The organism is Burkholderia sp. Bp9090 (assembly GCF_003857985.1).
Taxonomy (GTDB): Bacteria; Pseudomonadota; Gammaproteobacteria; order Burkholderiales; family Burkholderiaceae; genus Burkholderia.
Genome location: NZ_QTPV01000010.1, coordinates 113,750 through 171,420 on the forward strand (window position 1 = coordinate 113,750; position 57,671 = coordinate 171,420).

Below are 57,671 nucleotides of genomic sequence, written 5' to 3' on the forward strand. Positions count from 1 at the left end.
GCGCTCGATCACGCGAAAGCTCTGGAACCACGCGGCGAGACTGACCGAGATCAGCAGCGCGATCAGCAGGAAGGTGCGCCAGAACAGCCCGCCGAACGCGAGCTGCAGGAGGCGCCGGTCGATACGCATGGGACGGGCCGTGGACGGGCGAAACCGGAAAGAGAAAAGATCAGGCGGCGCCGTCCGGAATGAACACGTAGCCGAGGCCCCAGACGGTCTGGATGAAACGCGGGCTGCCCGGATCCGGTTCGATCAGCTTGCGCAGGCGCGAGATCTGCACGTCGAGGCTGCGGTCGAACACTTCGTATTCACGGCCGCGCGCGAGCTCCATCAGCTTTTCGCGCGACAGCGGCTGGCGCGGATGGCGCGCGAACACCTTCAGCACCGAGAATTCGCCGGTCGTCAGCGGAATTTCCTGGCCCGACTTCGTCAGCGTGCGCGTCGCGAGGTTCAGCGAGAACTCGCCGAACTCGAACACCTCGGTGGTTTCCGACGGCGCGCCCGGCAGTTCGGCCGGCGCCTGGCGGCGCAGCACCGCGTGAATGCGCGCGACGAGTTCGCGCGGGTTGAACGGTTTCGGCAGGTAGTCGTCGGCGCCCATCTCGAGGCCGACGATGCGGTCGACGTCCTCGCCCTTCGCGGTGAGCATGATGATCGGCGTGCGGTCGTTGCTGCCGCGCAGGCGGCGGCAGATCGACAGGCCGTCTTCACCCGGCAGCATCAGGTCGAGCACCAGCAGGTCGAAGCGCTCGCGCACCCAGAGCTTGTTCATCGCGGTCGCGTTCTCCGCGACGTACACGTTGAAACCCTGCTCGCCGAGATAGCGGCGCAGCAGATCGCGCAGGCGCGGGTCGTCGTCGACGACGAGAATCTTGGAGGGGTTTTTCGTTTCCATGAGCGGCATCTTATCGCGAATGGGAAATCACGCACGGTCGCGTATTTTCGCGCGTTACAGTCCGTTACAAAATTTACCCGTAGTGTCGCGCGGAGTAAAGGCAGGCTATAGAGATTCCTTTACTCGAAGCTGAAATTCGGTAGATACTCCCCTGCACTCCATCTTTCATCTTTGTACACCCGAATTCCGCAGGGTTTTTCAAGTACCAGAGGTAACCGGTTGCCGCGTGACGAAGGGAACAAATCGACCAAAGAAGCGAGGACGGTCATGCGATCTGCCCGGATTGCACTGATGCTGACGATCGCACTTGCCGGTCCATATGCGTCGAACTTCGCGTATGCGCAGCGCCCCGAGCAGGGCGCCTCGTCGCGCAAGCTGCCGCGCGGCAAAGCGCCGCAGCCCGACCGCGCCGCCGACACGGCGGTCCGTTCCGCCGTGCCTCCCGATCTCGATCAGCACCGTCGCGACGGGCACATGACGCCCGAGGAGCGCCACCTGCTGCGCCAGCACATCGAGGACGCCGTTCGCGAGCTGTACAAGCGCTGACACGCACGCGCGTTCGCACGGCGCGGAAAGATTCCGTAGCAATTTTTCGGTCAACTTTCGGATGCGTGCCGCCGTTGAACCGGCATCCGCACCGCCGGTGCGCTCCGGGAGTCCACGACGATGAAAGCGAACGCTGCCGCCCCGGCCTCGCCCGCGATGCAGGCGCCTCTCGACGCCGACGATGCGCTGTTCTTCCTGAGCCGTACCGGCTTTTCTCCCGCACCGGCCGAGGTTGCCCGCATCGTCGGGATGACGCGCGCGCAAGTGGTGGCCGATACGCTCGGCAACGTGCGCCGCGAGCCCGTGACGGCCTCGCCCGACTGGATCGCCGAGCTGCCGCCGACGCGCGCGCAGCGTCAGGCGCTGACGCCCGACATGCGCCGCGACGAGCAGCGCGAGCGCAATGTCCGCTACGATGCGCTGCGCGCCGCCTGGGTCAACGAGATGATCGTCACGCCGTCGCCGCTCACCGAGCGCATGACGCTGTTCTGGCACGGGCACTTCACGTCCGGGCAGGACAAGGTCCCGTATCCGCAGACGATGGCCGCGCAGAATGCATTGTTTCGGCGCGAGGCGCTCGGCAACTTCGGCACGCTGCTGCATGCGGTCGCGAAGGATCCGGCGATGCTCCAGTATCTCGACGGCGCGAGCAACCGCAAGGGCCGCCCGAACGAGAATTTCGCGCGCGAGGTGATGGAGCTGTTCACGCTCGGCGAAGGGCATTACTCGCAGCGGGACGTGACCGAAGCCGCGCGCGCGATGACCGGCTGGAGCGTCGATCCCGATACGCTGCGCTTCGAGGTGCGGCCCGACTGGCACGACGCGGGCGACAAGACGATCCTCGGCGAGACCGGCGCGTTCGACGGCGACGGGTTTCTCGACATCCTGTTGAAGCGGCCCGAGACGGCAAGCTTCATCGCCGGCAAGCTGTGGCACGAATTCGTGTCCGATACGCCCGACGCCGGCGCGCTCGATGCCGTGGCCGAGCGGTTTCGCGCCAGCGGCTACGACATACGCGCGGCGCTCGCCGCGCTCTGGTCGACCGACGCGTTCTGGGATCCGCGCAATCGCGGCGTGCTCGTGAAGTCGCCGGCCGAGTTCGTCGTCGGGTCGGTGCGGCTGTTCGACGTCGCGTACGGCGATCCGCAGACGCTCGCGAACACCGTGCGCACGCTCGGGCAGAACCTGTTCTATCCGCCGAACGTGAAGGGCTGGCCGGGCGGCGCGATGTGGATCAACAGCACCACGCTGCTGGCGCGCAAGCAGTTCGTCGAGCAGTTGTTCCGCGCGACCGAGACGGCCGGCATGCGCTCGCCCGCGCATGCGATGGCGCCGCCGTCGCCGAATGCGCGGGCGCAGGCGATACCGGTTGCGGACGCCGCGTCGGTTGCCGGCATGCGCGGCGCGCTGGTCAAACTCGCGCGCGGCGGCCTGCGATTCGACCTCGAACGCTGGCTCGCGCAGTATCGTGCGCGGCCGCAGGCGATTGCGGGATTGTCGACCGAGCTCCAGCTGCAGCATGCGGTGCTGCCGGTGTCGCCGGTCGCGGCGATCGATACGGACTCGACCGGCAGCGCGTATCTCGAGGCGCTGCTGATGGATCCGGCCTATCAACTGAAATGACTGAAACGACCGAAACGACGACGAACAGGCACGCTGCCGCGGTGGCCATGCCGCACGGCGAGCCGAAGGATGCACGATGAACCGACGTGATTTTCTGACGCTGACGGGCGCCGCGGCCGCGGCGGGCGTGTCGTTGTGGCAGCCGCCCGCGCAGGCGGCATCGATGGTCGCGGTCAGGCGCCAGCCGGCGACCGGTTATGCGAACGTGCTGATCCTCGTCGAACTGAAGGGCGGCAACGACGGCCTCAACACGGTGGTGCCCTATGCGGATCCGCTCTACTACCAGTTCCGCCGCAGCATCGGCATCAAGCGCGACCAGGTGCTGCAGCTCGACGCGCAGACGGGGCTGCACCCGTCGCTCGCGCCGTTGATGCCGCTGTGGCGCGACGGACAGGTCGCGATCGTGCAGGGCGTCGGTTATCCGCAGCCGAACCTGTCGCATTTCCGCTCGATCGAGATCTGGGACACCGCGTCGCGCTCGGACCAGTACCTGCACGAAGGCTGGCTCACGCGCACGTTCGCGCAGGCGCCGGTGCCGCCCGGCTTCGCGGCGGACGGCGTCGTGCTCGGCAGTGCGGAGATGGGACCGCTCGCGAACGGCGCGCGCGCGATCGCGCTCGTCAATCCCGCGCAGTTCATCCGCGCGGCGCGGTTGGCCGAACCGTCGTCGCTGCGCGAACGGAACCCGGCGCTCGCGCACATCATCGAGGTCGAGAACGACATCGTGAAGGCGGCCGACCGGCTGCGCCCGCGCGGCGGGATGCGCGAGTTCAGGACGGCCTTTCCGGCCGGTACGTTCGGGACCTCGGTGAAGACCGCGATGCAGGTGCTCGCGGCATGCGAGGCGTCCGGGCCCGGCGCGCAGGACGGCGTCGCGGTGCTGCGGCTCACGCTCAACGGTTTCGATACGCACCAGAACCAGCCGGGGCAGCAGGCGGCGCTGCTCAGGCAGTTCGCGGAAGGGATGAGTGCGATGCGCGGCGCGCTGGTCGAGCTCGGGCGCTGGAACCAGACGCTCGTGATGACGTATGCGGAATTCGGGCGGCGCGTGCGCGAGAACCAGAGCAACGGCACCGATCACGGTACCGCCGCGCCGCATTTCGTGATGGGCGGCCGCGTGGCCGGCGGGCTGTACGGCGCGACGCCGGCACTCGGGCATCTCGACGGCAACGGCAACCTGCCGGTCGCCGTCGATTTCCGCCAGCTCTATGCGACCGTGCTCGGGCCGTGGTGGGGGCTCGATGCGACGCACGTGCTGCAGCAGCGCTTCGAGACGCTGCCGCTGCTGAAGGTGTGAGGCGGTCGTGCGTGACGGGGCGGATCAGCGGCCGCGTGCGGCGCGCCACGCGATCCACAGCTTGCGGATCGGCGTCAGCGCGATACGCTGGTGCAGCACCTGGTAGCCGTCGCGCTCGATTTCGTCGAGCAGCGCGCCGGCCAGTGCGATCTGCGCACGCAGCGTGCGTTGCGCGCGGCGTTCGGACGCGGGGATCGCCGCGTCGGCGGCGGCGAGCGCTTCGCGCGCGCGGGCCGTCTGAAACTGCAGCAGCTCGCTGAAGGCCGGGCTGTAGCGGCGATTCAGCAGGTCGGCGGCGGTCACGTTGTAGCGTTGCAGTTCGTCGATCGGCAGATAGATGCGGCCGTGGCGCGCATCGTTGCCGAGTTCCTGCACGAATTGCGCGAGCATCAGCGCGTGGCCGGCCTGCGCGGCCCACGGTTGCGGTTCGGCCGGATTCGCGGCGCTTGCGCGCGCGACCAGCGACGCGAAGGTGCCGCCGACCTGCGCGATGTAGCGCTGCAGGTTCGCGAAATCCAGGTAACGCGCCTGTTCCAGATCCATTCCGTAACCGTTGACGAGCGTGCGCAGCGCGTCGGTTTCTGCGTCGATCGCCGGGTGGTGCTGCGCGAGCGCCTTCGTGACCGGGTGCGACGGTTCGCCGGCGGCGAGCGCCGCGAGTTCCTTGTGCCACCACGCGAGTTTCGTGTGTCCGACGGTCGGATCGCTGGTTTCCTTGACGGTTTCCTCGAGTTCGCGGCGCAGCGCGAACAGGGCCGTCAGGCGCGGTGCGGCGGCGAGCGGCGCCTGGCGCAGCGCGTAGTAGACGCTGGAGCCCGCGGGGGCGGCCTTTTGCTGACAGTAGTCGTCGAAGTTCACGGGTGGGGTCGTGGCGGAGGCGGGTTCGGGGGGCGCGTGCCGGCGCGTGGCCGGCACGTCGAGCGCGGCATTCTAGCACCGCTGTCCGACGGGCGCCGGCGGGGCGAGACAATGCTGCGCGGATCGGGTAGAATCTCGCGCTCGCCTGATCGGGCGTGCCGGTTTTCGGGTTTTCGGGCCGGCATGACGCCCGGGCGCGTGGAGCACGCTTCTTGCGTGCCGCGCGGTCAGGCGACAGGAATGCGCGTGAGTGGCGAAATTGGTAGACGCACCAGGTTTAGGTCCTGACGCCCGCAAGGGTGTGCCGGTTCGAGTCCGGCCTCACGCACCACGAAGTCGAACGGGCTCCGCCCAGGACCGTTCAAAAAAGCGCTGCCGGTCGGCTGACCGGCAGCGCTTTTTTGTTGATGACGATTTTCGCCGATACACGGCTCCTGTCCAGCGCACGGAAATTCGGGTCGCGTAGCGCGTATCATCTCTTCATTACAGTTCCTGTACGCAGCGCTCCCTGCCAAGGACCGTCCATGAAGAAGAACATCGCACACACATCGATTGCCGTACTCACGCTCGCGCTGGCCGTACCGGCATCTGCCACGACGGCCGCCGACAACGTCGCGTGGAGCGCCAGGTCCGTGCAGACCGGCGCAGCCTCCCCGGAGTGTTCGGCCTATTCGGGCCGGCTGATTTCGAGCGGGGTGTCGCTGTCGGGCGAAACCGTCCTGAAATCGGTCGGCACGGCGCTGCTCGGTTCCGCACTGGGTTTCGCCAGCGGGTATCAGGGCGCGGTTCCCAACCCGTGTCGGCACGCGGGCTTGTGAGCGGCCGGGAGCGGACCGCCAATATTGCTACCGCATTTGATGAAAGGCGCCGCGCGTCGACCGACCGCGGCGCTTTGTCGTTCGGCGCGCGCCTAGTCCCAGAAACTCCGCACCGCGACCGCCACGATCACCGGCACCGAAAACACCAGCGGAATCGCGAAATACTGCGCTTCGCGATCGACGATCCAGCTATAGATCAACCACGCGACGCCGATCGCGAACGTGACGAGGCCGACCAGCACCGCGGCGATATTCAGGGCGAGCTTCGAAGGCTGGCGGCGCGCTTTGTCGTTGGTGTCGGGTTCGCGCGGAGACGATTTCATCTGAAGAGGGGCCCGGGCCTGGCAGGTATAAAAGCACAGGAAACCCCATCCGCACCGATCGCGCAAGGGCCGGCCCCATCTCGTTGGTGAGCGCGCGTTACAACCCGAACGACACGGCCAGTTCGTCGAGCAGCTCGCGCTGGAACGTGACGAACCGCTCGCCCGGCTGCTGCGCGATCGCGAGGTCGAGCATCGGATCGGCGACCTCGGTGCGGATGCCGGCCAGTTCCTCGACGATCGCGAGTCCGCAGAACGGCACGTAAGCCTCCGAATAGCCGCCTTCGTGCACGATCACGAGCCGTCCGCCGCAGTGGCGCCGTGCCGCCTCCTTCACCGCCCGCGTCATGTACCGGTAACTGTCGGTATGCAACTGCATGCGCGCGAGCGGGTCGACCGCGCTGGCATCGAGACCGCTCGCGACGACGATCAGCTCCGGCCGGAACCGTTCCAGCGCCGGCAGCACGATCCGCTCGAACGCATGGCGATACGCGTCGTCGCCGCTGCCCGCGAGCAGCGGCACGTTCAGGTTCGCGCCGACGCCCGCGCCTTCGCCGCGCTCGTCGCCGCCGCTGTAGCCGGGCGGAAAGCAGCGGTCCTGATGCAGCGAGATCGTCAGCGTGTCCGGATCGTCGTAGTAGATCGACTGCGTGCCGTTGCCGTGATGCACGTCCCAGTCGATCACCGCGACGCGCTCGATCGCATGCTTCGCGCGCGCGGCCTCGATCGCGATCGGGATGTTCGCGAGCAGGCAGAAGCCCATCGGGCGATCGCGCAGGCAGTGATGGCCGGGCGGGCGCGACAGCGAGAACGCGTTGGCCGCATGCCCGCCGACGACCGTGTCGACTGCCGCGATCGCGAGGCCGGCGGACAGCGCGGCGATCTCGTAGCTCCCTTTGCCGAACGGCGCGAGATCGCCGAGGTCGCCGCCGTTCGCATCGCTGAGCGCGCGGAACGCGTCGAGATAGCTCGCCGGATGAATCCGCAGCAGATCGCCGGTGGTGGCCGGCGCGGCACCGCGCAGGTCGAGGTGAGCGGCAAGGCCCGACGCCTGCACGAGCGACAGGAAGCGCCGCTTCGAATCGGGCGATTCCGCGTAGCCGGCGCTCGATGGCGGCTGGACCCAGCCGCCGACCGGGAAGAACAGCGCGTGCGTGCCGCCGGTGTGCCAGAACGTGCGTTCGTCGGTGAAGAAGGCAGTGCGATTCATGGATGTGCTTGACCTGTCACGGTTGGGAGGAAATGGCAGCCGCGGCAATCCGCGCGCGGCGATCGATATGGCGCAGCGCGGCGAACGACGCGATCGCGACGGCAGTGGCGGCCGCGAACAGCGCGTGCATCGTGCCGCCGGCATCGAGCAACAGCCCGGCGAGCAGCGGGCCGGCCGCGAGGCCCGCACCGATCACGAAATTGAGCGTCGCGACGAGGCGCCCGGACGTATCGATCTGTGCGACGGTCGCGAGAATGAACGGCAGTACGAACGTCCACGCGAACTTGAACGCGAAGATCGCGGCGCTGTAGCCGCGCGCATGCGGCAGCGCGGCGAGTGCGACGAGCGACGCCGCGAGCAGCGCGTAACCGGTGGCCAGCATCGTGCGCCGCGCAAGCCGGCCGCCCGCGCAGGATGCGAGCGCCGCGCCGGCAATCCCCATCACGCTCGCGATCGCGAGCACGTTGCCGGTCGCTTGCGGATCGAGTCCGGCTTCCGCTGCCGCGCGGCTCGCGAAGGTCCACACGCTGCCGATCGCGAGATAGAAGGTCAGCACCGCACCGATCGCGAGCGCGACGAAGCGCTGCGGCGTATTCGTCGCAGCGCCGCGCGCGGCCCGCGCCGACGCGCTCCGCGCACCGAGCGTCGCCGGAAAGCCGCGCGACAGCGGCGCGGCAAGCAGCGCGAGCACGGCCAGCGCGACGTACAGCGCGCGCAGCCCGAACTCGGCGAACACGTGTGGCAGCACGAACAGGCCGATCGCGCCGGCGATCAACTGGCCGACGACCCAGAGGCCGTACACGCGATCGCTGTTCTCGCTCGTGGCCGCACTGGTCATGCAGAGCACCATCAGCGAGCCGCCGCCGAGCGCGGTGACGGCACGCAACGCGAGCAGCGTGACGAAGCCGGGCATCCAAAGCGCGGTCAGGAGATTGCCCGCGCCGAACAGCGCGATCGCGCAGGCGGCAACGCGGCGCGCATCGACACGGCCGAGCCACAGGTACGACGGCACGGTCGCGAGGCTGAACGCACCGAGTTCGACGAAGAAGTAGGTGCCGATCTGCGACGCGGACAGCCCGAGCTGTGTCGCCAACTGACCGGCGACGGCCGGCGCGACGAGCAGCAGCAGCGGCGTGATGGCCGCGAACACGACGAGGGCGACGAGCGTCGAGCGCGCGAACGGTGACGCGCGGCCGTCGGACGGCAGTGCGGCATCTGTGGAGCAAAGGGTTTTCATGGCTGGATCTCGCTGGACGGAATCAGAACAGGTGGTACATGCCGACCATCGCGCCGAACTGCGATGCGCCGGCGAGCGGTGTCGGGTCGTATTCGTAGACGGTCTGCGAACTCTGGCCGCTGTTGCGCGCATAACCGAGGTTCAGGTAGGCGACGGTGCGTTTCGACAGCGCGTAGGTGGTGCTCGCGATGAACAGCGTCGGGCGCCCGATCGCCGGCGCGTGCGAATCGGTGTGGTAGACGCCCGCGTTCAGCCCGATTCCGCCCGACGTCAGGTAGCGCGCGCCGCCCCAGACGATCGTGCGCGCCGCATCGAGGTCGCCGGTCAGGCGTTCGACGCCCGCGTAGACGGTGAGCGGCAGCGTCGCGAACGCATAACGCGCGGCGAGCGTGCCGAGCTCGCGGCGGCGCGCGGACGCGTCGCCCGCCGCCGACGCGTCGCCGTGCGCCTGATGCAGCACCGCGCTGACCGACAGCCCGTTGCTCGTGTACTGGCCGCCGAGTTCGAGCACGCGCCCGGCGCGCGTATTGCCCGCGACGCCGGCCGTCGCGGCAAGGGCCTCGACATCGAAGCCGGCGAACGCCGGCGACTGGTACTTGATCGAGTGGTCGATGAAGTTCGCGTTCATCGGCACGAGCACACCCTGGCCGCTGTACGACGCGTACCACAGCGGGTCGTAGAACAGCGTCTTGTCGAACAGCACGCTGAACTGCCGGCCGAGCGTGACGGTGCCGACGGGCCCCGCGATGCCGACGTACGCGCCGCGGAAGAACGCGTAGCCGGGGACGGTCGCGGTGCCGTCGTTGATGTTGAGACCCTGTTCGAGCTTGAACAGCGCGCGCCAGCCGCCGCCGAGATCCTCGGTGCCCTTGAGCCCGACCTGCGACGGCAGGATGCCGTAGTTCTGCAACTGCACGGCCGCGTGCCGTCCGTCGGCATGCGTCAGGTACTGCACGCCGGCGTCGAGCGCGCCGTACAGCGTGAGGGTCGATTGCGCGTGTGCGGCGAAGCTGCACGCAGCGAGCGCAGCGGCGGCCATCGCCGTGCGGATGAAGCGGGGTGTCATCACGTGGGGTTCTCCATACCGTCCTGCGTCGTTTGTCGCTGGTGTTGTCGCGACGCAGTGTCCGCAGCGGGAAAACCGGCGAACAGTCGTGCAGATGAACGGTATGGAAAACCCGCGGTGCACGGCATGGACACGCCGCGACGCCGCGGCGCGGCGTGCTGCGCGGCAGCAACGGGCGGCGTCCCGTTCAAATGGATGGGGCTGTCGTGTACTCCGGCGGCGGCGCCCGCCAAAAATGCCGGTCGCTATAATCGGCCGGTCTGCGTTGCGCGCATCAGCGGCCCGATCGGGCAGGGGAGCGGAAGGTGAGGATCACGACGGATATCGGGCAGGATCTCGACGCGTTGCGCGACGTGCCGGCCGCGATCGTGCTCGAGGAATCCGCCTGGCCGCCGCTGCCGCCGCGCCGCGCCGATTTCGACGGCGTGACGCGCGGCGACGCGGCGCGGCGCGAACTCGGCCTGATGCTGCTCGATCTGTACGCGCTCGCCGCGCAGTCGGGCATCGGCGAATTCGAGTGCCGCTTCTTTTCGCTGCTGCAGGGGCTCATCCCGTTCGACGCCGCGTGGACCGGCGTCGCGACGCACGTGCCGACCGGCCCCGTGATGCACAACAGTTTCCTGTACCGTCTGCCGCATGCGTTCTTCAGCGACTGGAAACGCGTGCGCGACTGCGATCCGCTCGCGCAGCGCACGCTGCTCGGCGCGCACGGTCGCGCGGTGCGATTGTCGGTCGTCGAGCCCGGGTTCGACGCGCGGTTTCGCGACTGGTGCGTGAAGTACGGGCTGGCGCAACTGATGTGCGTGTGTACGCTCGACCGCCGCTTCGGGCTGACGACGTTCATGTCGATCTACCGCCAGGGCCTGAACCGTCCGTTCAGCGACGACGACGCGAGCCGCTTCGAGGAAGTGATCCCGCATCTGGCGGCCGCGCTGACGATCAATCGCGCGGCGCAGCTCACGCGCGAGCGCGGCGACGCGGTGGCGCCGGCGGCGCGCGCGCTGTGCGACAACTTCGGCGTGCTGCATCACGCCGATCACGGCTTCGACGACGTGCTGCGCACCGAATGGCCGGCGTGGACGGGCCCGCGCGTACCGGAGCCGCTGGTCGCGCACGTGCGGCGCCAGTCGGGCCAGCCGTTCATCGGCGATGCGTTGCGCATCCAGTGCGTGCCCGTCGCGGGACTGTTCCAGATCGAGGCGCGGCCGCGCTCGCTGCTCGACCGGCTGAGTCCGCGCGAGCTGGCGGCGATCCGCTATTACGGTGCCGGCCGTTCGCACAAGGAGGTCGCGCAGCAGATGGCGATTTCGCCGACGACCGTGCGTCACTACCTGCGCTGCGCGTACCGCAAGCTCGGCATGCACGACAAGAGCCAGATCGCCGGCGTGCTCGGCGCGACGGGCGGCCCGACCGACGACGAGCCGGTGGAGGCAGGTGGCGCGGCGCGCTGAATCGTTCGTGCCGGCACAGGCATGCGGGTGCTGGCACGAATGGTTGTATCCGCAACCATTGAGCGTTATGCTCGTCAGCTCCCGGTAGACGGATTTCCATCATGAACGACACGAATTCAGGGGCGGTGCGCGCGGCGGTGGTCGGTGTCGGCGCGATCGGCGGGTTGCTCGCGGCCGCGCTTTCGCGAGCCGGCATGACGATGAGCGCATTCGCGCGCGGTGCGACGCTCGATGCACTGGACACGCACGGCGTGCGCGTGATCGACGAGGCGGGCGTCATGTCGTCGGTCCCGGTGCGCGCGAGCGACGACGCGGTTGCGCTCGGCGTGCAGGACTACGTGGTGATCGCGCTGAAGGCGCAGGCGCTGCCGGCGCTGGCCGCGCGCATCGCGCCGCTGGTCGGGCCCGGCACGGTGATCGTCGCCGCGATGAACGGGCTGCCGTGGTGGTTCACGCACGGGCTCGCGGGCCCGCTCGACGGCGTGCCGCTCGACGCGGTCGACCCGGCGGGTGCAGTCTCGGCGGCGTTGCCGCCCGCACAGGCGATCGGCTGCGTCGTGCACCTGTCGTCGAGCACCGATGCACCGGGTGTCGTGCGCCGCGGCCGCGGCAACCGCCTGATCGTCGGCTCGCCCGACCATCGGCTCGCCGCGCCGACCGCGCGGTTCGCGGCGGCGCTTGCCGCGGGCGGCTTCGACGTCGAGTCGACGCCGGCGATCCGCACCGAGATCTGGGCGAAGCTGTGGGGCAACATGAACATGAATCCGTTGAGCGCGCTGACGGGTTCGACCGCCGAGCAGCTGCTCGACGATCCGTTCACGCGGGATCTCGCGTTGCGGATGATGGAGGAGGCGGCCGCGATCGGCGCGAAGCTCGGCCTCGATGCGGGGATGAGCGGGCCGGAGCGGATTGCCGTGACGCGCAAGCTCGGCGCGTTCAAGACATCGATGCTGCAGGATTTCGAGGCCGGGCGGCCGCTGGAAATCGGGCCGATCCTCGGCGTGTTTCCGGAACTGGGGCGCAAGCTCGGCGTGCCGACGCCGTATTGCGACGCGGTGCTGGGGTTGCTGCGTCAGCGTGCGGCGAACAGCGGGCTGTAGCGGAGGGAGAGCGCGGCGGCGATGGCCGGCATGCAGGGAAGAATGACGAAACGGCGAGCGATCGCCCGGGCCGCCGCCCACGCTTGCGCGACTCGGGCGGCCCGCGGGATTCATCCGAATAAATCCGGGTAAAGCGGCAGGCGCCTGAAACATGTGCGCGGCCGCAGCGATTGCAGCCCATGCCGCACCTTCGCGATAGGGGCGGCGCCGACTACGCCCGCCAAGAAGCGGTTCAGTCGTCGCGTTCGATCGCGCTCGCGACCACCTTGTCGAGCAGCCGCTCGAACGTCTGGCGCTCGCTGTCGGACAGGCACGCGAGCAAGCCTTCATTCCACTTGCGCACGATCGGCATGATCTTGCGATGCAGCGCGCGGCCGTCGGTGGTCAGCGCGATCAGCACGATCCGGCCATCCTCCTCGCTCGCGCTTCGCTCGAGCAGCCCCTGGCGCAGCAGCGCTTCCGCCGCGCGGCTCGCCTGGCTCTTGTCGAGATTGGTGTGGCGCGCGAGATCCATGATCGAAAACGGACCGAAGGCGCCGACGGCGGCGATCACGCGCGCCTCGGGCAGCGAGATGTCCAGCTTGTGCCGGTACACGTCGGCGATCCCGCGGTCGGATCGCTTCGCGAGCGCATGGAGGCGATAGGTCAGAAACTGGTCGAGCCCGGCTTGTCGGCCTTTCATGTCGAATCCTGAAGAAAAAGGGCGGGCCCGATTGTTCCTGTATCGCGCGCTCGGGTCAACGGTCAGTGTGCGCCGTACTTCAGCCGTGTCAACTGTTCCGCTTCGTTCGCGAGCAGGTTCGCCGCGTCGCGGATCGCGACGTCGAGCGTGATCGGGCCGGGCGCCGGCGAGAAGCAGCCGGAAAAGTGTTCGGACAGGCGCGGCAGCGCGGCCGGGTCGACCGCGCCCGACAGCAGCGACGCGGGCACGCCCGCGACCCGCGCGTGGCGGCACGCGATGAACGGCGCCTTGCCGTGCAGCGTCTGCACGTCGGAGCGGCCTTCGCCGGTGATCAGCCAGTCGGCGCCGGCCAGTGCCGCATCGAGCCCGACCTGCCGCGCGACGACTTCCGCGCCGGCTTCGAACTGCGCGCCGAGCATGTGCAGCGCGAAGCCGAGGCCGCCCGCGGCGCCGGCACCGGCCAGGTCGCGGCAGCGCCGGTCGAGCGCGGTCTCGAGCAGGTCGGCGAAATGGCCGAGCGCGGCGTCGAGGGTCGCGACCTGCGCGGGCGTGACGCCCTTTTGCGGACCGAACACCGCGGTTGCGCCATGCGCGCCCGTCAGCGGGTTGTCGACGTCGGACATGCCGATGAATTCCGCGTCCTGCAGGCGCGGATCGAGCCCCGCCGCGTCGATCCGCGCGATGTCGGCGAGTCGTGCCGGCACGGGTTCGACCGGCTGGCCGGCCGCGTCGAAGCATTGCAGGCCGAGGCCCGCGAGCAACCCTGCGCCCGCGTCGTTGGTGCTGCTGCCGCCGAGCGCGACGAAGAAGCGGCGCACGCCCTCGTCGAGCAGCGTGCGGATCGCTTCGCCCATGCCGCGCGTGCTGCGCGCGTCGACCGGCACGCTCATGCCGACCGCATCGGTAATGCCGACGATCTCGGCAGTCTCGACGATCGCGGTGCGCGCGTCGATCACGCCGACCGCCGCATCGCGTGCGGCGAGCGACGCGCCGGCCACCTGCAGCGTGCGCCGCGTGCCGCCGCCCGCCAGCATCGCGTCGAGCGTGCCTTCGCCGCCGTCGGCCATCGGGCAGCGGCGCACGACCGCATCGGGCCGGGCGCGGCGGATGCCGGTGGCGATCGCGTCCGCGACCTGCTCGGCGGAAAGCGAGCCTTTGAACGAATCGGGCGCGATGACGACGACAGGCGCGGACGGGTGTTGCGGCATGGTGTCTCCGGAAGGCGTGATTGGTGTGAAGAATGGCGGCCGCGGCCCGCGGCGCACCTTCAATCGGAGCTTACAGGATGGCGGGCCCGCGGTGGATACGGCGTTCGGCATAGCGGCGATCCGCGCGCATTGCCGCGCGCGGGAGCGGGCGGCACCGCGGGTGCGCACGGTTGTCGTGCCGATCTGGCGGTATGAGGAAGATTGTTTGCTAGAATAGTCGATTCTTCCGGCCAAAGCCGTGCTCCGAGCCGCTTGCGCTAGCCATCCGGCGCGTGCAGGGATGGCGTGGCGCTCCGGCGCGGCGTGTGCGTGAGACGCACCTCACGCCGCAGGCAGGCACGGCAAGGAAAACCCGATTCGCTCGAATAATTTTAGGACGATTGAAGCCATGGCTAACGTTGTTGAGAACCTCGGCAAGCTTGAACGCCGCGTGACGATTTCCCTGCCGAAGGACACCGTGCAGAAGGAAATCGACGCCCGTATCCAGAAACTCGCGAAGAACGTTCGCATGCCGGGTTTCCGCCCGGGCAAGGTGCCGCTGAAGATGGTCGCCCAGCAATACTCGGGTCAGGTCGAGGCGGAAGTGCTGAGCGACAAGATCGGCCAGGAATTCTTCACGATCAGCCGCGCGGAAAACCTGCGCGTCGCCGGCCAGCCGAGCTTCGAGCCGAAGCAGGAACAGGCTGAAGATGCGTACGCGTTCGACGCGACGTTCGAGGTCTACCCGGAAGTGAAGATCGGCGATCTGGCGACGGCTGAAGTCGAGCGCTCGACGACGTCGATCGGCGACGCCGAAATCGACCGCACGCTGGACATCCTGCGCAAGCAGCGCGTGCACTACCACGCTCGTGGCGAAGCCGGCGAGCACGGCGACGGCGGTGAGGACACCGCAGCGAAGAACGGCGACCGCGTGACGGTCGACTTCGTCGGCAAGATCGACGACGTCGCGTTCCAGGGCGGCACGGCCGAAGACTTCCCGTTCGTGCTCGGCGAAGGCCGCATGCTGCCGGAATTCGAAACGGCGGCGCTCGGCCTGAAGGCCGGCGAACAGCGCACGTTCGAGCTGAAGTTCCCGGACGACTACCACGGCAAGGACGTGGCGGGCAAGACGGCGCAATTCACGGTCACGATGAAGAAGATCGAATGGCCGCACCTGCCGGAAATCGACGCCGAATTCGCGAAGTCGCTCGGCATCGAAGACGGCGACCTGACGAAGATGCGCGCCGAAATCAAGGAAAACCTCGAGCGCGAAGCGAAGCGTCGCACGCAAGCCATCGTCAAGAACCAGGTGATGGACGCGCTGCTGAAGATTTCCGAACTCGACGTGCCGAAGGCCCTGATCGAACAAGACCAGCAACGTCTCGTCGAAATGGCTCGCCAGGATCTGGCGCAGCGCGGCGTGCCGAACGCGAAGGACGCACCGATCCCGGCCGAGATGTTCGCCGAGCAGGCGGAGCGTCGCGTGAAGCTGGGCCTCGTGCTGGCCGAGCTCGTGAAGTCGAACGGCCTCGAAGCGAAGCCGGAACAGATCCGCGCGGAAGTCGACGAGTTCGCGAAGAGCTACGAAGACCCGAAGGAAGTGGTCCGCTGGTATTATTCGAACCAGCAGCGCCTCGCCGAGATGGAAGCGTTCGTCGTTGAAAGCAACGTCGTCGACTTCGTGCTGGGCAAGGCAAAGGTGACGGACAAGGAAGTGAGCTTCGAGGCACTCGCGAGCGCATCGGCGCAAGCGTAAGTGTTGCTCTAGCGGCGTGCCGGCTGTCGGAGCGACGGCCCGCACGCCGTTTTTACGTCAAGCGCACGGTTGCCATTAATATGGCGATTGAGCGGGCGGCTTCCCTCCGTTCAATTTTCCATTCGAACAAGGTTCATTGAATGATCACTCGCGCTGAATTGCTGGACATGCTTGCTTCGAACGCGCCGCAGGGTTTCGAGGCGCAAGCGCTGGGGCTGGTGCCGATCGTCGTCGAAACGAGCGGCCGCGGCGAGCGTTCGTACGATATCTATTCGCGTCTCCTGAAGGAGCGCCTGGTGTTCATGGTCGGCGAAGTGAACGACCAGACCGCCAACCTCGTGGTCGCGCAATTGCTGTTCCTCGAGAGCGAGAATCCCGACAAGGACATCAGCCTCTACATCAACAGCCCGGGCGGCTCGGTGTCGGCCGGCATGGCGATCTACGACACGATGCAGTTCATCAAGCCGGACGTGTCGACGCTGTGCATGGGTCTCGCGGCCAGCATGGGCGCATTCCTGCTCGCGTCGGGCGCGAAGGGCAAGCGCTTCGCGCTGCCGAACTCGCGCGTGATGATTCACCAGCCGCTCGGCGGCGCACGCGGCCAGGCGTCCGACATCGAGATCCAGGCACGCGAGATCCTCTACCTGAAGGAACGGCTGAACAACCTGCTCGCGCAGCATACGGGCCAGGACGTGGAGCGCATCGCGCGCGACACCGACCGTGATAACTTCATGTCGAGCGAGGACGCGAAGGCTTACGGGCTGATCGATCAGGTGCTGCTGAAGCGTCCGTGAGCTTAAGTGGGGTGCCGCCCCGATTTGCGCGGCGCCCCTGCAACGTCCCGAGTGCCCTGAGCATCTGCGGCAAGCGCATCCAGCCGACTCCGGTCGCGCCCTAGGCGCGGCGTTCGGAGCATTCGGCGTATCATGTCATCTACCTGTCCGGAGGCTCTACATTCATGGCGGACAAAAAAGGTTCGAACAGCGAGAAGCTGTTGTATTGCTCGTTTTGCGGGAAGAGCCAGCATGAGGTGAAGAAACTCATCGCGGGCCCGTCGGTATTCATCTGCGATGAGTGCATCGACCTCTGCAACGAGATCATTCGCGACGAGGCGGCTGCCGCCGGCGTCGAGGCCAGCCTGTCCCGGTCGGATCTGCCGAGCCCGCAGGAAATTCGCGACATCCTCGATCAGTACGTGATCGGCCAGGAGCGTGCGAAGAAGATCCTCGCGGTGGCCGTGTACAACCACTACAAGCGCCTGAAGCATCTCGACAAGAAGGACGACGTCGAGCTGTCGAAGAGCAACATCCTGCTGATCGGCCCGACGGGCTCCGGCAAGACGCTGCTCGCGCAGACGCTCGCGCGGTTGCTGAACGTGCCGTTCGTGATCGCCGATGCGACGACGCTGACCGAAGCCGGCTACGTCGGCGAGGACGTCGAGAACATCATCCAGAAGCTGTTGCAGAACTGCAACTACGAGGTCGACAAGGCCCAGCGCGGGATCGTCTACATCGACGAAATCGACAAGATCAGCCGCAAGTCGGACAACCCGTCGATCACGCGCGACGTGTCGGGCGAGGGCGTCCAGCAGGCGCTGCTGAAGCTCGTCGAGGGCACGATGGCGTCGGTGCCGCCGCAGGGTGGCCGCAAGCATCCGAACCAGGATTTCATCCAGGTCGACACGACCAACATCCTGTTCATCTGCGGCGGCGCGTTCGACGGCCTCGAGAAGGTGATCACCGATCGCACCGAAAAGACGGGCATCGGCTTCGGCGCGACGGTCAAGAGCAAGCAGGAACGCGACGCGGGCGAAGTGCTGCGCGAAACGGAGCCGGAAGACCTGATCAAATTCGGTCTGATCCCCGAATTGATCGGCCGTCTGCCGGTGGTCGCGACGCTCGGCAAGCTCGATGAAGCCGCGCTGATGAAGATCCTGGTCGAGCCGAAGAACGCGCTCGTCAAGCAGTATCACAAGCTGTTCGCGATGGAGCGCGTCGAGCTGGAAATCCGGCCGGGCGCGTTGCAGGCAGTCGCCCGCAAGGCGATCCGCCGCAAGACCGGCGCGCGCGGCTTGCGTTCGATCATCGAACAGGCGCTGCTCGACGTGATGTACGAGCTGCCGGCGATGAAAGGGGTCAGCAAGGTCATCATCGACGAGAACGTGATCGATGGCGACGGCAAACCCCTGCTGATCTATGAGGACACGCCGAAGGTGGCGGGTTCGAACTGACCGGCTTGCCGACGATGTTCTGCGAAAAAGGCCGTTCATGAGATCGTGGGCGGCTTTTTTTCGTTTATCTTGTGGGTAACTCTGACTCGACACGCGGTGGTTACTTTCTTACCGAATATTTCCCGCACTTGAAGGCTTGCAATTCGTTGTGGCGGCCTCAATTACCGAACAATTGATTCCACTCATGGGGAAATGAAATGTCAGGCACCCAACTTCTCCCGCCGGAACGCATCACGCTCCCGCTGCTGCCGCTGCGGGACGTCGTCGTTTTCCCGCACATGGTCATTCCGCTCTTCGTGGGCCGGCCGAAATCGATCAAGGCCCTCGAAGCAGCGATGGAAGGCGGCAAGCACATCATGCTCGTCGCCCAGAAAACCGCGGCCAAGGACGAACCGACCGAAAAGGACATGTACGAGGTCGGCTGTATCGCCAACATCCTGCAGATGCTGAAGCTGCCGGACGGCACCGTGAAGGTGCTCGTCGAGGGCCTGCAGCGCGCGAAGGCGTTGTCGATCGAAGAACAGGAGACGCAGTTCTCCTGCGAAGTGATGCCGCTCGAGCCCGATCACGCCGACAGCGCTGAAACGGAAGCGCTGCGCCGCGCGATCGTGTCGCAGTTCGACCAGTACGTGAAGCTGAACAAGAAGATCCCGCCGGAGATTCTCACGTCGCTGTCCGGCATCGACGAAGCCGGCCGTCTCGCGGACATGATCGCCGAGCGTCTGCCGCTGAAGCTCGACCAGAAGCAGCACATCCTCGAGATGTTCCCGGTCATCGAGCGCCTCGAGCACCTGCTCGCGCAGCTCGAAGCCGAGATCGACATCCTGCAGGTCGAGAAGCGCATCCGCGGGCGCGTGAAGCGCCAGATGGAAAAGAGCCAGCGCGAGTACTACCTGAACGAACAGGTCAAGGCGATCCAGAAGGAACTGGGCGAAGGCGAAGAGGGCGCGGATCTCGAGGAACTCGAGAAGCGCATCAACGCCGCGCGCATGCCGAAGGAAGCGAAGAAGAAGGCCGACGCCGAGCTCAAGAAGCTGAAGCTGATGTCGCCGATGTCGGCGGAAGCGACCGTCGTGCGCAACTACATCGACACGCTGATCGGCCTGCCGTGGCGCAAGAAGAGCAAGGTCAACAACGATCTGTCGAACGCCGAGCAGGTGCTCGACGAGGATCACTTCGGCCTCGAGAAGGTGAAGGAACGCATTCTCGAGTACCTCGCGGTGCAACAGCGCGTGGACAAGGTCAAGGCGCCGATCCTGTGCCTCGTCGGGCCTCCGGGCGTCGGCAAGACCTCGCTCGGCCAGTCGATCGCTCGCGCGACGAACCGCAAGTTCGTCCGGATGGCGCTCGGCGGCGTGCGTGACGAAGCCGAGATCCGCGGTCACCGCCGCACGTACATCGGCTCGATGCCGGGCAAGATCCTGCAGAGCCTCGCGAAGGTCGGCGTGCGCAATCCGCTCTTCCTGCTCGACGAAGTCGACAAGATGGGCATGGATTTCCGCGGCGATCCGTCGTCGGCGCTGCTCGAAGTGCTCGATCCGGAACAGAACCACACGTTCGCCGACCACTACATCGAGGTCGACTTCGACCTGTCGGACGTGATGTTCGTCGCGACGTCGAACTCGCTGAACATCCCGCCGCCGCTGCTCGACCGGATGGAAGTGATTCGTCTGTCGGGCTACACGGAAGACGAGAAGGTCAGCATCGCGCAGCGTTACCTGCTGCCGAAGCAGAAGAAGAACAACGGTCTGAAGGACGGCGAGATCGAGGTCACCGAGCAGGCGATCCGCGACATCATCCGCTACTACACGCGCGAAGCCGGTGTGCGTTCGCTCGAGCGGGAAGTGTCGAAGATCTGCCGCAAGGTCGTGAAGATGCTGCTGCTGAAGAAGGCATCGGGCGCGATCAAGGTCGACGGCGAGAACCTCGATACGTTCCTCGGCGTGCGCAAGTACGACTTCGGCCTCGCGGCGAAGGAAAACCAGGTCGGTCAGGTGACGGGCCTCGCGTGGACGGAAGTCGGCGGCGACCTGCTGACGATCGAAGCCGCGGTGATGCCGGGCAAGGGCAACGTGATTCGCACGGGTTCGCTCGGCGACGTGATGAAGGAGTCGGTCGAGGCCGCACGTTCGGTCGTGCGCTCGCGTTCGCGGCGTCTTGGCATCAAGGACGAAGCGTTCGAGAAGCAGGACATCCACATCCACGTGCCGGAAGGCGCGACGCCGAAGGACGGTCCGTCCGCCGGCGGTGCGATGACGACCGCGCTGGTGTCGGTGCTGACGGGCATTCCCGTGCGTGCCGATGTCGCGATGACGGGCGAGATCACGCTGCGCGGCGAAGTGCTGCCGATCGGCGGGCTGAAGGAAAAGCTGCTGGCTGCGCATCGCGGCGGCATCAAGCTCGTGCTGATCCCGGAAGAGAACGTGAAGGATCTCGCGGACATTCCGGACAACGTGAAGAACGCGATCGAGATCGTGCCGGTCCGCTGGATCGACAAGGTGCTCGAGCTCGCGCTCGAACGTACGCCGACCCCGCTGCCGCCGGAAGAAGAGGCGAAGGCTGCGGCACCGGTCGGCGAGGCGGCCAAGGATGCCGGTTCGACGGAAGTCGTGAAGCACTGAGAACCTGAACGCCGTCGCTGACGGTGGTTCGCGAAACCCGCGGCGAGTCCGCGGGTTTTTTTATGCGCGTCGGGATCGTGTGTAGCGTCGCGCGTTAAAAATTTTTGCGCATGGGCTTGGCAAAATGATCGGGGATGAATTAAACTTGCGGGCTCGCTGGTTGTTGATGCCGAAACGCAGATCGCAGCCAGAACGAATCGGAAACGGGTGCTTAGCTCAGCTGGTAGAGCGGCGCCCTTACAAGGCGTAGGTCGGGGGTTCGAACCCCTCAGCACCCACCAGTTTCACGATTCAGCCAGACCAAGGAGCGGTAGTTCAGTCGGTTAGAATACCGGCCTGTCACGCCGGGGGTCGCGGGTTCGAGTCCCGTCCGCTCCGCCAGAAAATGAAAAAGCCCGCCTCGTGCGGGCTTTTTCATTTGCGTCGTTGATCGCGCCCGCTCGCGGGCGCGTGACTGCGGAGTGGAGGAAGCCGCCTGCGCGGCTTCCGGCGGGACGCGAAGGGCTGCGCGTGCACGCGCAGCCGCGGCCTGCAGGATGTAGGCAAGTCCCGTCCGCTCCGCCAGAAAATGAAGAAGCCCGCCTCGTGCGGGCTTTTTCATTTGCGTCGTTGATCGCGCCCGCGCGTTGCGCACCTGCTTTTCTCCCGTGCCACCCCGTATGTTGTAATATCGGACGTTTTGTCCAATTTTCCCGTCACGCATGCTCGATTTCTTCCGTAATCACCAGCGCCTGATGATGGCGCTCCTGCTCCTGATCGTGTTGCCGGGGCTGGGTTTCGTCGGGATCCAAGGTTTCCGCGGCTTCTTCGACGACAGCGCGAACGTCGCGGCGATCAACGGGCACAAGATCACGCGGGTCGAATTCGACGGCGCGTTCCGTCAGCAGGTCGACCAGGCGCGCCAGGCGCTCGGCGGGCAGTTCGACATCAAGGCGTTCGACACGCCCGAACATCGCAAGCAAGTACTCGACGGCCTGATCCAGCAACGCGTGCTGGCCGACGAGACGCAACGCCTGCACCTGACCGCATCCGACAACGCCGTGCGCGATGCGCTGATGAGCGACCCGATGATCGCGTCGCTGAAGAAGCCCGACGGTTCGATCGACGTCGAACGCTACGCGCAGCTGCTGTCGTTCCAGGGGATGACGCCCGAGCAGTATCAGGAGCGCGTGCGCTACAGCCTCGCGCTGCAGCAGATTCCGGCGAGCATCATCGCGAGCGCGTTCACGCCGAAGGGCCCGGCGCAACGCCTGTCGGAGCTGGCCGCGCAGCAGCGCGAAGTGCAGGCGCTGCTGCTGAAGACGAGCGACTACGCGGCGAAGGTACAGCCGACCGACGCACAGCTCGCCGCGTACTATGACGCGCGCAAGCAAAGCTTCGCGACGCCGGAAACCGCGACGATCCAGTATCTCGTCTATTCGCCGGCCGCCGCTGCCGCGAGCGCGCAGCCGACCGAGGCGGACATCAAGAAGTTCTATGACGACAACCCGACGCACTTCCGCTCGGAAGCGCAGGTGCGCGTGAGCCACATCTTCATCGCCGCGGCGAGCAGCGCGAGCGCGGCCGACAAGGCAGCCGCGAAGGCGAAGGCCGAGCAGTTGCTGGCGGACGTGAAGGCGCATCCGGACCAGTTCGCGCAGATCGCGCAGAAGAGCTCGCAGGATGCGCCGTCGGCTGCGAAGGGCGGCGATCTCGGCTTCATCACGCGCGGCTCGACGGCGGGCGGCAAGGCGTTCGACGATGCGGCGTTCGCGCTGAAGCAGGGCGACGTGAGCGGTGTCGTGCAATCGGATCTCGGCTTCCACATCCTGAAGGCGACGGAAGTGAAGCCGTCGGTGGTCAAGCCGTTCGCGGACGTGAAGGACCAGATCGCAATCGACCTGAAGCAGCAGTACGCAGCGAAGGCATTCACGGACAACGCGGAAGGCTTCACGTCGACCGTGTATGAAAAGGCGAAGACGCTGCAGCCGGCCGCCGACAAGTACAAGCTGACGATCCAGACGGCCACCGTCACGCCGACGCCGAATCCGCAACTGCCGCCGACGAGCCCGCTGAACAATCCGAAGTTCCTCGCTGCCGTGTTCGCGAACGATTCGGTGAAGAGCCAGAACAACACGCAGGCGATCGACGTGGGCAACAACACGCTGATCTCGGCGCGCGTGACCGACTACAAGCCGGCTGCCGTGCCCGCGCTCGACGCGATCAAGGACGTCGTGCGTCAGAAGGTCGTTGCCGAGCAGGCTGCGGAACTCGCGAAGAAGGACGGTGCGGCGAAGCTGGCCGAGCTGCAGAAGTCGAAGTCGGCCGACGGCTTCGCGGCTGCGCAGAAGGTGTCGCGCACGCAGTCGCAGGGCCTGACGCCGGCCGCGCTGAGCGCCGTCTACAAGGTCGATGCTAAGACGCTGCCGGCGTACGTCGGTGTCGACCTCGGTGCGGACGGCTATGCGATCTATCGCGTGAACACGGTGATCGCGGGTACGGCCGTCGATCCGCAACAGCTCGCGGCCGCGCAGCAGCAGATGGCGCAGGTCGAAGCGCAAAGCGAAGGTGAAGCATATCTCGCCGCGCTGCGCGACCGCTCGAAGGTGAAGGTGTACGGCACCACGCAGAGCCAGTCGCAGGACGGCGGCAACTAAGCCACGACCCAGCGCCAACCAAGCGAAGCGCCGTTCACGGTTTCGCATGCAGCAACAAGAAGCCCCGCTCGAAGCGGGGCTTTTTGCATTGCGGCGGTGGCGAGTCGCGAGGTCAGCCGCGCGGCTTGCCGAGCAGCGGTTTCAACGCCGGCCAGACGTTGTCGAGCAGGATGCCCTGCGCCTGCTGCGCGGGATGCATCTGGTCCGGCTGGAACATCTCGGGCTTGTTCTCGATGCCGGCCAGCAGGAACGGCACGAGCGGTACGCCGAGTTCCTTCGACAGGCGCGTGTAGACCGCATGGAACTTCTGCGTGTAGTCGGGGCCGTAGTTGGGCGGCACGTACATGCCGACCAGCACGACCTTCGCGCGCGCCTGCCGCGCATCGGCGATGATGTCGCGCAGGTTCTGCTCGGTCGTCGCGAGCGGCACGCCGCGCAGCGCATCGTTCGAGCCGAGCTCGACGACCACGATCGACGGCTTGAGCCGTTGCAGCACCGCGGGCAGTCGTGCGCGGCCGCCGCTCGTGGTGTCGCCGCTGACGCTTGCATTCGCGACGCTATAATCGATTCGCTCGGTCGCGAGCCGTTGCCGCAGCAGCGCAACCCAGCCGGTGTCGCGCGGCAGCCCGTATTCGGCCGACAGGCTGTCGCCGAGCACGACGAGCGCGGGCTGGCCCGAGGTCGGGGCCGCCGCCGTCGCGGCGCGTGCGGGCATGGTTGTTGCGGCCAGGGTCCCCAGCAGTGCGGCGAGTACCGCGCGCCTTTTCCAGCGGAATGTCGTGTCCATGTTCAAGATTACCGATCCGATCATCGAAGTCCATGACGTGTGCAAGCGGGTTGCCGATGCAACGGGCGAGCTGACGATTCTCGACGGCATCACGCTCGCCGTGCGGCCCGGCAGCAGCCTCGCGATCGTCGGCGCATCGGGGTCGGGCAAATCGACGCTGCTCGGCCTGCTTGCCGGGTTGGACAGCGCGACGAGCGGCACGGTTCGCCTGCTCGGCCGCGCGCTCAACCAGCTCGACGAAGACGAGCGTGCCGCGCTGCGCAACGGCGCGGTCGGGTTCGTGTTCCAGTCGTTCCAGTTGATGCCGCACCTGACGGCGCTCGAGAACGTGATGCTGCCGCTCGAACTGCAGGGCGGCATCAGTGCGCGCGACGCGGCCGATCGTGCCCGCGAGCTGCTCGTGCAGGTCGGTCTCGGCGAGCGTACCGCGCATTATCCGAAACTGCTGTCGGGCGGCGAGCAGCAGCGCGTCGCGCTCGCGCGCGCGTTCGTCACGCATCCGGCGATCCTGTTCGCCGACGAACCGACCGGCAGCCTCGATGCGGCCACGGGCCACGCGGTCATCGACCTGATGTTCGAGCTGAATCGCACGCACGGTGCGACGCTCGTGCTCGTCACGCACGATCCCGAGCTCGCGCGGCGCTGCGCGACGATGGTCACCATCGACGCCGGACGCATCGTCGCACCGCACGCGGCATAGCGCGGGACCGGATTTTTGCCGGCCGCGCCGGGTACCAGGTGGATCGCCCGGTGCGGCCGGCATGCGTTCGACGCCGTCGCGTCAGCGCTTGAGCGCTGCCCGCGCGCGCTCGATCAGCGCGGTCGTCGACGAATCGTGCTTCGCGGGATCGACCGACTCGGCCGACAGGTCGGCTTCGACGACCTTGCCGAGAATCTTGCCGAGCTCGACCCCCCACTGGTCGAACGGATTGATGTCCCACACCGTCGCCTGCACCAGTACCTTGTGCTCGTAGAGCGCGATCAGCGCGCCGAGCGTGCGTGGCGTCAGCGCGTCCACCAGCAGCGTCGTCGTCGGGCGGTTGCCGGGGAACGTCAGGTGCGGCGCGAGCGCTTCCTTGCCGGGGCCGGCGACCTTGCGCGCTTCGTCGAGTGTGCGGCCGAGCATCAGTGCTTCACTTTGCGCGAAGCAGTTCGCGAGCAGCTTCGGATGATGGCTCGCGAGCGGATGCTCGGGCGTCAGCACCGCGATGAAGTCGATCGGCACGATCGTCGGGCCCTGGTGCAGCATCTGGAAAAACGCGTGCTGGCCGTTGGTGCCAGGCTCTCCCCACGTGACGGCCGACGTCGGGTAATCGACGAATGTGCCGTCGAGGCGCGCGGACTTGCCGTTGCTTTCCATCTCGAGCTGCTGGAGATACGACGGCAGGTAGTGCAGCGCTTCCGAATACGGCGCGACGAGGTAGCTCTGCGAGCCGAAGAAGTTGCGATACCAGATGCCGATCAGGCCGAGCAGCACCGGCAGGTTGCGCTCGAGCGGCGCTTCACGGAAATGGCGATCCATGTCGTTCGCGCCGGCGAGCAGTTCGTCGAACTGCTCGGGCCCGACCGCGATCATGATCGACAGGCCGACCGCCGACCACAGCGAATAGCGGCCACCGACCCAGTCCCACATTTCGAACACGTTGTCCGCGGCGATGCCGAACTTCACGACTTCGGCCGGGTTCGCCGACACGCCGACGAAGTGCTTCGCGAGCGCGTCCTTGGGGCAGCCGCGCGCGACGAACCAGTCGCGCAGCGAGCGTGCGTTCGTCATCGTCTCGAGCGTCGTGAAGGTCTTCGACACGATGATCGCGAGCGTTTCCTCCGGGTCGACCTGTTCGAGCACGCGCGCGAGATCGGCGCCATCGACGTTCGACACGAAGTGCGTCGAGATGTCGGGCGTCGCGACATGGTGCAGCGCGTGCACGACCATCTTCGGCCCGAGATCCGAGCCGCCGATGCCGATGTTGATCACGTGGCGGATGCGCTTGCCGGTATAGCCGGTCCACGCGCCGCTGCGCACGGCGCGCGCGAAGGTCGCCATCTTCGCGCGCTCGGCGCTGACCTGCGCATGGAACGGCGCGTGCGGGTCCGTCGCGCGCAGTGCGGTGTGCAATGCGGCGCGGCCTTCGGTCGGGTTGACGATCTCGCCGGCGAACATCGCGTCGCGGCGCGCTTCGACGCCCGCTTCGCGGGCCAGCTGCACGAGCAGGCGCAGCGTGTCGTCGTTGATGCGGTTCTTCGAGAAGTCGGCCGCAAGGCCGCCGCCCGGGACCGTGAAGCGTTCGGCGCGGGTCGGCGCGCGATCGTTTTCCGGCGCGAACCAGTCGCGCAGCCGCGCATGGCGAATCTGTTCGAAGTGGGATTGAAGGGCAGTCCAGGCGGGGAGCGAATTCAGCGTCATGGCGGTTCGAGTGAAGCGTGAATCGGGAGGAATGCCGCGCCGGCGCCTCGGGATCGGAAGGCCGGCGGACGAGCGGGCCCGCCGTGCGGCGGGGGCACTCAGTATAGCGGCGTTACATGTCGGCGCGTGGCGACGGGTAAAAAAGGCGATTGATCAGCGTGCGCACCATCGGCGCGAGTTCGCCCGCGGTGAGGCCGGCCGGCCCGGTGCCGTGCGCGGTCAGCGTATCGGCCGCGAGGCCGTGCAGGTAGACGCCCGCGAGTGCGGCTTCGTACGGCGCGACGCGTTGCGCGAGCAACGCGCCGATCAGGCCGCCGAGCACGTCGCCGGTGCCGCCGGTGGCGAGCGCCGCATTGCCGGTCGGGTTGATCGTCAGGCGGCCGTCGGGCGCGGCGATCACCGTGCCCGAACCCTTCAGTACGACGACGCTCGCGTAACGCGTGGCGAGCGCCTGGGCCGCGGCCAGTCGGTCGTGCTGCACCGACGCCGTGTCGCTGCCGAGCAGCCGCGCTGCCTCGAGCGGATGCGGCGTCAGCACGCACGCGTTGCCGCGTGTGCCGCGGGCGGCCACGGCGGCCGCGAGGTCGGCGTGCGTCGCGACGAGGTTCAGCGCGTCGGCGTCGAGCAGCGTCACGGCATCGTGCGCGAGCACGTCGCGCACGAGGGTGGCTGCGGCCTCGCGCGTGCCGAGGCCGCAGCCTGCTGCGATCGCGGACATCGCGTCGAGGTCGAGGCCGTCCGCGGGATGCAGCATCAGTTCGGGAAACGGCGGGTCGTACGGCGGTGCGCCGGCGCCGAGAAAACCGACATGCACCTTGCCGGCGCCCGCGAACAGCGCGGCGCGCGCGGCGAGGATCGGCGCGCCGCACATGCCCGTGTCGCCGCCGAGCACCGCGAGGCTGCCGAACGTGCCCTTGTGCGACGCGAACGCGCGGGCGGGCAATGCGGCGGCGAATCGTGCCGGCGCATTCAGCACGATGGCCGGCGCGGCGGTTGGGGCGACGTCGAGCGACGCGATGTCGATCTGGCCGGCGAGGTCGCGGCCGTCGCCGGTGTAAAGGCCCGGCTTCGCGCCGATGAAGGTGAGCGTGTGGGTCGCGGCGACGGCGACGCCCGCGCCGACGATCCGGCCCGTGTCGCTGTCCAGTCCGCTCGGCACGTCGAGCGCGAGCACGCGGCCGCCGCGTCGGGCATGTGCGGCGATGCGCGCGGCCTGGGTGGCGAACGGGCCGTCGAGCGCGCGACCGAGGCCGATGCCGAACAGTCCGTCGACGACCCATGCGTAATCGTCGAGCGAGGGGGGCGGTTCGGTCGACAGCGGCACGCCGGCCGCGCGCGCGAGGCCGAGCGCCCATTGCGCATCGTCCGGCTTGACCGGCACGGGCATCCAGGCCTGCGTCGCGACACCGAGCTGCTGCAGCTGCGCGGCGGCCACCAGTGCGTCGCCGCCGTTGTTGCCGGGGCCGACCGCGAACCAGACCGGGCGGTCGTCGCCGGCGACCCGTTCGGACAGCCAGCGCGCGGCGGCGGCGCCCGCGCGGCCCATCAGCGTGTGCGGCGGCAGTTCGGCGGTCGCGGCGGCCTCGGCCGCGCGCAGGTCGGCGACGCGCAGCAGCGCGAGCGGGACGGAGTCGGGAAGCGGGCGGGTATTCGTCATCGCGGGGTCATGGCGGCGGGAGGAAGCGCCCCGGGACGGGCCCGCGGCGGTCAGGTCGTGAAGCGCGCTGCGCTCAGCGCGGCGAGCGTGTCGGCCGGCCACTGCTGCGTGTCGCCGGCCAGACAGTCTGTCACCACTTTAGCAGACCCGCACGCGAGGCCCCAACCGGCCGGGCCGTGACCGAAATTGACGAACACGCGCGGATGCGGGGTCGGACCGACGACCGGCAGGCCGTCCGGCGACAGCAGTTGCGTGCCCTGCCACGACAGCGCGGCGGAAATCTTCGCGGCGCCCGGCACCCAGTCGTGGACGGCCTGGCCGAGCAGCGCGAGTGCGGCTTCGGACAGCGGCTCGGGGAGCGGCTTCGCGGTGTCGGCGAGGCTTTGCAGCACGGCGCCGCCGCCGATGCGCAGCCGCTGGTGGGTGCGCGTGATCGAGATCCGCTTGATCGAATCGACGACGCTCAGGTGCGGCGCATGTTCTTCGTACGCGACCGGCGCGGTCAGCGTATGCGCGCGGACCGGATGCAGCGGCAGCCGCCAGCCGAGCCGCTCCAGCAGCGGCAGGCTGCCGGCGCCGGCAGCGACCACGATCGCGTCGGCCGCCATCACGTCGACCTCGTGCGCCTTCTTCGCGTGCCGGCCGCCGGCCGGTGCGAGCTCGATCGCGGCGCGGCCGGTGTCGACGCGGATCGCCGCGACGTCCGCGCCGAAGCGGAACTGCACGCCGTGCTCGTCGAGCGTCTGCTTGACCAGTTTCGCGAACAGCGGGCAGTTTCCGGTGCGCTCGCTCTCGAGCAGCACGCCGCCAGCGAAGCCGGGCTCGGCCGGCACCGACGGCTCGAGCGCCGCGCATTCGTCGGCGGTGAGCACGCGGTACGGCTGGTCGAGCGCGCGCAGCAATTCGAGCGCCGGCTGCAGCGCTTCCCAGTCGCGCGGGTCGCGCACGACGTGCAGGATCCCGGCTTTCTGCTCGAATTCGAGCTGGAAGCGCGCCTCGATGTCGGCGAGCGACTCGCGCGATGCGTCGATCAGCGGGCGCAGCCGTGCATACTGCGCGGTGAATGCATCGGGTTCGCGCAGCGCGGCGAGCTGCTTGACGAAGCGGCGCACGCCGCCGTTGAAGCCCGGCTTGTAGACGATGCCGGTGTCGCGCGGCTGGCGCTGGCGCATGAAGGTCGGGCCGAACCAGACGTCGAGCGGGCTCGGCAGCAGCGTGCCGCCGTCGCCGTAGGTCGCGCCTTGCGCGACGGTCGCGTGGCGTTCGACCACGCACACGCGATGGCCGGCCGCGCGCAGCTGGTAGGCGGTGGCGACGCCGCTGATTCCGCCGCCGATGACGATGACATCCATGGATTGCTTCGATGACGGGCGGCGCGCACGCCGCCCGGTGAGAATTCGCTGACGGGCCCCCGGCCCGGTGAACCGGGAATGATAGCGCCAAAATCGCGCGAACCGGTGCCACGCAACCCCATCCGATTCCGCCGTCTTGCGGTCACAGGCCACCGCGGCCGCGCACGCCGGCCCGGCGGCCGGCCGGGCGCCGTGGATGCCGGTGCACCGTCGCGGTGCGTGACGGGTGCCGATCAGGGTGCCGATCAGCCGGTCTGGGATGACCGACTTCCGGGTATAATTACGGCCTTCCTTTCGCCCCACGTCGCCACCTCGCGCGACTCATCGACGTCAGTCCAGCCCATGGCTCACTTCTCGTGTTTTCCCGGCGCTTCGGCCCTCTCCGATTTCCGTCAAACCCGTCTGCTCGACACGCTCAGGCAAATCGACGCCAACATCGTCGCGGTACGCGGCCAGTTCCTGCACTTCGTCAATGCGGCCGAGCCGCTGTCGGCCGACGACAGCGCGCGCATCGACGCGCTGATGCACTACGGCGCGCCGTTCGAGCCGGCGGCCGAGAAGGGCACGACCGAGACCTTCGTCGTGCTGCCGCGCTTCGGCACCGTTTCGCCGTGGGCGAGCAAGGCGACCGACATCGCGCAGCACTGCGGCCTCACGCAGGTGCGCCGCATCGAGCGCGGCGTCGAATTCACGGTCACGCTGAAGTCGGGCCTGCTCGGCGGCAAGAAGGCGCTGTCCGACGACGCGCGCGCCGCGGTGGCAGCCGCGCTGCATGACCGGATGACCGAAAGCGTGGTCGCCGCGCGCGACGACGCGAAGCACCTGTTCGACGAGCTGCCGGCCAAGCCGCTCGCGACCGTCGACGTGCTGGGCGTCGGCCGCGCCGCGCTCGAGCGCGCGAACGTCGAGCTGGGCCTCGCGCTCGCCGACGACGAGATCGACTACCTGGTCGACGCATTCCGCAAGCTCGAACGCAACCCGACCGACGTCGAGCTGATGATGTTCGCGCAGGCGAACAGCGAGCACTGCCGCCACAAGATCTTCAACGCGAACTGGACGATCGACGGCGAAGCGCAGGACATGTCGCTGTTCGCGATGATCCGCAACACCGAGAAGCTGAGCCCGCAAGGCACGATCGTCGCGTATTCGGACAACTCGTCGATCATGGTCGGCGCCGAAGCCGAGCGCTGGTTCCCGCGCAACGCGGGCGCGGCCGGCGAGCCGGGCGAGCGCTACGGGCGCCACACCGAGCTCACGCACACGCTGATGAAGGTCGAGACGCACAACCACCCGACGGCGATCTCGCCGTTCCCGGGCGCGGCGACCGGCGCGGGCGGCGAGATCCGCGACGAAGGCGCGACGGGCCGCGGTGCGCGTCCGAAGGCCGGCCTCACGGGCTTCACGGTGTCGAACCTCGACCTGCCGGACGCACGCCAGTCGTGGGAGAACGCACGCGACGCGGCGCAGCCGGTCGCCGAGCGCAACCCGAACGAGCAGCACGGCCCGTATGGCCGTCCGGACCGCATCGCGTCGCCGCTGCAGATCATGATCGACGGCCCGCTCGGCGGCGCCGCATTCAACAACGAATTCGGCCGCCCGAACCTCGGCGGCTATTTCCGCGTGTACGAGCAGAACGTCGGCGGGAAGGTGCACGGCTATCACAAGCCGATCATGATCGCGGGCGGCCTCGGCAACATCGCGGATCAGCACACGCACAAGCACGACGTGCCGGCCGGCTCGCTGCTGATCCAGATCGGCGGCCCCGGCATGCGGATCGGCATGGGCGGCGGCGCGGCGAGCTCGATGGCGACCGGCGCGAACACGGCCGAACTCGACTTCGACTCGGTGCAGCGCGGCAACCCGGAAATCGAGCGGCGCGCGCAGGAAGTGATCAACGGCTGCTGGCAGCTCGGCGCGGAAAACCCGATCCTGAGCATCCACGACGTCGGCGCGGGCGGCCTGTCGAACGCGTTCCCCGAGATCGTCGACGGCGCGGGCAAGGGCGCGCGTTTCGAACTGCGCAAGGTCGCGCTCGAGGAATCGGGCCTGTCGCCGCGAGAAATCTGGTCGAACGAGGCGCAGGAGCGCTACGTGCTGGCGATCGCGCCGGCCGACCTGCCGCGCTTCGAGGCGATCTGCGCACGCGAGCGCTGCCCGTTCGCGGTGGTCGGCGTCGCGACCGACGAACGCCAGCTGAAGCTCGTCGACGACGAAGCGACGGGCGTCGAGGAATACCCGGTCGACATGCCGATGGAAGTGCTGCTCGGCAAGCCGCCGCGCATGCACCGCGACGTCACGCGTGTCGCGACCGAGCGCGCGCCGGTCGACGTGACGGGCGTCGCGCTGTCGGAAATCGCGGTCGACGTGCTGAAGCACCCGACGGTCGGCAGCAAGTCGTTCCTGATCACGATCGGCGACCGTTCGGTCGGCGGCACGTCGGTGCGCGACCAGATGGTCGGCCCGTGGCAGGTGCCGGTGGCCGACTGCGCGGTGACCGCGCTCGACTACGCGGGCTTCAAGGGCGAGGCGATGACGATGGCCGAGCGCACGCCGCTCGCGGTGATCGACGCGCCGGCCTCGGGCCGCATGGCGGTCGGCGAGGCGATCACGAACATCGCGAGCGCGCCGATCGCGTCGCTCGACAAGCTGAAGCTGTCGGCGAACTGGATGGCCGCGTGCGGCACGGCCGGCGAGGACGCCGCGCTGTTCGACACGGTCAAGGCGATCGGCATGGAGCTGTGCCCGGCGCTCGGGATCGGCATCCCGGTCGGCAAGGACTCGTTGTCGATGAAGACCAAGTGGGACGAGCAGGGCGTCGCGAAGGAAGTCGTGTCGCCGGTGTCGCTGATCATCTCCGCGTTCGCGCCGGTCGAAGACGTGCGCCGTCACCTGACGCCGCAACTGCGCCGCATCGCCGACGCAGGCGACAGCGTGCTGATCGCGATCGATCTCGGCCGCGGCAAGAACCGCATGGGCGGCAGCATTTTCGCGCAGGTCACGCAGCAGGTCGGTGACACGACGCCGGACGTCGACGATCCGGAAGACCTGAAGCGCTTCTTCAACGCGATCCAGTCGCTCAACGCGCAAGGCAAGCTGCTCGCGTACCACGACCGCTCGGACGGGGGCCTGTGGGCGACGGTGTGCGAAATGGCGTTCGCGGGTCACGCGGGCGTGTCGCTGAACGTCGACATGCTGACCCTCGACCCGAATCACGAATCCGACTACGGCGACGCGAAGGACTGGGCGAAGCAGACGAGCGGCCGTCGCGAGGATCGCACGCTGCGCGCGCTGTTCTCGGAAGAACTCGGTGCCGTCGTGCAGGTGCGCGCGGCCGATCGCGACGCGGTGCTCGGCGCGCTGCGCGAGTTCGGCCTGTCGGCGTGCTCGCACGTGATCGGCACGGTCAACGATCGCGACGTGATCGAGGTGTACCGCGACGCGAAGAAGGTGTTCGACGCGCCGCGCGCGGAACTCCATCGCGCATGGGGCGAAGTGAGCTGGCGCATCGCGCGCCTGCGCGACAACCCCGCCTGCGCGGACGCCGAATACGACGCGCTGCTCGATGCGGCCGACCCGGGCATCTCGCCGGTGCTCACGTTCGATCCGGCCGACGACATCGCAGCACCCTTCATCGCGACGGGCGCGCGCCCGCGCGTCGCGATCCTGCGCGAGCAGGGCGTGAACTCGCACCTCGAAACGGCATACGCGTTCGACCGTGCGGGCTTCGACGCGCACGACGTGCACATGAGCGACCTGCTGGCCGGCCGCGCGACGCTCGCCGATTTCGCGGGCGCGGTGGCATGCGGCGGCTTCTCGTACGGCGACGTGCTGGGCGCGGGCGAAGGCTGGGCGAAGACGATCCGCTTCAACGCGAATCTCGCCGACATGTTCTCGGCCTTCTTCGCGCGCTCCGACACGTTCGCGCTCGGCATCTGCAACGGCTGCCAGATGCTGTCGAGCCTCGCATCGATGATCCCGGGCGCCGAAGCATGGCCGAAGTTCACGCGCAACAAGTCCGAGCAGTTCGAGGCGCGCTTCTCGTTCGTCGAAGTGGAGAAGTCGCCGTCGATCTTCTTCGCGGGGATGGAAGGCTCGCGGATTCCGGTGGCGGTCGCGCACGGCGAAGGCTATGCGGACTTCTCGCAGCAAGGCGACATCGACCGCGTCGCGGTCGCGATGCGCTACGTCGACCACCGCGGCGAAGCGACCGAGCGTTATCCGTTCAACCCGAACGGGTCGCCGGCCGGCATCACGTCGGTCACGACGGCCGACGGCCGCTTCTCGGTGCTGATGCCGCACATGGAGCGCGTGCACCGCACGGTCACGATGAGCTGGCATCCGGAAGGCTGGGGCGAGGCGAGCCCGTGGATGCGCGTGTTCCGCAACGCACGCCGCTGGATCGGCTGATGTTCGATCCGCACGCGCCGGTCGAGATCGTCACGCTGCGCGATGAGCGCGCGAGCGACGTCGAGGAGATCGGTCGCGTGATCGTGGCCGCGTTCGCGGACGCGCCGCAGCACGGCGCGTTCGAGCGGCGGATCGTCGACGCGTTGCGCGCGGATGGCGCGCTCGGCGTGTCGCTCGTCGCGGAGCGCGACGAGCGCGTGATCGGACATGCCGCGTTCTCGCCGGTCTCGATCGGCGGCGAGCCGGCAGGCAGCCAGCAGTGGTACGGGCTCGCGCCGCTCGCGGTACTGCCCGAATGCCGGCGCCAGAGCATCGGCGCGGGGCTCGTGCGTGCGGGGCTCGACGCGTTGCGCCGGCTCGGCGCGCGCGGCTGCGTCGTGCTCGGTGATCCCGGGTACTACGCGCGTTTCGGTTTCGTGCCGTCCGGCGATCTCGTGTTCGTGGATGCGCCGCCCGAGCATTTCCTCGCCTTGGCATTCGATGACACCGCGCCGCGGCCATCGGGCGACGTCCGCTATCACGACGTGTTCCATCCGGTGTAACGGTTCGGTGCGCCGGCCGTGTGCGATCTCGCCGGACTCGACCGAATGAACTGAAAAGCCGCTTCGACGCGGCTTTTTCTTTGCGTAGCGCCGTTTTCGTCATCCATTCTTCCTGTCCCGCCCGCCGACCGGCGCAATCGCGCCGGCCAATCGCGTTTCAGTGATCCGGCACACGCAGCGGATCGTCCGCCCTTGCTACGGTGTCCGCGTCAACGGGAGTCATCGAAATGAATTCGGACAGCAACAGCGGCCGCGCAGGCGAGGCGCGCGCGCAACTGCACTCGATCCAGATCCTGCGGGCCGTTGCGGCGCTGCTGGTGGCGTTCTGGCATTTCGCCGCCGCGATGCCGCTCTATCACCATGCGCCCGCATGGATCAACACGCGCAATTTCGCGGCGATCGGCAATGCGGGCGTCGACCTGTTCTTCGTGATCAGCGGCTTCATCATCTTGCATACGCATCGCCGCGATGCGGCCGGATGGGCCGCGGCCGGCCGGTTCCTGAAGCGGCGGGTGCTGCGGATCTATCCGCTGTACTGGATGTGGACCACCGTGCTCGTGGCGATGTGGAGCGCGCATCTCGTGCTGAAGAGTCATCACGCGACGCTCCATTACCTGATCTGCTCGTACCTGTTGTGGCCGGCGGCGAATCAGGACGGTATCTGGCGGCCGTTTCTGGAGCAGGGCTGGACGCTCGGCTACGAGATCTACTTTTATCTCGCATTCGCCATGGCGATCGCGCTCGGCTTGCGCCGCCTGCTGCTGCCGTTACTCGCGGCCACCTTCCTGACGGTCGGCGTGGCCTGCCACCTGCTCGGTGCGCCGACGTCGGTCACGATGCTGACCGGCGCGCAACTGATCGGCGAATTCCTGCTCGGCATCGTCGCGGCGACGGCGTATGCGGTCGTGCGCGATCGCTGGACGCCCGCCGCGATGCTGGCCGCCGGCCGGATGCTGGTCGTCGCGGGTGTGCTCGGGCTGCTCGGCGCGGCGCTGGCCGGCGCGGACGGTGTGGGCAATCCGCCGATGGAGCTGTTCGTGGGTCATGCGCCGCGTGCGCTCGTCTACGGCGGTCCGGCGTTCCTGCTGGTGCTGGGCGCGGTGCTGATCGACCACGTGCGACCGGTCGCGGACAGCGCGCTGGTGTTGCTGGGCAACGCGTCGTATTCGATCTACCTGACGCACAACTTCGTCGTGGCGGCCGTCGCGACGGCGCTCAAGCACGGCGTGGGGCAGCAGGTCGGTGCGGACTGGATCGTCGCGGGCGGCCTCGCGCTCGTCGTCGTGGTTGGGGCAGGTGCGTACCGGCTGATCGAGCAGCCGGTACTCGGCGTGCTCGCGAGGACGTTCGCAACCGACCGGGCGCGTGCGCAATCGGCGGCGCCGGCGAAGGCGTAGCGCGATGTGCATGCGCTGGCGTTGACGTCGGGATCGGCGCGAGTGCGAGTGCCGGCACGGGCCGGCGATCGCGACACGAGCGAGGATGGCGACGCGTTGGTTGCGCTTCGGCGCGCACTGCAAGCGCGCATGAAAAAGGCCGCTCCAGGGAGCGGCCTTCGCGTGGGCGATCGTCGCCGACGTTACTGGATTTTCGCCTGCTGGCGCAGGCCTTCCTCGAACGCCTGCAGCTTCTGCTGCACGAGCTGCTGCGCGATCTGCGCCTTCACCTGGTCGAACGGCGGCGGGGCGATGTCGCGGACGTCGTCGACACGGATGATGTGCCAGCCGAACTGCGTCTTCACCGGCGCGTCGGTCATCTGGCCTTTCTGCAGCTTCTGCGCCGCGGCCGCGAACTCCGGCACGTACGCCTTCGGGTCGGACCAGTCGAGGTCGCCGCCGTTCTTGCCCGAGCCCGGATCCTTCGAGTATTGCTTCGCCAGGTCCTCGAACTTCGCGCCGCCCTTGATCTTCGCGATCAGGTCCTTCGCCTGCTGCTCGCTGTCGACGAGGATGTGGTGCAGGTGATACTCGCGATTGCCGCCGGCACCCTTCACGAGGTCGTCATAACGCGCCTTCACTTCCGCGTCGGTCGGCTGGTTCTTCTTCAGGAAGCTCTCGATCATCGAGCGCAGCACGACCGTCTGCTGCGCGACGGCGACCTGCGCCTTCACGTCCGGGCGGTTCGGGATGCCTTCGCGGATCGCTTCCTGCATCAGGATTTCGCGGTTCACGAGTTCCTGGCGCACGGCCTGCTGCAGTTGCGGGCTGTCGGTCTGGCCTTGCTGGACGAGTTGCGCGACCATCGCATCGGCGCGCGACTTCGGAATCGGCGTGCCGTTGACGACGGCGATGTTCTGGGCGAATGCCGGTGCCGCTGCAAAAGCAGCCGCCGCGACCCACAGGCGGGGGGATTTCAGGATCATCGGGAATTCCTGTTGAGACTAGATTGAAGATTCGTTGAATTCTTCGGGCGTGTAAGCCACGATCGCGAGCGCGTGAATGCCGCGCTGCATCGCATCAGCGAGCGCATCATACACCAGCCGGTGCCGCGCGACGCGCGGCTTGCCCGCGAACGCGGCCGACACGATCGTGACCGTGAAGTGGCCGCCGGCAGCGGCGCCGGCGTGACCCGCGTGCTGCGCGCTGTCGTCGCGCACCGCGAGCGACAGCGGCGCGAGCGCGGCGGTCAGGCGCGCTTCGATCAGCGCGATGCGTTCGTCGGGCGAGGCGTTGAGGAAAGCGTCGGTCATGTCATTCGTCCTTCAGGTACTTCGTGAGCCACAGGCTCTGCAGGATGATGAACACGACCATCGCGCCCGTCGTGCCGAACAGCTTGAAGTTCACCCACTGCGATTCGGTGTAGTTGTGCACCACGTACAGGTTCGCGACGCCGAGCACCGCGAAGAACAGCGCCCATGCGACGTTCAGCTTGTCCCACACGGGGTGCGGCAGCGTCAGCTGCTTGCCCATCATCTTCTCGATCAGGTTGTTGCCGAACGCATAGCGCGCGGCGAGCAGCCCGATCGCAAACAGCCAGTACAGCACAGTCGGTTTCCATTGAATGAATTTCTCGTCATGCAGGACGAGGGTAGCGCCGCCGAACACGACGATCACGCCGAGACTGACCCACAGCATCGTGTCGACCTTCCGGTGCCGGAAGGCGACCCACGCGACCTGGGCCAGCGTCGCGACGATCGCGACGGCGGTGGCGGTGAAGATGCCCCAGACCTTGAAGGCGGCGAAAAACAGGATGATCGGAAACAGATCGAACAGGAATTTCATGGCGCTCGCAGCTGCGTGAAAGGCCGCATCGCGCGGCCTTTCACCGTTGTGGGGACCCGCCGGGCGCCACCGTCCGGGATCGGGGCAGCCGGGCAGGCTGTCCGACCGATCCGTCCGGTGCCGCTCATTCGTTTTCGGGTCGGGACTCGAAGTTTAACGCAGCCGAATTGATGCAGTAGCGCAAACCGGTCTTGTCGCGCGGGCCGTCCTCGAACACGTGGCCGAGATGCGCGCCGCAATGGTTGCAGCGGACCTCGACGCGCACCATTCCGTGCGAGCGGTCGATCTTCTCGTCGATCACCTCGCCGTTGAGCGGCTTGAAGTAGCTGGGCCAGCCGCAGCCCGAATGGAACTTGGCGCCGGATTCGAACAGCGGCGTGCTGCAGACGACGCACTTGTAGATGCCGGCGTCCTCGGTGTCGGTGTATTCACCGGTGAAGGCGCGCTCGGTCGCCGCATGCTGCGTGACCTCGTACTGCATCGGCGTGAGCCGGCGGCGCAGTTCGGCGTCGTCCTTCTGGTACGGGAAGGTCTTGTCGTCGGAATCGTGTGACATGGGGGAGTTCTCCTGATCGGTCGGTCGGGTCGGTCGGGTCACGACGAGCAGCTCACTTCGAGCGACCCGGCCCAGTCGGGCGGCAATGCCGCATAAGCTTCATGTTCCGGTTGTTCGTCGAACGGGCGGCGCAGCACCTGCGCGAGTCGTTCGACTTCGGAAAAATCCTTTTCCTTCGCGCGCCGGATCGCGACTTCGGCCAGATGGTTGCGCAGCACGTATTTCGGGTTCACGCGATTCATCGCGGCCGCGCGGGCCGCGTCGTCGCGCGTTTCCTCGGACAGCCGCGCGCGGTAGAGGTTCGCCCATGCGTCGAACGCGTCGCGATCGATGAACAGGTCGCGCACCGGCGCGTCGCGGCTCGCGTCGTGCTTCGAGATCTGCGCGAGCCGGCGGAACGTCAGCGTGAAGTCCGCATGGCTCGCGTGCATCGTTTCGAGCAGCTTGTTCGCGAGCTCGGCGTCGTTCTCGCGTTCGAGCTCGAGGCCGAGCTTCGCGCGCATCGCGCGCTCGAGCGCCGGACCGAAGCGTTCCGGAAACTTCGCGAGCACGGCCTGCGCGTCGTCGACCGCGCGCTCGGCGCGCGCATCGTCGTCGGCGATGCCGTGCTGCAGCCCGATCAGCGGCAGCAGCGCCTGCGCGAGGCAGTAGCAGTTCCAGTGCGCGATGCGCGGCTGCATCCGGTACGCGTAGCGGCCGCTCGTGTCGGAGTGGTTGCAGATGTGGTTCGCGTCGAACGCGTCGACGAAGCCGAACGGGCCGTAGTCGATCGTCACGCCGAGGATCGACATGTTGTCGGTGTTCATCACGCCGTGGCAGAAGCCGACGGCCTGCCACTGCGCGACGAGGTCGGCCGTGCGCAGCGTCGCGGCTTCGAGGAGCGCGAGGTACGGATCGTCGGCGTCGCGGCATGCGGGATAGAAGCGCTCGATCACGTGATCGGCGAGCTGGCGCAGCAGGTCCGGGCGATCGTTCGAGAAGAAGTGCTCGAAGTGGCCGAAGCGCACGAAGCTCTCCGACACGCGCGTGACGACGGCCGAGGTCTCGATCTCCTCGCGCACCACCGGCTGGTCGGAGCCGATCACCGTGAGCGCGCGGGTGGTCGGAATGCCGAGGTGATGCATCGCTTCCGAACACAGGAATTCGCGGATCGACGAACGCAGCACCGCGCGGCCGTCGCCCATCCGCGAATACGGCGTGCGGCCGCCGCCCTTGATCTGCAGTTCGTAGCGCTGGCCGTCGGTGCCGGCGAGTTCGCCGATCGTCAGCGCGCGGCCGTCGCCGAGCTGGCCGGCCCACACGCCGAACTGGTGGCCGGAATACACCGACGCGTACGGCATCGCGCTCGAGGGCCAGTCGCGCGTCGGGTTGCCGGCGAACAGCTCGGCGAATCCGGGTTGGGCGGCGAGCGACGCCGGCAAGCCGAGCAGGCGCGCGACTTCGTCGGAAAAGCCGACGACGTACGGCGCGGGCAGGGGTGCTGCCGGCAGCCGCGTATGAAACGCGTCGCCGAGTGCGACGAACGCGCCGACGGCCGGCGCGCCGAGCGTGGCGGCGAGGTCGGGGAGAGTGTCAGCCGTAGCGGCTGCGCTTCGGGAAAACGACATGTTGAGCGCCTCTGGGTAAGCCGATATTGTAAGGCGGCGCCGCGCCGCCCGCATGGCGGCCCGCGCGCCTTGCGCCAGGCCGGTCCGGGCCGTGGACGGGTTGCAGGCTGGCGCATCGCTTCGAGGCTGGTCACCGATTCGCGTCCTTCCGGGAGAACAAGACGATGGGTAAGCCGTTGCTGGGCCAGATGATGGACATGCCGTTGCTGGTGTCGTCGCTGATCGCGCATGCCGCGCGTTATGCGGGCGATACGGAGATCGTGTCGAGGCGCGTGGAAGGCGACCTGCATCGCTACACGTACCGCGACTGCGAGCAGCGCGCGAAGCGCCTCGCGCAGGCGCTCGCACGGCTCGGCGTCGAAGCGGGCGAGCGCGTCGGCACGCTGGCCTGGAACGGCTACCGGCATCTGGAGGCGTACTACGGAATCGGCGGGATGGGCGCCGTGTGCCACACGATCAACCCGCGGCTCTTTCCCGAGCAGATCGCCTACATCGTCAATCACGCGGAAGACCGCTACGTCTTCTTCGACATCAATTTCGCGCCGCTCGTCGACGCGATCGCGCCGCAGTGCCCGAACGTGAAGGGCTGGATCGCGATGACGGATGCCGCGCACCTGCCGTCCGGCGCGACGCCGTACCTGTGCTACGAAACGCTCGTCGACGCCGAGGACGGCCGCTACGACTGGCCGCGCCTCGACGAACTGCAGGCGTCCGGCCTGTGCTACACGTCGGGCACGACCGGCAATCCGAAGGGCGTGCTGTATTCACATCGCTCGACGGTGTTGCATGCCTACGGCGCCGCGCTGCCCGACGCGATGAACCTGTCGGCGCTGGACGCGGTGTTGCCCGTCGTGCCGATGTTCCATGTGAACGCGTGGGGGCTGCCGTACGCGGTGCCGCTCACCGGCGGCAAGCTGGTGCTTCCCGGCAAGGACCTCGACGGCAAGTCGCTGTACGAACTGATGGAGGCCGAACGCGTGACGTTCTCCGCGGGCGTGCCGACCGTGTGGCTCGGGCTGCTGAACTACATGCGCGAGGCCGGCGTGCGCTTCTCGACGCTGAACCGCACGGTGATCGGCGGTTCGGCGTGCCCGCCCGCGATGCTGCGCACGTTCGAGGACGAATACGGCGTGCGCGTGATCCACGCGTGGGGAATGACCGAGCTGTCGCCGCTCGGCACGCTCGCGAAGCTCAACTGGGCGCAGTCGCAGCGGCCGCTCGACGTGCAGCGCCGGTTGCTGGAGAAGCAGGGGCGCGTGATCTGCGGTGTCGACATGCGGATCGTCGGCGACGACGGCCGCGAACTGCCGTGGGACGGCGTCGCGTTCGGCGAGCTGCAGGTGCGCGGGCCCTGGGTGATCGATCACTACTTCAAGGGCGATACGTCGCCGCTGTCGGACGGCTGGTTCCCGACCGGCGACGTCGCGACGATCGACCCAGACGGCTTCCTGCAGATCACCGACCGCAGCAAGGACGTGATCAAGTCCGGCGGCGAGTGGATCAGCTCGATCGACATCGAGAACGTCGCGATCGCGCACCCGGGCGTCGCCGAAGCCGCGTGCATCGCGTGCGCGCACCCGAAATGGACCGAGCGTCCGCTGCTCGTCGTGGTGCCGCGGGAGGGGGCGAACCTGACCCGCGACGCGCTGCTCGCGTTCTACGAAGGCAAGGTCGCGAAGTGGTGGGTGCCCGACGACGTCGTGTTCGTCGAATCGCTGCCGCACACCGCGACCGGCAAGCTGCAGAAGCTGAAGCTGCGCGAGACGTTCCGCGACTACGTGCTGCCGACGGCGCGCTGCGCACCGTAAGCCGCGGCCGCCGACGGCCCGCCGCGCGGTCGCCCGATCCGGCCCCCGGATCGGGAACAAAATCAAATTGAACGACCGTGCTTTTTCGTTGTATGCTGCCTCCGTTCGATCCGGACATGCGGCCGTTCGACCGCGCACAATGAAGCGCAGCCACCCCGGCGCGCGATGCATGGAGGCAGGCAGATGGCAGTGGATTACTCGACTCGCGACGGCGTGGCCGTCATCACGCTCAACAATCCGCCGGTCAACGGGCTCGGCCTGTCGACGCGCCAGGGCGTCATGGACGCGCTCGATCGTGCCGCGCAGGATCCGTCGGTCACGGCGATCGTGCTGACCGGCGCGGGCCGCGCGTTCTCGGGCGGCGCCGACATCACCGAATTCAATACCCCGAAGGCCTTGCAGGAGCCGACGCTGCACACCGTGATCCGCGCGGTGGAGGCGAGCGCGAAGCCGGTCGTCGCGGCGCTGCACAGCGTCGTGATGGGCGGCGGCCTGGAGCTCGCGCTCGGCGCGCACTATCGCGTCGCGGCGCCCGGTGCGCAGGTCGCGCTGCCCGAAGTGAAGCTCGGCCTGTTGCCGGGCGCGGGCGGCACACAGCGCCTGCCGCGTGCGGTGGGCCTCGAAACCGCGCTGAACATGATCGTGTCGGGCGCGCCGGTGCCGTCGGAGCAGCTCGCGAACAGCGGGCTGTTCGACGCGATGGCCGACGGCGACCTGCTCGACGCGGCCGTCGCGTTCGCGCGCAAGGTCGGCGCGCAGCAGGGGCCGCATCCGCGCGTGCGCGATCGCAAGATCGTCCACGAGAATGCCGCGGGCTTCATCCAGTTCGCGCGCAATTCCGCGCGGGCCGCCGCGCCGAATTTCCCCGCGCCGCACAAGTGCATCGACGCGATCGAGGCCGGCGTGCTGAACGGCTTCGACAAGGGCAGCGTCGCCGAACGCGACGGTTTCGTCGCGCTGATGATGACGCCGGAAAGCCGTGCGCTGCGGCACGCGTTCTTCGGCGAGCGCGCGGCGAGCAAGATTCCCGACGTGCCGGCCGATACGCCGGTGCGCGAGATCCGCCGCGTCGGCGTGATCGGCGCGGGCACGATGGGCGGCGGGATCGCGATGAACTTCGTCAACGCGGGCCTGCCCGTCACGCTGCTCGAGACGAAGCAGGACGCGCTCGACCGCGGCCTCGCCACGATCCGCAAGAACTACGACGCGCAGGTGAAGAAGGGCAAGCTCACGCAGCAGAAGCTCGACGCGCGCATGGCGCTGATCACGCCGACGCTGTCCTACGACGACCTGAAGGACGCGGACCTGATCGTCGAGGCCGTGTTCGAGGAACTCGGCGTGAAGGAGCAGGTGTTCGGCCGGCTCGACGCGGTGGCGAAGCCCGGTGCGATCCTCGCGTCGAACACGTCGACGCTCGATGTCGACAAGATCGCCGCGTTCACGAAGCGTCCGCAGGACGTGGTCGGCATGCACTTCTTCAGCCCGGCGAACGTGATGAAGCTGCTCGAGGTCGTGCGCGGCGCGCAGACCGCGAAGGACGTGCTCGCGACCGTGATGGCGGTCGCCAAGAAGATCCGCAAGACGGCGGTGGTGTCGGGCGTGTGCGACGGCTTCATCGGCAACCGGATGATCGAGCAGTACATCCGCCAGGCGCTCTTCATGCTCGAGGAAGGCGCGCTGCCCGCGCAGGTCGATCGCGCGATCGAGAAGTTCGGTTTCGCGATGGGCCCGTTCCGGATGAGCGACCTCGCCGGCAACGACATCGGCTGGGCGATCCGCAAGCGCCGCTACGTCGAGAAACCCGATCTGCACTACTCGAAGATCGCCGACCGCCTGTGCGAGCAGGGCCGTTTCGGCCAGAAGACGGGCGGCGGCTGGTACGACTACGTGCCGGGCGAGCGCAAGGCGAAGCCGTCGGCGCTCGTCGACGAGATGGTCGTCGCGTATTCGAAGGAGCGCGGCGTCGAGCGGCGCAAGATCGGCGACGACGAGATCGTCGAGCGGCTCGTGTTCGCGCTCGTCAACGAAGGCGCGAAGATCCTCGAGGAGAAGATCGCGTCGAAGGCATCCGACATCGACATGGTCTACCTGACCGGTTACGGTTTCCCGCTGTGGCGGGGCGGCCCGATGCTGTATGCGGACATGGTCGGCCTCTACAACGTCGAGCGCGCGATCCGCCGCTATGCGGCCGCACCGAACGGCGACGCGTGGCAGCTCGCGCCGTCGATCGTCGAGCTCGCCAGGGCCGGGCGCGGGTTCAACGGCTGACGGCCCGCGTGACCGCGCGGCCAGGCTTGCAAGGAGAAATGCAATGAAACGCACTGACGACGTGTTGCTCGTGATCGACGTGCAGTACGACTTCATGCCGGGCGGCGCACTCGCGGTGCCGGACGGCGACGCGGTCGTGCCGGTGATCAACGCGCTCGCGCAACGCTTCGACCAGGTCGTGCTGACGCAGGACTGGCACCCGCGCGAACACGTGTCGTTCGCGGCGAACCATCCCGGCCGCGAGCCGTTTTCCACGCTCGCGCTGCCGTACGGCGAGCAGGTGCTGTGGCCCGTGCACTGCGTGCAGGACACCGAGGGCGCGGCGCTGCATCGCGACCTCGACATTCCGCACGCGCGGCTCGTGATCCGCAAGGGCGGCGACGCGCAGGTCGACAGCTATTCCGCGTTCGTCGAAGCCGATCGCACGACGCGCACGGGGCTCGCCGGCTATCTGCGCGAGCTCGGCGCGAAGCGCGTGTGGTGCTGCGGGCTCGCGACCGACTATTGCGTCGCGTGGTCCGCGCTCGATGCGCGCGCGGCCGGCTTCGAGGCGGCCGTGATCAACGACGCATGCCGTGCGATCGACCTGAACGGGTCGCTCGCGCACGCATGGCAACAGATGCAGGCGGCGGGCGTCGCACATGTGACGTCCGCGGGCGCGCGCCCGACGGCGTAGCGCATTCCTATCCGACGCAGAACATCAAGCAGGACCGAAGGAGACTCGCATGACCGAAGCCGTAATCGTATCGACCGCACGCACGCCGCTCGCGAAATCGTGGCGTGGCGCATTCAACATGACGCACGGCGCGACGCTCGGCGGCCATGTGGTCGCGGCCGCGCTCGAACGCGCGAAGCTGGACCCCGCGCGCATCGAGGACGTGATCATGGGCTGCGCGAACCCCGAAGGCGCGACCGGCGCGAACATCGCGCGGCAGATCGCGCTGCGCGCCGGGCTGCCGGTGAGCGTGCCGGGGATGACGGTGAACCGTTTCTGCTCGTCCGGGCTTCAGACCATCGCGCTCGCCGCACAGCGGATCATCGCGGGCGAGGGCGACGTGTATGTCGCGGGCGGCGTCGAATCGATCTCGTGCGTGCAGAACGAGATGAACCGGCACATGATCCAGGAGGGCTGGCTCGTCGAACACAAGCCGGAGATCTACTGGAACATGCTCCAGACGGCCGAGAACGTCGCGAAGCGCTACGGGATCGCGAAGGAGCGGCAGGACGAGTACGGCGTGCGCTCGCAGCTGCGCGCCGCGGCCGCGCAGGAAGCCGGGCGCTTCAACGACGAGATCGTGCCGATCACCGTGCGGGCAGGCATCGCCGACAAGGCGACGGGCCGGCTGTTCACGCAGGACGTGACGGTGTCGGCCGACGAGGGCATCCGGCCCGACACGACGCTCGAGGGCGTCGCGAAGATCCGTTCGGCCGTGCCGGGCGGCGTGATCACCGCGGGCAACGCGAGCCAGTTCTCGGACGGCGCGTCGGCGTGCGTGGTGATGAACGCGGATGTCGCGCAGCGCGAAGGGCTGCAGCCGCTCGGCGTGTTCCGCGGTTTCGCGGTCGCCGGTTGCGAGCCGGACGAGATGGGCATCGGCCCGGTGTTCGCCGTGCCGAAGCTGCTGAAGCAGGCGGGGCTGAAGGTCGACGACATCGGCCTGTGGGAGCTCAACGAAGCGTTCGCGGTGCAGGTGCTGTACTGCCGCGACACGCTCGGGATTCCTGACGACCGCTTGAACGTGAACGGCGGCGCGATCGCGGTCGGTCATCCGTACGGCGTGTCGGGTGCGCGCCTGACCGGCCATGCGCTGATCGAAGGCAAGCGGCGCGGCGTGAAATACGTGGTCGTCACGATGTGCATCGGCGGCGGGCAGGGGGCTGCCGGCCTGTTCGAAATCGTCTGATATTTGTGCGCAGGAGGGGCGGCCGCGGCTTTCGGGGGACCGAAACCGCGGCCGCGATGCGAATCGGCGAAATCCGTGGGCGATTCGTAAGAAACAGGAAGCAAACGCCATGCATTCGATGCTGCCGTTTCCCCTTACTTGTCAAACGATTTGCCGCACCTATACTTGCTCTGACATTTGCCTTTCGGCGGGATGGGCCAACGCGTGCGTCGTACCGGCGCACGTGACGCGTTTCCGGTAGCCGGCGAAGACGATGCATCGCGCGTTTCCGGCACCGTGGGCGTTCGAACCACGCAGCAGACCGAAACGGGGACCAAATTGAGCACGACCTATGCAGCCGGGGAACCGCCGCGCGTCGTCAGCGCGGCCGCGAGGCTCTACGCGAAATGCCTGCTGGTCGGTTTTGCATTGCTGCCGGCCTATCTGATTGCCTATCTGTGGTTCTTCAGCGACCCGCACGTCGTGTTCGAGAACCACGCATTCCATGAAATCGCGATCGCGGCCGCGACCCTCGAAGGTGCGTTCGTCACCTACGTGACGTGGGTGTGCTACCGATCGTCCGGCGAGCCGCTGCTGCGCTGGCTGACGCTCGGCTTTCTCGGCTTCGCGATGATCTACGCGCTGCACGGTCTGTTCACCGGGATGGCGCACCACAACATCTGGCTGTTCCTGCTGTACGGGCCCGCCTCGCGCCTCGTGATGTCGATCCTGCTGCTCACGGGCCTGCTGTCGTATTCGCAGCCGCCCGATCGGGTGGAGAAGCGTACGCGCGCGCGCACGTGGCTGCCGTGGGTCGGGTTGTTCGTGACCATCAACGTGGCGGTTGCGTACATCGCCTATTCGCCGGTCGCCGGCGCGCCGGGTACGCGGCTGTCGATGGAAGGCGGCGCGCTGGTGTTTTCGCTGCTGAACGTCGGCGTGCTGCTCGCGCGGCGCATCCGCTCACCGCTGATGGTGATCTACGGCGTGTCGATCATGGCGTTCGCGCTGTCGTCGCTCGCGTTCATCCTCGGCAAGCCGTGGAATCACATGTGGTGGCTCGCGCATGCGATCTTCGCGGGCGGGTTCTTCCTGCTCAGCTACGGCGTCGTGCAGGCGCTGCAGACGACGCGCTCGTTCTCGGCGATCTACAGCCAGGAAGACCTGATGAGCCGGCTGTCGGAATCGATGGCGCGCACCGAGAGTGCGTTGCAGGAACTGCGCCGCACGAACCAGAAGCTCGAATACATGGCCGCGACCGATCCGATGACGGGCGCGTCCAACCGTCGCCAGTTCATCGCGCAGGTCGAGCGCGAGATCGTGCGCGCGGAGCGCGACGGCACGCCGTTTTGCCTGCTCGCGCTCGATCTCGACAACTTCAAGAACATCAACGATGCATACGGGCACCAGATCGGCGACGAGGTGCTGCGCGGCGTCGTGCGCCAGTGTCTCGAGGCGATACGTCCGGCCGGTGCGCTCGCGCGAGTCGGCGGCGAGGAGTTCATGGCGCTGTTGCCCGAGATGCCGCTCGAGGGCGCGCGCATGACGGCCGAGCGCGTGCGTTCGTCGATCGCGAGTTCGCCGTTCGGGCTGGATTTCAAGCGCGTGCAGGTGACGGTCAGCGTCGGCGTCGCGCAGTATGGGGTCGACGGCGGGACGGTCGATGCGTTGTTGCGCGCGGTCGATGAACGCTTGTATCAGGCGAAGCGGGACGGGCGCAATCGCGTGGTCGCGCACTGACGGACGAGCGCCGCGCATCCGGCGGCGTGGTGTGCGCGGATGCAGCGCAATGGCGGCGCGATGCGACGTCCGCGCGGTTTGCGTCCGGCCTGAATGAAGCCCCGTACGCGAATATGCGTGCGGGGCATTCGTTTCATTGGTGCATCGTCTGGCGAGCCGCGATGGCCGCCGTCTGCTGTGGCTGCACATCCTTCATCCGCTCCATCGCCTGCCACCAGTACTTGCCGGTCCGCAGTTGCGGATCACGAATCGCGAGATACGTCGTACTCCACAGCTGCGCCGCATTGGCCTCGGTCGCGTCCGCGCTGCGCGTGCCGAACGCGTCGGTCTGATACCGGCCGTTCACGTACGACCACGTCCACATCTCCGACGTGCGCATGTCGCGCCCGTTCGAGATCACTTGCCAGATCGTCTGCCGTGCCTGCGTCAGCAGCGCGCGCGTCGTGTCCGACAGATCCTGGCGCGCGAGTTGCCGATCGAGCCCGGCGACCCACATCGCCTGCTGCCACGACCAGATCACGGTGCCGTGATACGCGGAACTCGTGAACTTCGGCCACAGTGCCTGGCTCGCATACGCGGGATTCGCGATCACCATCCCGACATCGGTGATGAGCCCGGTCGGGAAGGGCCGCGTGACGTCGGCGACGATGCGCTGGAGTTCGTCGTCCGGCGGCGTGCCGAACAGCAGCGCGAAGCCGCCGTCGGAATTCATCACCGGAACCGGCGTGCCCTGCTGGTCGAGCGACAACGCGTAGAACGTGAGCGGCGCGCCCGGCGCGGTGCCGGCCGGTACGCCGGCCGACGGCGCATACGCCGACACGTCGGTCGTCGCCTGTGCGGCCGGCACGCTCACCTGGAACAGCGGTGGCGCTTGCTGTTCCCACGTGGCCGCTTCGGCCGCCGTGTTCGCGAGTGCCGCGCGTTGCCCGGCGTCCAGGTACGGATCGAGCAGGCCGCGCGTGAGGAACGCGTTCGCCGCGCGCAGCGCGGCCGGCACGAGCACCGCGTTCACGTCGTACGGATAGACGCCGCCGCCGAGCCCGTCGGTGCTGTCGCGCCAGTTGCCGACGATCTCGCCGGGCCGCAGGTGGATCAGGTTCGCAACCGACGGCTGCTGCGCGAACGGCTGCGCGGTCGCCGCGACGTGCAGCAGGTTGACGACGAGCCGGCTGCCATTGGTGTGACCGTCGCCGCCGCGCTGCGCGAGATAGGCGGCCGCGCGCGCCTGGCCGCGCGTGTCGTCGATCAGCCACGCCGCCGCGATCGGCGCGAGCAGGTAGTCGCTGTCGATCATCTTGTAGTCGTAGGTCGGCGTCGCATCGTTCGGCCGGCCGTGCTTCGTGTTGTCGACCAGTGCGAATTCGCCGATGCCTTCCTCGTGCGCGACCTTGCCGTCGTTCGACAGGCGGTTCAGTACCGACGTCAGGCCGGCCTCGATCGCCGCCGGTTCGAGCACCGGCATCAGCATGCGCACCGAAATCAGTGTGTCGCGGCCGAAATAGGTGTCGTACTGCCACGAGCCGGCCAGCAGCTTGTCGTGGAAGCTCAGGAATTCGAGCACGTTCTGGCTGACCGGGTCCGGATTCGCGGACGGGGCGAGCAGGTCGGCGCGCGTGATCGGCGACATCGGCGTCTCACCCGACAGCGCGTCGACATGCAGCTTCAGCGTGCGCGTACCGGCCGCCGCGCGCAGCACCAGCTTGCCGTCCGCGGCCGTCGCGATGCTGCCGCCGTCACGCAGCGTGATGCGCAGTGCGTAGCCGGGGGCGCCGTCGAGCCGGTCGCGCTGCCATTGCGCGGCGCTGCCCTGGATCGTCGGGGCGGTGACGATCTCCGGCGGGATCGTTGCGCCGCCGTTGAAGTCGCGCAGGAAGCGCACGTTGCTGAGCACGCCCTGGCGGATCGTCAGCGTGTCGGTGTCGACCGACACGTCGGCGCCGATGCCGTACAGCGGGCGGCCGTGCGGGTCGGGTGCCGACAGTGCGGACGGTGGCGTGTCGAGGCTCCAGTTCACCGGCTGCGCAGTGTCGTCGAACCACAGCCCGGTGCCGCTGTTGCCGGCCGGAAACACGACAAGCAGGCGCGGCTTCGTCGACGAGCGCACCAGCAGATGGGCGGCGACCTTGTCCTGCCGGTAGAACGCGTTGATCTGCCCGCCGGCGTCCATGCGGAACGACAGCGCGGCGCTGGAAGAGGGCGGCGTGTCGTTCGAATGGAGGTCGTCGTCGTTGCAGGCGGCGAGCAGGCCGGCGCAGATGAATCCCAGACACAGCGATTTCGTGAAGCGATGCACGTTCATGACGACCCTCCTGACGACTGCGATTTTTTATCGAAATGCCCGGATGAGCGGACGGCTCGATCCGCTTCGTTCTGCGTCGCAGGCATTCTGAAAATGCCCGGATTAATCGTGATGTGATGCTTGCGGGGCGAATTGAACCGTTTTTTAATCGGGGGGCGATAAAGGCTGAATATGGAAAACGATAGCCCACACCACCCGTTACGAAACGGGTGAAGTCGATGGAGAGCGCTTTCGGCGGGTGAAGGATGAGGCTCTGCCGGTGCTGGAAAAATCAGATGAAAGATGTTGTAGGGGATTCTAGATTTTCATGAAAGCCAAAGTCAATCAGGTTCGATCAATTTCGATGTGTTTTATTTGATTTTCGTAATTATTACCCGGTGAGCCGGTAAAAGATGCAATTCCGTCGAAATGAATAATGAATCTCGATCACGACCGGTCGATTGATCCGAAATGGCGCTTCAAATCGAAGATTAATCGGCAATGCTGGAACGCATGGCGACTGCAGTGTCGTCCGTCATGACCGTTGTGCGAAGGGATCGGTGGCGGGCGCGGCAATGGCCGATTCGAAGAATCGCGAAGCACAGGTCGTGAAAGTTGCTTTGATGGCCAGGCGTAGCCGCGCCTTTGACGGGTAACCACGAAGTTCGCGTTACCACGAGTTGTTGCACATTAGCGGTTGCGGCTTCGCGCGCTGGCCCGTCTTGGGGCCGGGCAAATCACCATACGATAGAGGGAACCTGACGACGGGTTTGCGCGCGGCTGGTCATGCAAGCGCCTTCGATCGTTGGTATTCGCGTGATCTCGTGCGGTATCACAAGAGCATCCACCGTTCATTTCGTTATGTGGGGCGACATGCGACTAGCTGATTTCATCGTGCGGAACATGGAGTCGATCCTGGTGCAGTGGGAAGCGTTTGCCGCCACGCTGTTACCAGCCGCAAGGGGCATGGACTCGTTCGCGCTACGCGACCATTCACGGCAGATCCTCGAGGCCGTGGCCAAGGACATCGGCACCCCGCAAACGCGGGACGAGCAACACGAAAAATCGCTCGGGCGCGCGCCCGAGCCGGTGAACGCCACGGAAACCGCCGCACAGACGCATGCCGTGCTGCGCGCCCGAAGAGGCTTCAACATCAATCAGTTGGCGGCCGAGTATCGGGCGCTGCGTGCCAGTGTGTTGCGCCTGTGGATCGACGAGTGCCAGCCGGGGCTGCCTCACATGGACGACATGATTCGTTTCAACGAGGCGATCGATCAGGCGCTCGCGGAATCCGTCGCTTTCTTTACCGAGCAGGTCGAGCAGGCTCGCAACTTGTTGTTGGGCATGCTGGGTCACGACATGCGCACGCCGCTGCAGACCATTCAGATCACGGCGACTTATCTGGCGGCGCTCAATGCGGGAGAGGAAGTATCGGAGGCCGCGGCCCGGCTGATCAGAAGCGGGGGGCGCATGCAAGGCCTCCTTGACGATCTCTGCGATTTCAATCGAACCCAGCTCGGGCTGGGCATCAACGTTGTTCCGCGCAATGTCGATCTCGCACGTGTGCTCGCCAATGTGGTCGACGAACTGCGGGCGGCTCATCCGGATCGGGAAATCGAGGTCGACGTAAGCGGCGACCTCCGGGGGGACTGGGACGATCAGCGCATGCAGCAATTGCTGAGTAATTTGGTGAGCAACGCGATCAAGTATGGCGCGTCCAAAACGCCGGTGCGGGTGACGGCGGTATCGGCTGACAAGGAAGTGCTCATCGAGGTTGGGAATAGAGGGCCGGCGATGGACCGACTCACGCTTGAGCGCATTTTCGACCCCCTTCAGCGCGGAGCCGACCAATCGGCAAGTGAGAGTGACGATGTCGGGTTGGGGCTCGGCTTGTACATCGCCAGCGAAATCGCCAAGGCACATCACGGCCGTATTGACGCGCGGTCCGATCCGACGGAAACAGTATTCGAGGTGCGCCTGCCAAGAGGCGCGTGAACCGTGGTTCGCGATGGCGGCCAGCCATGCGGGGCTTACAACCGGAATGCGGAGGGCGATTCGCCGATCGCGAGTACGACCCTTTCCGGCAATCCCGTATCGATACCGCCAGCGCTTCTAGCCAGATGGGCGCATCTCAAGATGCCGTCCATTCGCGCCGGTGGGTTTGGTACGCTTGTTGCCTGCTTTCGCTAGCGGATCGTGACATCCGCAAGTGGCACGGTGCAAAAGCGGGTATCGTGGTTGGCGTCTTGAACTTGTCCCGGCTTGGATACCCGCTTTTTTCCCGGCCGGGCGCGATTTCGACGAACGCGAGCGAACGATGAACGGGCTGTGTAACGCCCGGCTGACAAGGGTTCTGGGCGAACCGCCGAACCAACACGAACAGGAGCAACGGAAGTGATCAGACATATCTTCATGTGGAAGCTGAAGGAATCGGCCGAAGGCGGCACGCGCGCGCAGAACGCGCTGAAGCTGAAGGAAAAGCTCGAAGGCTGCCGCGACCTCGTGCCGGGCATCCTGCAACTCGACGTCGGCATCGCGACGCCGGGCCTCGAAGCGACGTCCGACGTCGTGCTCGTGTCCGATTTCACGGACCAGGCCGCGCTCGATGCGTATCAGGTGCACCCGGTTCACCAGGAAGTGAAGAAGTTCATCGTGGCGGTGGCCGAATCGCGCCAGTGCGTCGACTACCTGTCCGACAGCGCACGATGAGCGACGCAACATCCCCGGCGGCCGGCCCGTCGATCGAAAGCCCGTTCGTCGACCTGCTCGGCGTGCGGCTCGTGTCCGCGAAGGACGGTGCGAGCGAGATCGTGCTGCCGCTCGACGAGCGGCACATGAACACGTGGAGCATCGCGCACGGCGGCGTGACGATGACGCTGTCGGACATCGCGCTCGCGATGGCCGCGCGCAGCCTGACCGACGACGGCGTCGGCGTCGTCACGGTCGAGATGAAGGTGAACTTCATGCAGCCCGGGCGCGGCGAGTTGCGCGCATACGGGCGCGTGATGCATCGTTCGACGACGATGGCGTATTGCGAAGGCGAAGTGCGCGACAGCGACGGCAACTTCGTCGCGAAGGCGCTCGGCACGTTCAAGTACATGCGGCGGCTCGCGGTGGGCCGCGACATCAAGCGGCAACGCACCCGCACCGCGCCGGATGCGCAGCCCGGCCCGAGCGACGCGTAAGCGCCCTCGACGAACGGCCCTGCCTTTTCACCGGCAGGGCCGTTTTGCGTGGCGGCCCGGCACCGCGCGGCGTGGCATCATGTGACGCTTGTCCGCTCACGGCGCCGCCCGCGCCGTCCTCACCGATGCCGCTGAATCCGAAGATTGCCCAGGTGCTCGACATGGTCGAGCGCGCGAAACGTCCGTCTTATCACCACCAGACGGCGCAGCAGGCGCGCGCCGCGTACGAGAAGAGCGCGCCGATCCTCGACGTCGCGCCGGCGCCGATGCATTCGGTCGAGGCCTGCCTCGTGCCGACGCGCGACGGCCGCTCGATCGGCGCGCGGCTGTACCTTCCGGTCGAGCCGAGCCTCGCCGAACCGCTGCCGGCGCTCGTCTATTACCACGGCGGCGGCTTCACGGTCGGCAGCGTCGATACGCACGACGCGCTGTGCCGCATGTTCGCGCGCGACGCGCAATGCGCGGTGCTGTCGGTCGACTACCGGCTTGCGCCCGAACACCGGTTCCCGACCGCGGTGAACGACGCCGACGACGCACTGCGCTGGCTGCATCGCGAGGCCGCCGCATTCGGCATCGATGCGACGCGGCTCGCGGTCGGCGGCGACAGCGCGGGCGGCACGCTCGCGACGGTCTGCGCGGTGCTCGCGCGCGACGCGGGTATCGGGCTTGCGCTGCAACTGCTGATCTATCCGGGCGTGACGGGTCACCAGGACACCGAATCCCACGGACGGCTCGCGAACGGCTACCTGCTGACGCAGGACACGATCCAGTGGTTCTTCACGCAATACTTGCGCGATCGGTCCGACCGCGACGACTGGCGCTTCGCGCCGCTCGACGGCACGCGCGACGCGCCGTCGTTCGCCGGTGTCGCGCCGGCCTGGATCGCGACGGCCGAATACGATCCGCTGAGCGACGAGGGCGCCGCGTACGCGGACAAGCTGCGCGCGGCCGGCAATACGGTTACGCTGGTCTGCTATCCGGGGATGATCCACGAGTTCTTCAAGATGGGCGGCTACGTGCCGGAGGTGCGGGCCGCGCATGCCGACGCGGTGGCGGCGCTCAGGGCCGCATTCGACGACGTTTGACGGCGGCGGCGCCCGGCGCCGCGCGGAGGAAGCGATGACCGACGGCTGGGTGGAAACGGGCGACTGGGCCGTGCTGGGTGGCGATGCCGCACGGATTCGCGATGCGGTGTTCGTGCGCGAGCAGCGGATTCCGCCGGAATGGGAACTGGACGACGAGGATCCGCTGTCGTTGCACGCGGTTGCCTACCGGGTCGATGCGGCGACCGGCTCACGCCGCGCGGTCGCGACGGGACGGTTGCTGCGCACCGGCACGATCGGCCGCGTCGCGGTGCTGGCCGACGCGCGCGGGCAGGGCGCCGGATCGGCCGTGCTGCATGCGTTGCTGGACGCGGCGCGGCATCGCGGCGAGCCGGTCGTGCGGCTTTACGCGCAGGATGCCGCGGTGTCGTTCTACGTGCGGCACGGCTTCGCGGCAATCGGCGAGCCGTTCGTCGAAATCGGCGTGCCGCACGTCGAGATGGCGCGCGCGCCGTAGCGCCGCCCCCGCCGCTGGCTCAGCGCGGCGGCGTCGCGTCGATGTCGAACGTGAACGCGCGCTCGAAACTGCCCGGGCGAACGGTGCGGTGCGAGCCGTCGTCGTCGCAGCGTTCCTTGATGTCGACCGTCAAGCGCACGCCTTCCTTCATCGTCACGCGCAGCGCGGTCGTGCCGCGCGTGCCGTATTCGGGTGTCTCGATGAACGCGGCCGACAGCGCACGCTCGCGCTCGATCGGAATGCCGGTGTGCGGCAGCGCGTCGTCGTCCGCGACATGCGGATCGCGCATCAGCTCGATCAGCTCGTCGAGCGACGGGGCCGGGTTGTCGGTCAGCAGCGTGCCGAGTTCCGCGCGCTTGCGCACGACTTTGGGCCAGGGCGTATCGAGCCGGGCATTCGACAGCGCATGAACGCCGGCGCCGATCGCGACCGGCGCGGCGACGCGGGTTTCGCCTTCGGCCGCGCGGTTGCAGAACCACGCGAGCTCGCGCCGCTTCCAGTCGCCCACCAGCAGGTTGAAGCCGTTGTACACGGCCGCGTGCTCGGCCAGCTCGCCGAGATAGTCGAGCGGCGCGACGGACGGGCCGCGGAGGAAATCGGACACGAGCTTGCCGCGGGTCGGCGCGCCCGCGCGAATGTCGAACGGCGCGCGGTAATTGGTCAGCGCGGCGAAGCGGCCGTCGCGCGATACGCCGAGCCACGTGCCGCCCGCTTCGAGATCGCGGCCGGCCAGCACGCCCGGCACATCCTCCCACCACGAAAGCGGCGCACTCGTACGGCGAAAGAATTCATCGCGGTTGGCGGTCAGGGTAAAGACGGGACCGGCGGCGGCATCGGGCTGCCAGTCGAAGGCAATCAGACACATCGGGGGAATCTCTCGCAGGAAACATCGGGCGCCGGCTGCATCGTGCGAGCCGGCGTGCGACCGGGTTGTCAGTGCGTCACGCTTCCGTCGGCCACGCGTACGGCAGCGCGTCGAACGCGAGTGCCGGACCGTCGGCCGAACCGAGGTGCACGGTGCCGCTGTCGAGCGCGGCCAGCTTGATCTCGACCAGCGCGTCGACGCCGCCCGCGGGCGCGGCCGCCGCGTTGACGATCATCCCGCACGGCTGGCCCGGGTCGTCGCTGTGGAACAGCTCGACGCCGGCATGCACGGTGTCGGTCTCGCCGGCGACGTGCGCGAGCGCGGTACGGCGCTTGATCGTGCCGCGGTACTGGCTGCGCGCGACGATTTCCTGGCCCGGGTAGCACCCCTTCCTGAAGTTAACGGCGCCGATCACGTCGAAGTTGACCATTTGCGGCACGAACTGTTCGACGGCCGGCTGCGTGATGCGCGGCTCGCCCGCGCGCACGTCGAGCCAGTCCCATACGGCCGGCGACACGACCGGCAGCGTGTCGGCGAGCGCGGCGAGACGCGCGTCGACTTCCGCGCGCGGCCCGATCCACAGGTAGCGCTTGCGGCCGGCCGCGTCCGGGACGCGGATCAGCGCCCCGGCCGGGCCGTCGACCTTCACGTGCACGCCGTCCGGCAGCGCGTCGAAGATGCCCGACAGCGCTTCGCGCACGTCGCCCGCGAAGCCGACCACCGCGAGCGTGTCGCTCGCGTCCGTCAGTTTCGCCTTCGCGCGCAGCACGAACATCGACAGCCGTTTCTGCACGGCGGCCTGGACGTCCTTCGAGACCAGCAGGCGCACGCCGTGACCGGCGCGCCAGGCGAGGAACGACGCGAGCAGGCGGCCCTTCGGCGAGCAATAGCCGGACAGGCGCGCGCTCGCGGCATCGAGATGCTCGATGTCGTTGGTGAGCTGGGTGTGCAGGAACGTCGCGGCGTCGTCGCCGGCCACGTCGATCACGCCGAACTGCGCAAGCGGCATGCAGGCGCCCGGCGCGTCGAAATCGGCGGTGGACGGGCGGGGGAAAACGGGGAGCGAGACGGGTGCGGGCTGGGCAGCCGGTGAAGCGAATGGTGTGCTCATGGAATGAGGGAACAGTCAACCCTGACTTTGACGGAGGCGAGCAAGTATTATATGGGTCTTACCTGAGTCTCGTTTCCATGTCCCTACTGAAGAAATGCGCCGCGACGGTCGTGGCGCTGGCCGTCGTTGTGGCCGCTGCCGGCGCGGGCGGCGGGTATTACTGGGCGACCCGGCCGCTGCTGCTGGGCGCCGCAACGCTCGACGTCACGATCAAGCCGCGCAGCAGCGTGAAGAGCGTCGCGCTGCAGCTCAAGCACGGCGGCGTGCCGGTCGAGCCGTTCGGCTTCGTCGCGATGACGCGCCTGCTCGGGCTGTCGAGCCGGCTGAAGTCCGGCAACTACGAATTCAAGACCGGCATCACGCCGTACGACGTGCTGCAGAAGATCGCGCGCGGCGACGTGAACGAGTACGTCGCGACGGTGATCGAGGGCTGGACCTTCAAGCGGATGCGCGCGGAACTCGACGGCAATCCCGATCTCGCGCACGCGACGGCCGGCATGAGCGACGCCGAGCTGCTGCGCGCGATCGGCGCCCCCGACAACGCGATCCAGCGCGGCAGCGGCGAGGGGCTGTTCTTCCCCGACACCTACCTGTTCGACAAGGGCACGAGCGACCTGAACATCTACCGGCGTGCCTACCACCTGATGCAGACGCGCCTCGACGAAGCATGGGCCGCGCGCGCGCCGGGGCTGCCGTACAAGACGCCTTACGAAGCGCTGACGATCGCGTCGATCGTCGAAAAGGAAACGGGCCATGCGGCCGACCGCGCGTTCGTCGCGGCGGTGTTCGCGAACCGGCTGCGCATCGGGATGCCGCTGCAGACCGATCCATCGGTGATCTACGGGCTCGGCGACGCGTACGACGGCCGCCTGCGCAAGCGCGACCTGCAGGCCGACACTCCTTACAA

Annotated in this window: 47 protein-coding genes and 3 tRNA genes (2 of these 50 running past the window's edge); 29 read left to right on the plus strand and 21 right to left on the minus strand. The window is 67.7% G+C overall.

Annotated elements, in window-relative coordinates; translation table 11 throughout:
• Window positions 1–129, minus strand: partial view of an ATP-binding protein gene (locus tag DIE16_RS12510; RefSeq protein WP_044843721.1) — the start only. Its footprint begins 1,233 nt before the window's first position; the window shows 129 of its 1,362 coding nt (coding positions 1–129); the start codon lies at window positions 127–129; its stop codon lies off the left edge, out of view.
• Between the two features lie 40 nt (window positions 130–169).
• Entirely contained in the window at window positions 170–904 is a 735-nt protein-coding gene (ompR, locus tag DIE16_RS12515) for a two-component system response regulator OmpR (protein WP_004192636.1), read from the minus strand.
• 258 nt (window positions 905–1,162) lie between these two features.
• On the opposite strand from ompR, the gene DIE16_RS12520 reads away from it, so the two are divergent.
• From DIE16_RS12520 to DIE16_RS12530, 3 genes are all read left to right on the plus strand, one after another.
• On the plus strand, window positions 1,163–1,441 hold the full coding sequence (locus DIE16_RS12520; RefSeq protein WP_124486222.1) for a hypothetical protein: 279 nt from the start codon (window positions 1,163–1,165) through the stop codon (window positions 1,439–1,441).
• 120 nt (window positions 1,442–1,561) lie between these two features.
• Window positions 1,562–3,064: a DUF1800 family protein gene (locus DIE16_RS12525; RefSeq protein ID WP_124520218.1), complete on the plus strand. Its 1,503-nt coding sequence runs from the start codon at window positions 1,562–1,564 to the stop codon at window positions 3,062–3,064.
• 76 nt (window positions 3,065–3,140) lie between these two features.
• A complete protein-coding gene (locus tag DIE16_RS12530) occupies window positions 3,141–4,361 on the plus strand; it encodes a DUF1501 domain-containing protein (RefSeq protein WP_124486224.1) in 1,221 nt (406 codons plus the stop codon).
• A gap of 24 nt (window positions 4,362–4,385) precedes the next feature.
• Here DIE16_RS12530 and hpnD read toward each other — a convergent pair whose 3' ends face one another.
• Entirely contained in the window at window positions 4,386–5,219 is an 834-nt protein-coding gene (hpnD, locus tag DIE16_RS12535; protein ID WP_124892351.1) for a presqualene diphosphate synthase HpnD, read from the minus strand.
• Between the two features lie 244 nt (window positions 5,220–5,463).
• On the opposite strand from hpnD, the gene DIE16_RS12540 reads away from it, so the two are divergent.
• A tRNA-Leu gene (locus DIE16_RS12540) sits at window positions 5,464–5,550 on the plus strand.
• A 193-nt stretch (window positions 5,551–5,743) separates the two neighbouring features.
• Complete coding sequence (locus DIE16_RS12545; RefSeq protein ID WP_124486226.1) at window positions 5,744–6,037, plus strand: hypothetical protein; 294 nt, start codon at window positions 5,744–5,746, stop codon at window positions 6,035–6,037.
• Between the two features lie 92 nt (window positions 6,038–6,129).
• Here the strand turns inward: DIE16_RS12545 and DIE16_RS12550 are convergent, their stop codons facing one another.
• From DIE16_RS12550 to DIE16_RS12565, 4 genes are all read right to left on the minus strand, one after another.
• Window positions 6,130–6,360, minus strand: a complete 231-nt coding sequence (locus DIE16_RS12550; RefSeq protein WP_044843684.1) for a hypothetical protein — start codon at window positions 6,358–6,360, stop codon at window positions 6,130–6,132.
• Window positions 6,361–6,457: 97 nt separating this feature from the next.
• Window positions 6,458–7,567 carry a class II histone deacetylase gene (locus DIE16_RS12555; protein WP_124570169.1) on the minus strand — a complete coding sequence of 370 codons (1,110 nt, stop codon included), beginning with the start codon at window positions 7,565–7,567 and terminating at the stop codon, window positions 6,458–6,460.
• A gap of 16 nt (window positions 7,568–7,583) precedes the next feature.
• Window positions 7,584–8,804 carry an MFS transporter gene (locus tag DIE16_RS12560; protein WP_124892352.1) on the minus strand — a complete coding sequence of 407 codons (1,221 nt, stop codon included), beginning with the start codon at window positions 8,802–8,804 and terminating at the stop codon, window positions 7,584–7,586.
• 22 nt (window positions 8,805–8,826) lie between these two features.
• Window positions 8,827–9,873, minus strand: coding sequence for a porin (locus DIE16_RS12565; RefSeq protein ID WP_124570167.1), 1,047 nt, complete (start codon window positions 9,871–9,873; stop codon window positions 8,827–8,829).
• Between the two features lie 302 nt (window positions 9,874–10,175).
• Here DIE16_RS12565 and DIE16_RS12570 point away from each other — a divergent pair, with 302 nt between their 5' ends.
• Together DIE16_RS12570 and DIE16_RS12575 are read left to right on the plus strand one after the other, a co-directional pair.
• Complete coding sequence (locus DIE16_RS12570; RefSeq protein WP_124486230.1) at window positions 10,176–11,321, plus strand: helix-turn-helix transcriptional regulator; 1,146 nt, start codon at window positions 10,176–10,178, stop codon at window positions 11,319–11,321.
• 101 nt (window positions 11,322–11,422) lie between these two features.
• On the plus strand, window positions 11,423–12,421 hold the full coding sequence (locus tag DIE16_RS12575; protein ID WP_124892353.1) for a 2-dehydropantoate 2-reductase: 999 nt from the start codon (window positions 11,423–11,425) through the stop codon (window positions 12,419–12,421).
• Window positions 12,422–12,653: 232 nt separating this feature from the next.
• On the opposite strand, the gene DIE16_RS12580 is transcribed toward DIE16_RS12575, so the two are convergent.
• Both DIE16_RS12580 and DIE16_RS12585 read right to left on the minus strand, forming a co-directional pair.
• Window positions 12,654–13,103, minus strand: coding sequence for a MarR family winged helix-turn-helix transcriptional regulator (locus DIE16_RS12580; protein WP_124486232.1), 450 nt, complete (start codon window positions 13,101–13,103; stop codon window positions 12,654–12,656).
• 62 nt (window positions 13,104–13,165) lie between these two features.
• Entirely contained in the window at window positions 13,166–14,311 is a 1,146-nt protein-coding gene (locus DIE16_RS12585) for a glycerate kinase (RefSeq protein ID WP_124520061.1), read from the minus strand.
• A 388-nt stretch (window positions 14,312–14,699) separates the two neighbouring features.
• Here DIE16_RS12585 and tig point away from each other — a divergent pair, with 388 nt between their 5' ends.
• The 7 genes from tig to DIE16_RS12625 all read left to right on the plus strand — a co-directional run bounded on the left by tig (window position 14,700) and on the right by DIE16_RS12625 (window position 23,533).
• Entirely contained in the window at window positions 14,700–16,046 is a 1,347-nt protein-coding gene (gene tig / locus DIE16_RS12590; protein WP_044843676.1) for a trigger factor, read from the plus strand.
• 140 nt (window positions 16,047–16,186) lie between these two features.
• Entirely contained in the window at window positions 16,187–16,840 is a 654-nt protein-coding gene (clpP, locus tag DIE16_RS12595; RefSeq protein ID WP_006496351.1) for an ATP-dependent Clp endopeptidase proteolytic subunit ClpP, read from the plus strand.
• 164 nt (window positions 16,841–17,004) lie between these two features.
• On the plus strand, window positions 17,005–18,276 hold the full coding sequence (gene clpX, locus DIE16_RS12600) for an ATP-dependent Clp protease ATP-binding subunit ClpX (protein WP_006754177.1): 1,272 nt from the start codon (window positions 17,005–17,007) through the stop codon (window positions 18,274–18,276).
• Window positions 18,277–18,473: 197 nt separating this feature from the next.
• The gene (gene lon, locus DIE16_RS12605) at window positions 18,474–20,897 is read left to right on the plus strand and encodes an endopeptidase La (RefSeq protein WP_044843675.1); all 2,424 of its coding nucleotides are present in this window, start codon (window positions 18,474–18,476) and stop codon (window positions 20,895–20,897) included.
• A gap of 205 nt (window positions 20,898–21,102) precedes the next feature.
• Window positions 21,103–21,178, plus strand: a tRNA-Val gene (locus tag DIE16_RS12610).
• A 23-nt stretch (window positions 21,179–21,201) separates the two neighbouring features.
• Window positions 21,202–21,278: transfer RNA gene (locus DIE16_RS12615), tRNA-Asp, on the plus strand.
• 320 nt (window positions 21,279–21,598) lie between these two features.
• On the plus strand, window positions 21,599–23,533 hold the full coding sequence (locus tag DIE16_RS12625) for a SurA N-terminal domain-containing protein (RefSeq protein WP_124520064.1): 1,935 nt from the start codon (window positions 21,599–21,601) through the stop codon (window positions 23,531–23,533).
• A gap of 112 nt (window positions 23,534–23,645) precedes the next feature.
• Here the strand turns inward: DIE16_RS12625 and DIE16_RS12630 are convergent, their stop codons facing one another.
• Window positions 23,646–24,320, minus strand: coding sequence for an arylesterase (locus DIE16_RS12630; protein WP_124486235.1), 675 nt, complete (start codon window positions 24,318–24,320; stop codon window positions 23,646–23,648).
• Between DIE16_RS12630 and DIE16_RS12635 the strand changes: the two genes are divergently transcribed.
• Window positions 24,319–25,020, plus strand: coding sequence for an ABC transporter ATP-binding protein (locus tag DIE16_RS12635; protein WP_124892354.1), 702 nt, complete (start codon window positions 24,319–24,321; stop codon window positions 25,018–25,020). The genes DIE16_RS12630 and DIE16_RS12635 overlap by 2 nt on opposite strands.
• Window positions 25,021–25,101: 81 nt before the next feature.
• Here the strand turns inward: DIE16_RS12635 and pgi are convergent, their stop codons facing one another.
• From pgi to DIE16_RS12650, 3 genes are all read right to left on the minus strand, one after another.
• On the minus strand, window positions 25,102–26,724 hold the full coding sequence (gene pgi, locus DIE16_RS12640; protein ID WP_124892355.1) for a glucose-6-phosphate isomerase: 1,623 nt from the start codon (window positions 26,722–26,724) through the stop codon (window positions 25,102–25,104).
• Window positions 26,725–26,836: 112 nt separating this feature from the next.
• Complete coding sequence (locus tag DIE16_RS12645) at window positions 26,837–28,381, minus strand: NAD(P)H-hydrate dehydratase (protein ID WP_124892356.1); 1,545 nt, start codon at window positions 28,379–28,381, stop codon at window positions 26,837–26,839.
• A gap of 50 nt (window positions 28,382–28,431) precedes the next feature.
• Window positions 28,432–29,733, minus strand: a complete 1,302-nt coding sequence (locus tag DIE16_RS12650) for an FAD-dependent oxidoreductase (protein WP_124486238.1) — start codon at window positions 29,731–29,733, stop codon at window positions 28,432–28,434.
• Window positions 29,734–30,075: 342 nt separating this feature from the next.
• On the opposite strand from DIE16_RS12650, the gene purL reads away from it, so the two are divergent.
• The 3 genes from purL to DIE16_RS12665 all read left to right on the plus strand — a co-directional run bounded on the left by purL (window position 30,076) and on the right by DIE16_RS12665 (window position 36,079).
• Entirely contained in the window at window positions 30,076–34,140 is a 4,065-nt protein-coding gene (purL, locus tag DIE16_RS12655; RefSeq protein ID WP_124892357.1) for a phosphoribosylformylglycinamidine synthase, read from the plus strand.
• Window positions 34,140–34,682, plus strand: coding sequence for a GNAT family N-acetyltransferase (locus DIE16_RS12660; RefSeq protein WP_124520074.1), 543 nt, complete (start codon window positions 34,140–34,142; stop codon window positions 34,680–34,682). The genes purL and DIE16_RS12660 overlap by 1 nt, the downstream gene beginning before the upstream one ends.
• A gap of 227 nt (window positions 34,683–34,909) precedes the next feature.
• Entirely contained in the window at window positions 34,910–36,079 is a 1,170-nt protein-coding gene (locus DIE16_RS12665; RefSeq protein WP_124892358.1) for an acyltransferase, read from the plus strand.
• 182 nt (window positions 36,080–36,261) lie between these two features.
• Here the strand turns inward: DIE16_RS12665 and DIE16_RS12670 are convergent, their stop codons facing one another.
• The 5 genes from DIE16_RS12670 to DIE16_RS12690 all read right to left on the minus strand — a co-directional run bounded on the left by DIE16_RS12670 (window position 36,262) and on the right by DIE16_RS12690 (window position 40,066).
• Entirely contained in the window at window positions 36,262–37,044 is a 783-nt protein-coding gene (locus DIE16_RS12670; RefSeq protein WP_044843666.1) for a peptidylprolyl isomerase, read from the minus strand.
• A gap of 18 nt (window positions 37,045–37,062) precedes the next feature.
• Window positions 37,063–37,371 carry a BolA family transcriptional regulator gene (locus DIE16_RS12675; RefSeq protein WP_044843665.1) on the minus strand — a complete coding sequence of 103 codons (309 nt, stop codon included), beginning with the start codon at window positions 37,369–37,371 and terminating at the stop codon, window positions 37,063–37,065.
• A gap of 1 nt (window position 37,372) precedes the next feature.
• Window positions 37,373–37,903: a septation protein A gene (locus tag DIE16_RS12680; protein ID WP_006753406.1), complete on the minus strand. Its 531-nt coding sequence runs from the start codon at window positions 37,901–37,903 to the stop codon at window positions 37,373–37,375.
• Window positions 37,904–38,027: 124 nt separating this feature from the next.
• A complete protein-coding gene (gene msrB / locus DIE16_RS12685) occupies window positions 38,028–38,459 on the minus strand; it encodes a peptide-methionine (R)-S-oxide reductase MsrB (protein WP_059529717.1) in 432 nt (143 codons plus the stop codon).
• A 38-nt stretch (window positions 38,460–38,497) separates the two neighbouring features.
• On the minus strand, window positions 38,498–40,066 hold the full coding sequence (locus DIE16_RS12690; protein WP_124892359.1) for a YdiU family protein: 1,569 nt from the start codon (window positions 40,064–40,066) through the stop codon (window positions 38,498–38,500).
• 164 nt (window positions 40,067–40,230) lie between these two features.
• Between DIE16_RS12690 and DIE16_RS12695 the strand changes: the two genes are divergently transcribed.
• From DIE16_RS12695 to DIE16_RS12715, 5 genes are all read left to right on the plus strand, one after another.
• Complete coding sequence (locus DIE16_RS12695; RefSeq protein WP_124570156.1) at window positions 40,231–41,874, plus strand: 3-(methylthio)propionyl-CoA ligase; 1,644 nt, start codon at window positions 40,231–40,233, stop codon at window positions 41,872–41,874.
• A gap of 183 nt (window positions 41,875–42,057) precedes the next feature.
• The gene (locus tag DIE16_RS12700) at window positions 42,058–44,142 is read left to right on the plus strand and encodes a 3-hydroxyacyl-CoA dehydrogenase NAD-binding domain-containing protein (RefSeq protein WP_124486245.1); all 2,085 of its coding nucleotides are present in this window, start codon (window positions 42,058–42,060) and stop codon (window positions 44,140–44,142) included.
• A 43-nt stretch (window positions 44,143–44,185) separates the two neighbouring features.
• On the plus strand, window positions 44,186–44,818 hold the full coding sequence (gene pncA / locus DIE16_RS12705) for a bifunctional nicotinamidase/pyrazinamidase (protein WP_044843660.1): 633 nt from the start codon (window positions 44,186–44,188) through the stop codon (window positions 44,816–44,818).
• A 49-nt stretch (window positions 44,819–44,867) separates the two neighbouring features.
• The gene (locus tag DIE16_RS12710) at window positions 44,868–46,046 is read left to right on the plus strand and encodes an acetyl-CoA C-acyltransferase (protein ID WP_124570154.1); all 1,179 of its coding nucleotides are present in this window, start codon (window positions 44,868–44,870) and stop codon (window positions 46,044–46,046) included.
• Between the two features lie 318 nt (window positions 46,047–46,364).
• Window positions 46,365–47,765: a sensor domain-containing diguanylate cyclase gene (locus tag DIE16_RS12715; RefSeq protein WP_124486247.1), complete on the plus strand. Its 1,401-nt coding sequence runs from the start codon at window positions 46,365–46,367 to the stop codon at window positions 47,763–47,765.
• 133 nt (window positions 47,766–47,898) lie between these two features.
• On the opposite strand, the gene DIE16_RS12720 is transcribed toward DIE16_RS12715, so the two are convergent.
• Window positions 47,899–50,058, minus strand: coding sequence for a hypothetical protein (locus DIE16_RS12720; protein WP_124892367.1), 2,160 nt, complete (start codon window positions 50,056–50,058; stop codon window positions 47,899–47,901).
• Between the two features lie 858 nt (window positions 50,059–50,916).
• Here DIE16_RS12720 and DIE16_RS12725 point away from each other — a divergent pair.
• The 5 genes from DIE16_RS12725 (at window position 50,917) to DIE16_RS12745 (ending at window position 54,788) form a co-directional block, all read left to right on the plus strand.
• Window positions 50,917–52,038, plus strand: a complete 1,122-nt coding sequence (locus DIE16_RS12725) for a sensor histidine kinase (RefSeq protein WP_124892368.1) — start codon at window positions 50,917–50,919, stop codon at window positions 52,036–52,038.
• Window positions 52,039–52,437: 399 nt separating this feature from the next.
• Window positions 52,438–52,752, plus strand: coding sequence for a Dabb family protein (locus DIE16_RS12730; RefSeq protein WP_124892360.1), 315 nt, complete (start codon window positions 52,438–52,440; stop codon window positions 52,750–52,752).
• On the plus strand, window positions 52,749–53,228 hold the full coding sequence (locus DIE16_RS12735) for a PaaI family thioesterase (RefSeq protein ID WP_124570151.1): 480 nt from the start codon (window positions 52,749–52,751) through the stop codon (window positions 53,226–53,228). The genes DIE16_RS12730 and DIE16_RS12735 overlap by 4 nt, the downstream gene beginning before the upstream one ends.
• Window positions 53,229–53,353: 125 nt before the next feature.
• Window positions 53,354–54,313 (plus strand): alpha/beta hydrolase, encoded by a 960-nt coding sequence (locus DIE16_RS12740; protein ID WP_124892361.1) that lies wholly within the window; start codon window positions 53,354–53,356, stop codon window positions 54,311–54,313.
• Window positions 54,314–54,347: 34 nt separating this feature from the next.
• Complete coding sequence (locus DIE16_RS12745) at window positions 54,348–54,788, plus strand: GNAT family N-acetyltransferase (RefSeq protein WP_124520187.1); 441 nt, start codon at window positions 54,348–54,350, stop codon at window positions 54,786–54,788.
• 19 nt (window positions 54,789–54,807) lie between these two features.
• On the opposite strand, the gene DIE16_RS12750 is transcribed toward DIE16_RS12745, so the two are convergent.
• Together DIE16_RS12750 and DIE16_RS12755 are read right to left on the minus strand one after the other, a co-directional pair.
• Entirely contained in the window at window positions 54,808–55,653 is an 846-nt protein-coding gene (locus DIE16_RS12750; RefSeq protein WP_124486259.1) for an NRDE family protein, read from the minus strand.
• Window positions 55,654–55,729: 76 nt separating this feature from the next.
• Window positions 55,730–56,764: a folate-binding protein YgfZ gene (locus DIE16_RS12755; RefSeq protein ID WP_124520191.1), complete on the minus strand. Its 1,035-nt coding sequence runs from the start codon at window positions 56,762–56,764 to the stop codon at window positions 55,730–55,732.
• A 77-nt stretch (window positions 56,765–56,841) separates the two neighbouring features.
• Between DIE16_RS12755 and mltG the strand changes: the two genes are divergently transcribed.
• Window positions 56,842–57,671 carry the 5' portion of an endolytic transglycosylase MltG gene (gene mltG, locus DIE16_RS12760; protein WP_044843652.1) on the plus strand. 190 nt of this gene lie beyond the right edge of the window, so 830 of the gene's 1,020 nt are visible here — the first part of the coding sequence; it begins with the start codon at window positions 56,842–56,844; the stop codon falls past the right edge of the window.

Bases quoted from the DNA above. Each gene is read 5' to 3' on its own strand.
- ompR (WP_004192636.1), bottom strand. From the start codon at position 904: ATGCCGCTCATGGAAACGAAAAACCCCTCCAAGATTCTCGTCGTCGAC.
- DIE16_RS12520 (WP_124486222.1), top strand. From the start codon at position 1,163: ATGCGATCTGCCCGGATTGCACTGATGCTGACGATCGCACTTGCCGGT.
- DIE16_RS12525 (WP_124520218.1), top strand. From the start codon at position 1,562: ATGAAAGCGAACGCTGCCGCCCCGGCCTCGCCCGCGATGCAGGCGCCT.
- DIE16_RS12530 (WP_124486224.1), top strand. From the start codon at position 3,141: ATGAACCGACGTGATTTTCTGACGCTGACGGGCGCCGCGGCCGCGGCG.
- DIE16_RS12545 (WP_124486226.1), top strand. From the start codon at position 5,744: ATGAAGAAGAACATCGCACACACATCGATTGCCGTACTCACGCTCGCG.
- DIE16_RS12550 (WP_044843684.1), bottom strand. From the start codon at position 6,360: ATGAAATCGTCTCCGCGCGAACCCGACACCAACGACAAAGCGCGCCGC.
- DIE16_RS12555 (WP_124570169.1), bottom strand. From the start codon at position 7,567: ATGAATCGCACTGCCTTCTTCACCGACGAACGCACGTTCTGGCACACC.
- DIE16_RS12560 (WP_124892352.1), bottom strand. From the start codon at position 8,804: ATGAAAACCCTTTGCTCCACAGATGCCGCACTGCCGTCCGACGGCCGC.
- DIE16_RS12575 (WP_124892353.1), top strand. From the start codon at position 11,423: ATGAACGACACGAATTCAGGGGCGGTGCGCGCGGCGGTGGTCGGTGTC.
- DIE16_RS12580 (WP_124486232.1), bottom strand. From the start codon at position 13,103: ATGAAAGGCCGACAAGCCGGGCTCGACCAGTTTCTGACCTATCGCCTC.
- DIE16_RS12585 (WP_124520061.1), bottom strand. From the start codon at position 14,311: ATGCCGCAACACCCGTCCGCGCCTGTCGTCGTCATCGCGCCCGATTCG.
- tig (WP_044843676.1), top strand. From the start codon at position 14,700: ATGGCTAACGTTGTTGAGAACCTCGGCAAGCTTGAACGCCGCGTGACG.
- clpP (WP_006496351.1), top strand. From the start codon at position 16,187: ATGATCACTCGCGCTGAATTGCTGGACATGCTTGCTTCGAACGCGCCG.
- clpX (WP_006754177.1), top strand. From the start codon at position 17,005: ATGGCGGACAAAAAAGGTTCGAACAGCGAGAAGCTGTTGTATTGCTCG.
- lon (WP_044843675.1), top strand. From the start codon at position 18,474: ATGTCAGGCACCCAACTTCTCCCGCCGGAACGCATCACGCTCCCGCTG.
- DIE16_RS12625 (WP_124520064.1), top strand. From the start codon at position 21,599: ATGCTCGATTTCTTCCGTAATCACCAGCGCCTGATGATGGCGCTCCTG.
- DIE16_RS12635 (WP_124892354.1), top strand. From the start codon at position 24,319: ATGTTCAAGATTACCGATCCGATCATCGAAGTCCATGACGTGTGCAAG.
- DIE16_RS12630 (WP_124486235.1), bottom strand. From the start codon at position 24,320: ATGGACACGACATTCCGCTGGAAAAGGCGCGCGGTACTCGCCGCACTG.
- pgi (WP_124892355.1), bottom strand. From the start codon at position 26,724: ATGACGCTGAATTCGCTCCCCGCCTGGACTGCCCTTCAATCCCACTTC.
- DIE16_RS12645 (WP_124892356.1), bottom strand. From the start codon at position 28,381: ATGACGAATACCCGCCCGCTTCCCGACTCCGTCCCGCTCGCGCTGCTG.
- DIE16_RS12650 (WP_124486238.1), bottom strand. From the start codon at position 29,733: ATGGATGTCATCGTCATCGGCGGCGGAATCAGCGGCGTCGCCACCGCC.
- purL (WP_124892357.1), top strand. From the start codon at position 30,076: ATGGCTCACTTCTCGTGTTTTCCCGGCGCTTCGGCCCTCTCCGATTTC.
- DIE16_RS12660 (WP_124520074.1), top strand. From the start codon at position 34,140: ATGTTCGATCCGCACGCGCCGGTCGAGATCGTCACGCTGCGCGATGAG.
- DIE16_RS12665 (WP_124892358.1), top strand. From the start codon at position 34,910: ATGAATTCGGACAGCAACAGCGGCCGCGCAGGCGAGGCGCGCGCGCAA.
- DIE16_RS12670 (WP_044843666.1), bottom strand. From the start codon at position 37,044: ATGATCCTGAAATCCCCCCGCCTGTGGGTCGCGGCGGCTGCTTTTGCA.
- DIE16_RS12675 (WP_044843665.1), bottom strand. From the start codon at position 37,371: ATGACCGACGCTTTCCTCAACGCCTCGCCCGACGAACGCATCGCGCTG.
- DIE16_RS12680 (WP_006753406.1), bottom strand. From the start codon at position 37,903: ATGAAATTCCTGTTCGATCTGTTTCCGATCATCCTGTTTTTCGCCGCC.
- msrB (WP_059529717.1), bottom strand. From the start codon at position 38,459: ATGTCACACGATTCCGACGACAAGACCTTCCCGTACCAGAAGGACGAC.
- DIE16_RS12690 (WP_124892359.1), bottom strand. From the start codon at position 40,066: ATGTCGTTTTCCCGAAGCGCAGCCGCTACGGCTGACACTCTCCCCGAC.
- DIE16_RS12695 (WP_124570156.1), top strand. From the start codon at position 40,231: ATGGGTAAGCCGTTGCTGGGCCAGATGATGGACATGCCGTTGCTGGTG.
- DIE16_RS12700 (WP_124486245.1), top strand. From the start codon at position 42,058: ATGGCAGTGGATTACTCGACTCGCGACGGCGTGGCCGTCATCACGCTC.
- pncA (WP_044843660.1), top strand. From the start codon at position 44,186: ATGAAACGCACTGACGACGTGTTGCTCGTGATCGACGTGCAGTACGAC.
- DIE16_RS12710 (WP_124570154.1), top strand. From the start codon at position 44,868: ATGACCGAAGCCGTAATCGTATCGACCGCACGCACGCCGCTCGCGAAA.
- DIE16_RS12725 (WP_124892368.1), top strand. From the start codon at position 50,917: ATGCGACTAGCTGATTTCATCGTGCGGAACATGGAGTCGATCCTGGTG.
- DIE16_RS12735 (WP_124570151.1), top strand. From the start codon at position 52,749: ATGAGCGACGCAACATCCCCGGCGGCCGGCCCGTCGATCGAAAGCCCG.
- DIE16_RS12740 (WP_124892361.1), top strand. From the start codon at position 53,354: ATGCCGCTGAATCCGAAGATTGCCCAGGTGCTCGACATGGTCGAGCGC.
- DIE16_RS12745 (WP_124520187.1), top strand. From the start codon at position 54,348: ATGACCGACGGCTGGGTGGAAACGGGCGACTGGGCCGTGCTGGGTGGC.
- DIE16_RS12750 (WP_124486259.1), bottom strand. From the start codon at position 55,653: ATGTGTCTGATTGCCTTCGACTGGCAGCCCGATGCCGCCGCCGGTCCC.
- DIE16_RS12755 (WP_124520191.1), bottom strand. From the start codon at position 56,764: ATGAGCACACCATTCGCTTCACCGGCTGCCCAGCCCGCACCCGTCTCG.